The organism is Streptomyces sp. NPDC008313 (assembly GCF_042956125.1).
Classification (GTDB): domain Bacteria; phylum Actinomycetota; class Actinomycetes; order Streptomycetales; family Streptomycetaceae; genus Streptomyces.
In genome coordinates this window covers 57,672-115,342 of sequence record NZ_JBIBFR010000021.1, presented here as the reverse complement: position 1 = coordinate 115,342, position 57,671 = coordinate 57,672, and the positions used below count along the sequence as shown (strand labels likewise).

Sequence of the window (57,671 nt, the reverse complement as noted above, 5' to 3'; positions counted from 1 at the left end):
AGACGTCGAGCCGGACGTGGGGTTGGCGGACCAATTGGAGCAGGTCTTGTGGACCGCATGAGCTGCACGCTTTCGCCCCTCGTCTTCGCCGAGTTGTACCGGTTGCTTGCCGCGGACAAGCAGCGGTACGACGACCTCGAGGAGCGGCTGAGCGAGATTGGGTACGCCCCCGCGTGGCTGAGTACCGCTGCCGACGCCTACGACGAGTACTGGGCGATGCAGCTGGAACTGGCCGGTGCGGAAGGCGTCGGGAACGTCTCGGTCGGGAGTGTCGAGCATGCCCTCCTGGCTACCTGGGTACTGGCCGGCCTTCGCAACACAGGCGACGACAACACGCTGAGTTCGGCTCTCAGGGCGAACGTCCATAGGCGTGCGGTCAGCGAGGTCCCCGATCTAAAGATGCCTCTGCCATCGGTCCTCAACCCGGTCATATACGGGTGGACTCTCGGTAAAGTCGTCAGCCTGAGTTCTACTGACGTACCAGTCGACCCCGTCGCTCCGGCAAGCCTGCCTGACGACGAAAACCTCGTCGCGGCGTACCTCGGGCTCGTCAACCACGTCCTCGCGCTGGAGGGCATGGCCGAGCCGTGGCCCGAGATGATGCAGACGTCCACTTACTGGCGCGGTTACGGGATCGCAGAGGCACTGAAACCGGGGGCCGGGGATGGCGGCCGAGCGCTCCTGGAACTGCTTGCGGAATCGCGGCCGTTGCTCTCACAGCCAGTCTTCTCCCAGCTCAACAACCACTTCACCCGCTTCGGGGGTCGCCGGAACGCCCTGTCACACGTCGCGGACGATGCGCGTCGTCCAGAACGGTTCGTGGAAGTCGTCGAGGACACGCACGGCTGGGAGCACCTGCGGGTGACCCTCCGTGGCCTCACGCAGTTCGTCTGCCAGGAGGTCTCTCGCCTGTTGTACGAGGAAGACCCACCACCGGCTCTTCGGAACGATCCGTGGAGGTACCTCGTGCGGGAGATGCCTACGGAGTGGTGGGCTTAGAGGCGTGCTACGAGAGTACGGAAACTGAGCGCCCACGGCGTCAGAGAGCTGGGCAGTCCGAAGGGCGAGGTCGGCTGGGACAGGCTGTCCGCGAGGCTCGCAACCGTCGCCCGTCAAAGACTGCTCAACAGCACCACCTCCCATTCAAGGGCTGGGCGCCGACATGCCAGTTCTCGAGCCGTCGCCGGGCTGCACACATGGCTCTTGGCGAATGTGATCGCCTCGGGCGCCACGTCTCGGAACGCCACGGCTGGCTGGCCTATCTATCCTCCTCGAGTTGGTACACCCGGCTGTGCGCCCCTCTGATTCCCGTGACCGTCACGCTGCTGCTCGGACGGCAAGTCAGTTGTTGGAGCGGCTGGGGGATGATGCGTACGGAGACGGGGGCGGTTCCGGCCTCCAGCCCCGAGACGATGACGAGGAAGAAATCGTCGCTCTCCGCTGCTCGCTGGAACTCGGCGGGCGTCAGCATCACCGTGTCCGGCTCGGCGTCCTTATATGCCTTGAGTTCGTAGAATCGCGACAGTGCGTCCACCGCGTCGGCGCCGAGGCCGCGTTGGGCCCGTAGGTCACGCAGCCAGTCGTCGTCGGTGGCGAGTGCCTTGCGTACCACGTCCAGAGCCACCTTTTCCTGCTCCGTACCCGTGTAGGGGCGCGGTGGCGTGTGCTGTTGGGGGATCGCCGATCCGGCGCGGGGCTGCGGCAGGCCGGACGTACCCGAGGTGTACTCGCTCGGCCGTGCGCTGGGCGCGCCCGCAGCCGAGGGCTTCGGTGGCGTGATGATGCCGCTCGGATCGACGAGCCGGAGCCTGCCGGGGTCGACGAGCCTCCGCGGTGGGGCGGCGGGGGGCACAGGCGGGTCTGACGGCCCGGCGGGCGGTGGTGTGCTGGGGGCAGGCGGCAGGATCACTGCCGTCCGTGGGGTACCAGCCACGGTGCCGACCTGCGCTTTGGTCGCGGTACGGCGTTGGTTTACTTCGTTTCCGAGTTCCCGAAGCCGTCGTTCGCGTTCGGCCTCCGCCGCTTCCCGGTCGCGCCGCACCTGGTCGTCGGCAAGGCTCAGTTGTACGGCCGTACGGCCCTTCTCGGCTTGGTCACACGCTGCTCCCCAGGCGAGGGCCACCTCGCGGCGGCTGCCCGGAAACCGGGCGGCGATCGACCGGCCCACCCCGGATGTGCGTGTCAGAGTGGCAGTGTCACGGACGTACAACGTGCCCGAGGACCAGTCGATCCCGGCGTCCACGGGCATGTGCACCGTCTCGCCTGTGTCTGGAAGATCGAGGCAGCAGGCCAGGTGAGGGGCGATGCGTACGGTCAGGTCAGCCAGCTGGTCCCACGAGCAGTCCAGGGACTGGGCAACGCTCGCGGCGTTGCGCTGCAGATCCTCACGGAGGTGGGTGATGGCTGACCGGACCAGCGCTGTGGCGTCCGGGTCCGCCGGGGCCGGGCCGGGGCTGTACACGGTGACATGCTCTGCGGCGAGCTCGCTCATGCGCAGGGCTCCGATCAACGGCCGGAACTGCTCCAGTTCGGCTCCCGGGCACCACACCGCACATTCCCGGCCCAGCGCCTCGGCTACCACCGGGTCCTCGACGGCGTACACGGGCCGCTTGCTTCGCCAGCCCTGGCTCGTCCAAAGAGGGAGGCGTCCCAAGCGCTTGGCCGTCAACGCGCCGGGATGGGTACGGCCCAGAGCGGCGAGCATCTTCAGGGTCTCCAGGACGATGGACTGGGTCGTCCCGTCCGGCTCGTCCCGACCCTGCTTCCGGTCCCGCTGTGCCAGCTCCTTGATCACGGCCGTGGCGTCGTCCACATTCGGCAGGCGCACTGCCAGCCGCTGCCAGAACTCCTCGCTGCCTGGAAACGTGGGAGCGAACGCACGGAGCGGACCGAAGAGCGGCGCTCCGCGCAGGCACTGGCTCGGCCGGCGCCAGCCGGAGTCCGTGAGGACGAGGCCGCTCCCCTCGCCGAATGCCCGGAGGACAGAGCCCAGGGACATCTCCCCCGAGGCTCCCGCGCCACGGACGAAGGCGCGCTCGGCCAGGGCTTGGTAGAGGATCAGTGCCGCGGGCACATCCCTGTCGCCGCCCTCTTCCTCCCGTCGGCGCAGGCGCTGCAGACATTCCACGAGGTCCTCGGTGCGGGCCTCTGCAGAAATGCCCAGGGCGCGCAGCACATCACTGCGTCTGCCGACCAGTTGCTGGATCTCGGGATGGAGGAATCGCTCGTCGTCCGCCCCGTACACCGCGACCGTGCCGGTGGTCCGCATGCGGAGTCGAACCGGGGCAGACGGCGCACCGTTACCGTCGTCCAGCCATGGTGTGTCGCGCAACTGCCAGAGCCAGAAGGCTGCGGTCCTGCCCCGGTTCTGCCATGCGTAGTAGTCGTAGACGGCATCCACCTCGTCGTGGTCGGAAAAGCGGCTCCATGCCCGCCCGAGGACGTGGAACAGCGCTGCCGCCCTGCGCCTGCGGATCTGCGGGTTCTGCTCCGCCGCTATGCCAGAGGCGACGGCGCGTAGGTCGGGGCTTTCGTAGTCGTCGAGTGTGAAGGTCGCTTCCAGAACGCGCAGGGCATCAGTGCGTGCTCGAGGTCCCGAAATGACTTCCGCCGGCAGCCCCTTCGGGCTCTGCGTGAAGCGTTCCCGCGCCCCCGGGTGCCTGCGCAACCTGGGCGCGGTCTCCGCGCCCAGGAGCCTCAGGAACTTACGGGCGCCCATCCCGGCGCCGCCGCGCTGCAGGACCTCGGTGTACCGGGGCCGTAGCCACACCAGCCCTGCCGTGCGACCGGCGGCGAAGGCGAAGCTCTCCTCGCGTTCCGAACTGTCCAGTCGGGCGGGTAGGTACGCCCTGGCGGGAGCGACGTCGATGTCTTCACGTTTTCCGGCCCGGTCGTAGCGATGCCCCTGCAGCCGGATTGCGTGGCCCACGTCGCGCCCCAAGGTCTCACGTTCGTGGTCCGGCACGCGTGCGAAGCCGTCGCGTAGTTCGATGAGCTGGTCATCTGTGAGCCGCAGTACATTCGGGCCGCCGCTCCCCGCCGCGCCGATGGCCGCGAGGCGCCGGATCACGGCCACCGCGTCCGCGTCGGTCAGCAGCGCCTCCCGCTTACGGAGCCATGTCCTCACCGACCGTGCCTCGTCGGTGTCGGCGAGGAATGCCGGATGGATTTCCCGGGAGAATCCGAGACTGGCGCCGAGGCCCCGCGGGGCGTCGGTGTACACCGCTGGTTCCGCGGGCCGGGGCACACGGTGGCGGCCCCCTGAGCTGTCCACGAGCCAGCGGCTCGACAGCAAGGAGGAGTAGATATTCGAGGCAAGTCCCGCCGCGGCGAGGCGGATGTTCGCCTGCGGCGACCGGGTTTCGTCGTCGAGGAGGCGTAGCGCGTCGTAGAGGTCCACCGTCACGGGAACCGCGCTGTCGTGGTTCTCCCAGTCCGCCAGCACCTCGCGCCATCGGCCGCCCTCGTCCCGCGCCACCTTGGGCAGCACGGCGGTCCGCTCGGCGACGCGGGAGATCTCTTCTTCGGTGACCACGCCCACCAGCGTCTCGTCCTCCACCGCGAGATCATCCAGGCCGAGCGGCCCGTGCCCCGGGACGTCCAGAACGAGACCGTGGGACACGCCCGCCCTGGCACGGTCGAGGAGTAGTCGCTCCAGCGCGGCGACCGGGTCGCGGGAGTCGCGCATGTCGTCGGGGAGCGGCACGGCACGCCAGGCCCGTGCCGGATCCCGCCGGAACTGCCACAGGGCGGCGGCCGTCCACAGGTCGCCCACCAGTTCATTCAGTGCGCGGTTCCACGGGGTGTCGTCGAGCGCCTGACGGCTGGCGATGGGATCGAACTGGGCGCTGATACAGAGGGACAGAGCGGTGTCCGCGACCGGAAGACCGGCGTAGATCCGCCCGGCGTCATCGGGTCCGAGAGGAAGAGCCACAGCGATTGCGGTGGTGGACCCCACCGCCTTGTGAGACCGGGTGATCCCGGAGGGGCTGGGAACGGTCGTACGGCAGACCAGCCACCGGGACCCGTCGCCGGCGCGTGCCTCGCCGGTCTCCACGTCGGCGCTCTGCCCGCCCACCACGGCCTCGAACGGCTCGCCGATCTCACGGTCGAGCGCCAGCCGGTGCCGGACACGGCCTTGCTCGTCCAGGTGCGTGACACTGCCGACACTGCCGAGGAAGAGCAGCGCGCTGTCCCCCCACTCGGCAAGCCACGCGTCCACCTCGTCCGCGCCGAGCACGCCCGGCTCCAGCGGAACCCGTAGAACCGTCCAAGTGTCGCTGGCGAACCAGTCGGGCGCCGGGAACGGCTCGGCCACGGAAATGTCCGGATCCCCGACACGGAACCGGTAATGCCCGCAGTGAACCTCCAGATGCGGGGAGAGGGACTGGAGGGTCATCAGGCCAATCCCGAACCTGCCGGTGGAATCCGCCTGCTCTGCCTTGCTTGTCAGCCAGGGCATCGCCAGGGCCAGAACGTCCGGCAACCGTACGGGGCTGCCGTTGTGGGCGAGGAGGAGTTCCCGTCCCCTCGTCAGAATGCGTACGTCCGTGGCGCCGAGGTCCTCGGCGTTCTGCACGATCTCCGAGAGTCCCTGGAGACGGTCGCTCGACAGATTGCCTGCGTGATCTCGGGTACGTCTCAGCGCGTGCCGTACTTGACCGTCCAGTCCGGCGAACCGGCTACCGAGTCGCTCGACCGCCGCCTCAGTCGCCGCCTCACCCTCCGGCTCCGGTACGACGGCTCCTTCTGGGATGCCCTCCATGGAGAAGAGCGCATCGGCGGACGCAATTCCCCGCTCCTCCGCGGCCGTTCGACGCACCGCTTCCCCCGTGCTCATCCCTGCCCCCGCTTACCTCGGCGCTCCCCCACGACACAGGGTAATGAGCCCAGCGCAATCAGCGCATGCCAACGCAAGGACCTGCCGCCATACGATCCGAGCCCAAAGAGCAGACCCGGCACGCTGTTCGACGGGTTGAGCCCGGCAAGCCACCTACACCATTGGCTGACCTCAACACGACCAGGTTCGGGTGGTGGAACCCGAACGGGCGACAGGAAGCGCTCCGAGGCCACTCATCGGCCCTACCTTGGTGGTCTGCCCGCAGCTCGTCGAGGTGGAGCCGAAGCTCGTGAAGTACACGCTGACTGAACAGCAGGCTGCCACGCTCCGCCAGATCGCTGCAGCGTCCAGTGCCGTGCCCATCGCTCCCAAGAGTTCGAACACGGCTTGGGCCCTTGAGCAGCGTGGGCTGATCAAGCGGAGCTGGCGCGGTAGCGGGCACGTCGCAGTAGTGACGTCGGACGGCCGCTACTTCCTCAAACACGGCAAGCATCCCAAGGAGGTCCAAGCCGAGAAGGAGCGCTTGGCCGGTGATGCCGAAAAGGCCGAGCGCGCTCCTGCCGACGGAGCCCAGCTGATCGCTCGACTGCAGTCCGCGACTACCTGGAAGCTCACCGTCCCTGATCCGGGCCCGCAGACCCGGGGGCGGTGGCGGACCGCCTTCTACGACGCGCTCCATCACGATCACGTACCAGGAGAGCTCAAGCTGCGCTGGACCGGACGGCAGCGTGGTGACTGCGTCTTCACGTTGGTCGACGAGGAAGCCGAGAAGGCTGCGCAACCGCCGCCGGTACCGACCATCGACGTCCCCGACGTGCTGGGCCGTCCCCATCAGCTCGTCCGTGCCACGCGCAAGGCCCTCGGCAGGTCCAAGACCGTAGTCGACACCCGCGGGACGCCCGAGGTCATCCCTCTGCACGTGTCACGGGAGCAGGCCGACCGTGCCCTGCGGATCATGCACGCGCTCCTGACCGAGGCGGAAAGCCGCGGCTACCAGGTGGAAACCCGGACCGATCTCCATCGCGGCCAAGCCGAACACCAGATGGTCATCGTCATCCGCGGACACGCGCTCCCGCTCGCGATCACAGAGCAGACGACCAAGGTGCCACACGAGCCGACCGCTCAGGAGATCCGCCAACAGCAACGCAATCCCTGGACGCGTATCCCCAAGTACGACCACGAGTTCAACGGACGCCTCGAACTCGGTGCGCCCGCCAAAAGCTGGTACCAGCATTCGTACACCCACAGGGACAGCGCACGGTGGACACTGGAGTCCCGCCTGGGGCACCTTCTGCACGATCTCGAACAACGTGCCGAGGCGGCCGAACGCCGGCAGCGAGAAGAAGAACTCCGCAAGGCCGAGCAGCGACGCCGCTGGTACGCGGCTGTGGCACAGGCCCGGGAGCGTCAAGTCGAGCGACATCGAGCGAATGTCCTGGTCGAGCAGGTGGAGGCACGGCGTCGGGCCGACGAGATCCGCGCCTTCTGCCGCGCAGCCCGCACGAGAGCCGACGGCGCGTCCGCTGCGGCGGAGGAACTGGAGTGGCTGCAGTGGGCTGAGGCGTACGCAGACCGGATTGATCCACTGTGCGCGCCGCTGCGGACTCCGCCGGATCCCCCGGCCAGCCGTGAGGCTCTGCGCGAACTCCTGCCAGGCGATCTCTACACCCATCCCTGGCCGTTCGACAGTCAGGGGCGCTGGGCGCCGGCCGAAGAGGATGTCGCACGGCCCCCCTGATCAGGCAAGCGCCTCCGCCCTGTCCGTGAAGGGACAGGGCGGAGGATCGTTCATGCGGCGATGGTGAGCGGAACGTCCAAGCGCTCCCAGGCACCAAGAACGGCCTTGTGCGCGTCCGGTTGAAGGTGAGCGTAGCGCTGGGTGGTCTGGAAGCTCTCATGGCCGAGGAGATGCTGGACCTCGTACAGCGAGACTCCCTTCTGGACCAGCCACGAGGCACAAGTGTGGCGCATGGAGTGCGGCGGGTAGTGCGGGACGAGTTGCTGCTCGCCGTCGGTGTCGAAGTAGTAGGCGGCCTCGACGGTGGGCCACCAGGTCTGCCGGCGCCAGTTGCTGTCGGCGAGGAGCCGTCCGGCACGGCCCTTGGTGACGGTGGTGAACACCAACGCGTCCCGGTCGAGCCGGTGAATGTGGCGTTCGACGGCCTCCAGGACGTGAGGCGGGAGCGGGACCTCTCTACGGCTCTTGGAGCTCTTGGGGTACTCCTTGATGCCGCTCTTGCTGTTGACCTCCACCACAAACAGGCGCGAGCGGCGCTGGTCGATGCGGTGGCGATGCAGGCCAGAGAGTTCTCCCCAGCGCAGTCCGGTGTAGAACCCGAGCAAGCACATCGTCCGCCACGCGGCGGGGAGTTCGTCCAGGATGCTCTGCGCCTGGTCAAGCGTGAACCACTGCGGCGGCTTGACCGCGATCTGAGGCAAGTCGATGTTGCGGCACGGGGTCACCGCCAGGACATCGTCGTCGACGGCCGCGCGCATCATGGAGGACGTCAGGTTGTAAGCCCGCTTGATCGCAGCGGCCCCCGCCCCCTTCTCGACCAGGGTCCGGATCCAGCTCTGGACGTCCATGCGGGTGACGGCCCGCAGCTCCCACTCCGCCCAGTAGGGCATGACGTGGTTCTTGATGTTGGAGGCGTCGCCTCGCAGCGTGTGGGGCTCAACGACGCGGGCGTTCCACCACCGGTCGTGCCACTCACGGAACGACACTTCACCGGCCCGCGGGTCGCGCATGCCTCCGCGGGCGAACTGGGTCTCCATCTCGATGCCCCAGGCGCGCGCCTGCGCCTTGAGGGGGAACGACTCGCTGAACCGGTCCCCTGTCCGGTTGCGTACGGTCGCCTGCCACTTGCCGGACTTCAACTTGCGGATGTACGAGGCGATACTCCTTGTTCAACGGTGACGAGGCCGGGATGGCCCGGGTCAGCGGCGGGCGGCCGGCGAGACGACGGCGCGGCGGCTGATGAACTCATCGAGGCCGTCCGCGGGGACCCGTACACGGGACCGGCCTGGTCCGGTACGGAGGTCGACGACAGGCAGGTCGCCGGCAGCGATGAAGCGGTAGACGGTGCGGCGGTCGACGTCCAAGGCGGCGGCGACGGCGGGAATGGACAGCAGGCGTGCAGGCATGGAGGAGAACCTCGAGGTGGGGATGGGCTGGGGCCGGGGAGTCAGCACCGGGTATCGGCCGTTGCAAGGCGGTCAACCGGCCCTGTCGGGCAGTGGGATCACGTCACGGAGAATCTCCGCGCAAAGGAGCTGATCACGTGCGACTCCGTCAGGCGAGGCCCGCCAGCGCAGGAGAGAATGACCAGGTGGCGTCCGCGCTCTGGCTGTGCGCCAGAGCGCGGTGTAAGAATCACGACCTGGGCAAATCCGGAAGAGCCGTGGCTTCGGCCAGACGGTCCCAGTCGATTTCGACCTTCTCGGTGCGGAAGCAGTGCTGGTAGCGCAACCCCAGCCAGTTCGGGGTGACACCGGCCCACTCGGCAACTGCGAAGGACGAGATGCCCATCCTCAGCCACTTCACCAGGCGGGACTCACGGAGAATCGAGATCGGCTCCCCCAGACGCCACGAGTACAGCTCGTCCCGCGAAAGGACGGCCTGCTGGGCCTGCTCCCAGACCCATTTGTAGACGGAAGGCGAGAGCGCCCCACCTCCCATACCGGGAAAGAGCAGGTCGTCCTCCTGTAGACCAGCGTCGCTGATCCACCCACGCAGGAACTCCACGGCCTGCGGCTGGAGCGGAATTTCCCTTGCCACACCTTTGTGACGGGCTGTCAACTTACCCAGGTCGCCCTCCGGGAGCACCACGTCGCTCACTCGCAGGGCGCGAGCCTCACCCGGTCGCAGAGCCTGCTCGGCCACGATGCGCATGAAGGGGTGCACCGAGCGATGGGCACCCGCATGCCCGCGCATCCACTCGAGCAGCGATCGAACCTGCTCCTCGGAATACAACCATTCCTCGTCCATGACCTCGACATACATAGCTCTGAACTCCTCGGGGAAACAACGGAATGCGTCACGCGGGGATCAGCGCGACAGGTTCAATGGTCTGCGGAATCGCCGGTTTGGCTAACCGGCGATCGTCGGCTATGTTTCGCCCGACACAGCGCTCACGGCATCCAGGCGCATGCGGAACAGCAGGGCGTAGCCGCGCTTCTCCGGACCGCTCTAGGTTTGCTTGCTTCGCCGCGCCATTCCAGTCCGTTGCACCCTCAATGTGTCTGCCGTCGGCGAATCAGAACGCCCCAGGATCACGCAGGAGCGCCGCTACCGGCGCGCTCGCCTGGCGGTCGACGCCAGAGAACAGAGCAGGCTTCTTCTAAGCGCCTGCCCTGTTGTCAGCGGTGGCAGCCAGCAATCACTGGTCTCGACGACGGCCGAACGCTCAGCCGACGCCGACAGGGACTCGAAGTTTCGTGCAAGAGAGCCGTCCAGCAGCCTCGTAGACACGCGGGAGGACCCCTACGAGGCAATGCCCAACTCTGGAAGATCCCGTCCGCCGAACAGGTCGTCGAAGCGGCGGGCTCCTTGCGTAGAAATCAGAAAGTACGGGGCCCCGGAGCCGACAACGCTGTGCAGCCCTTGCTGCCCCGCGATGAGGACATCATGTGGCGCCCACACGTCGAGCCCATCGAACACGTAGTAGACCGGGAGACTGGTCCAGGCAATGAGCTGCAAGTGCGCCAGAACTGCTGAGCGTTCAACGGCATGACGCCCTGTTCGCTGGCTGGTCATCCCACCCTTACAGTCGATCAGCACCAGGTCCCGTGCCTTCGCCGCAATGAGATCCGGAAACCAGCGAATGGAGCTGTCCGTTCTCCGGAGCGCGCATTGGAGCGCCCGGCTCAGTAGACCCTGCCCCCAGAAATCCACTTCCCATCCTCGCCCGATGAGTTGCTCGGCGACGTGCCGCTCGTGCGCATCGCCTATCGCTTTCCGCTGCTGGAAGCTCGCCATGAATGCAGTGTGACCCGCCGAGCGAAGTAGGTAACTCTCCGTGGATCAAACCAGGCCAGTCCCACTCTGTCTCAGTAGTTCTCACTGTGTTCGCGCCAGTCCGTGGACGTCCGGCAACGTCCGCAGACGCTCTCCTCAACTTGGCCGAAATGCAACGGAAAAGGCCGCCTATCGACCGCTCCCGATGCAAGAGGAAGCCGTCGCTCTGCGCCCGTGGCACTTCCGTACGCCCCCAGAGCGTTCGAAACTGCGACAACGGCGGATCCTCACGCACACAGCCGCGACTACATGCGGACGGTGGGGTCTCAACTCGCCGGAGCGGAGCCAACACTGTAGTTGCTTCGCGATCTGGTGCATTGCCAGTGCCCACTCACTCCGCAACGACGGCATCCGGCTCAGAAATCACCCACTACGGAAGCTGGACGGCGTGCCTGGCCGTTCGCCCTCCCTGACACCTTGACGACGCCTTCATAAAGAGAGCTGGACGTGCACACCCAGCCAGCCAACCGCCTTCAAGTCACGGACGAGCCACTCATAGGCAAGCTCAGTCGCCGGGCGGGATGAGCCAGTGGACAGTTCGCGATCTACGTAGTAGGGCCGATGGAAGTTCGTCTTGGAACCGACCGGCCCACCGGGGAACGGCGAGGTAGGGCCGAACCCCGGCTCGGTCCACAGGTCCAGGTCCACCTCAGGTGGGTCATTGCGGCGCCCTGCGGCCTTGGGACGGAGGGTATGGACCAAGCCGCTGTGCGACCCGTCCGTGTCGTCCTCCGGCATGACCACCATGCCTTCGGCGCTCACGGGCAGGGCGCTGTACAGGCCCAGCGCAGAGGCGAGGGACGGGAAGTTCAGTTCGACCAGCTGTCGGTAGCCGATGAGGGCGTCTCGCAGAATCTGTCTGGTGATCCCCAGCGTCAGCAACGGGGAGTACCCCTGCCACATCCGTCCACGCCGCGGGATTTCCTGATCCGGTTCGCCGTACGGTCTGCGCAGCACCTCGTCGGTAACACCGGCCAACTGGGAGTGCAACCACCGGATGTCCGCCGAGTCGTAGGTGTAGCCAGCAACTTGATGGGTGTACCGCACGGATGTCCGCACATGCTCCATCATCGCCTCAACTCGCCGGCGCACTTCAGGCACAGAGACGCCATCGCGGGGCACGTTTCCCTGGCGGAGTCGCTGCGCAAGGTGCCACAGCCGCTCATGGGCCAACGGAGAATCCGGCGGCACCAGAAGAGCACCACGTCGGACTACACGCTCAAGGGGATCGCGGATCCGACCGCGGGCCCACTCCCACCTGCCCAGCGGATCACCGGGAAAGAGGTGCTGACTCCACCATCGCCATTCGGGGTCTTCACGGTTCGACGGGTGCGAGGCCATTGGAGTCACCGCGGGCGGCTCGGAGGAGTATCTCGACGGAGAGATGGCCACCCAGCCCTCCTTCGCCCACACTCCCCACCGAGGCAGCCGTCCATCCCGCATATCAACAAGCGAGCCGCTCAGCGGACCGAAACCCTCAACAAGGGCCTCGAGCGCCTCCCGCAGCCAAGTGCCTGCGATTTCAGCGGTTCGGAGTTCGTCGTCCGCCCGGCCCAGTCGGGCGATGGCGGTCCTGGCCCTGTCTTCAGCCTCGCGCATGCCATGGTGTTGCTTCTTGCCCCGGGCGATCTCGTCGAACGTCCAGGAAGCGGCCGCAGGGTTGGCCCGAGCAAGGCGGAGCATAAGGTTCTCCGCTTCGTCCGGGGCACTCGCGCTCACGGCGAACGCGATCGCGTAGCGCCACCGGGGGAAAGCGTCGGCAGTGACGATCTCCTCCGGCAGTACGGAGCCCTTGCGCAGGGCCTGGGCGCCGAAGTGCTGCTCGAAGACAGGCAGGGCGAAGCGGAGGCCCTCAGCTTCCTGGACGACCAGACCGGTGTCGGTCAGCTCCCACACCTCGGCTTCATGCCCGAAGTGCTGAGCGGGGACTGGACCGCCGGCATTCAGGACGTGTACGGCGAGACGAGCAAGGCGGTCCCAGGTCTGTGAGGATGGGGAACCCTTGCGCCGTCCTTTGATGACGGACGCGGCCAGACCGGACAGCAGCTCCAGGCTGGTCACCCGTGCGTCTTCACCGGCCAGGAGGCGGGAGGCGACGGACAGGGCTTGAAGGGGGCTGGTCAGCAGGTCCTGTACTTCTCGCTCTTCGAAAAGCATGCGCGCGTCGTCGCCGATCACAAGGTCGAGAAGTTCCGCGCCTCTCCGCACTGACCACGGGGCGACCTCGTGCACCACAGCCCTGCCCAGCTCGATTCCAGGTCTGCACGTGGCGAGAATCCGGGCGGTCGGGTGGGCGGCCAGCAAGAGCCTGGCCTCGTACAGGAGCTGTGCAACCTGCTCGGGTGAGATCCGATCGAGATCGTCGATCACGATACGTCCGAGTCCACTCGCCGGCTCGCCGCCCGCGCGTGTGATGGCATCCAGCAGATCTGGAACGGCCTTGCCCGCATCCACCCATACAGGGATCACGACATCGGGGTCACCCGCTGCCTCGCGGAGCCCTTCCCGCAACCAACTCTCGGCTTCCTCACTCTTGCCGGCTCCCATGGGCGCGACCAGAACCGCCAGAGTGCCGACGGGGACAGTCACCACCGGCAGTGAGGACTTGTCAGCCCAGTCCAGAACGGCATCGGCACGCTCCTCGGGCACAAGGCTCAGTCGTGCCTCACGGCGGTGCTGCGAGGCACGGGCTGCATCAGTGAGGGCATCTGACCTGGGCTTGTGTCCGGCGGACACGGCGTCGAGCAAATGTGCGAGGACGTCACCGGAGGTGATGGCACCGGCGTAGGTACGGCGGATGGAGTCGTACCGATCCAGGTAGCGGCACAGCTGGTCGTGGTGCCACACCGCCCAGCCCTTGAGCCCAAGGCGTGCCGCATACGTGGACACGAATTGCTCAATCCGAGCAATGCCTCCGCTGCCCGGCACGGGAGTCAGGATCACATTGGTGGTGAAGATCAGATACTCGGGCAGCCGCTCCCGCTTCGAAGTCGGGCTCAGCCACGCTTCGAATTCCTCTTTGACCTGCCCCTTCAGCCACGAGACAGCATCCTGGGGCTGTTGATCCGTGCGCTGCCGGAACTTGGCCTGCACGACCCCGTAGCCGCCCCATGCCTCAAGCTCGCTCGGATAGGGCACCCGCCCCTCGAACGTTGCCTCGCGCCCGCCGTCCTTGCCGTCCCCGAAGGCGGAGACGCCCGGCCCGAGGATCTCCTGGGCCAGGGCCTGCGACACGTGCTCGAACTCCCGGGTGCTCAGCCCGCTGAGGCTGTAATCCACCCCGCCATGATGCCGCTGCGGCTATCTCCCGACCGCCCAACGGAACTTTTTCCCCGGCCGGGCCTCTGCGACCACGCCGATTCACGTGGCTTGACCAGCCCAGCAACACGCCTGACAGTCCATCAGAACGAGCGTCAAATGAGCGTCACGAGCGTCATTTCAGCGTCAAGATATCGCCCGTAACGCCCACACCGCACATAATGCGCACGGGCAAAACTGCAGGTCAGGAGCCCTTTGCGGCCGGTTCGAGGATGGCGACACACTCCACGTGATGCGTCATCGGGAACAGGTCGAACGCGCGCAGCGTCCGGACCCGGTAGCCGCCCTCTCGGAAGTACGCCAGGTCGCGGGCGAGGGCTGCCGGGTCGCAGGCCACGTAGGCGATGCGGCGGGCGCCGAGGGAGGCGAGGTGGGCGACCGTCTTCTTGCCGGCGCCCGCGCGGGGCGGGTCCAGGACGATCAGGTCGACCTCGGTGATGCCGGTGCGCGGGAGGACCGCGTCGACCTTGCCCTGTTCGATGCGGACGCGGTCGAACGCGGCGAGGTTGTGCCGGGCGTCCTCCACCGCGCGCTTGCCCGACTCGATGCCGAGGACCGCGCCGTCCGTGCCGAGGCGGTCGGCGAGGGCTCCGGCGAAGAGGCCGACACCGCAGTACAGGTCGAGCGCCATCTCACCCTTGCGCGGGAGCAGCCCCTGCATCACGGCCTTGACCAGCGTGTCGGCTGCCTGCGGGTGGACCTGCCAGAAGCCGCCGCTGCCGACGCGGTACGTGCGGCCGTCGGCGCGTTCGCGGACGAAGGCGCGGCCGTGGACGCGGTGGACGCCGCCGTCCTTCTCCTCGACCCGCATGACGGAGACGGGGCGGTCCAGTTCCACGAGGGGAAGGCGGGCGCCGGGACGGGGCTCCAGGATGACCATGCGGTCCTGCGAGCCCGTGGCGGCGATCACCTCGACCGACTCCATGCCGGACCAGTCGCGCTGCTCGACGCCGAGCTCGCTGACGCCCTCCGCGGCGATCATGCAGTGCTCGATCGGCTCGACCTCGTGCGAACGGTGCCGCCGCAGGCCCGCGTTGCCGTCGGCGTCGACCGCGTACTGGACGCGGGTGCGCCACGAGGGCACCTGTCCCGCGGGCATCTTGTCGCCCTCGGCGGGCACCACCGTGCCGTCCCAGCCGGCCTCCTCGGGCGTGAGGCCCGCGAGGTGGCGCAGCTGCTCGGCGACGACCTCGCCCTTCAGCCGGCGCTGGGCTCCGGGCTTGGCGTGCTGCCAGTCGCAGCCGCCGCAGCGTCCGGGGCCCGCGTAGGGGCAGGGCGCCTCGACGCGGTCCTTGGAGGCGTCCAGGATCTCGACGGCGTCCGCCCGCAGGAACCGCGCGCCCTCCTCGCCCTCGGTCACGCGTGCGACGACCCGCTCACCGGGCAGCGCGTGGCGTACGAAGAGGACCTGGCCCTCCGACGTACGGGCGATGCAGTGCCCGCCGTGGGCGACGGGGCCGATCTCGACCTCGTACTCCTCCCCCACCAGCGAGTTCTTCGGTTCTGCCTGCATGGCGGGGTGACTCCAGGTGCGAAAAAGGGGGAACGGCCGGACAACAGCCCACCAGTCTACGTGGACACCGCCCGGCCGTTCACCACGAGCCCGGCGGGGCCGTCGATCACGGGCCCGGCGGGGCCGTCCGCCAGGCCGTTCGGCACGACGCCGGCCCCGGCCCCGACGCCGGCTCGGGTTCCGTTTCCGGTCCCGGGTCCCGGCTCGGGTCCGGGTCCGGGGCCTTCGCCGGTCCGCGTGGGCCTCAGCCCTTGCCGGTCGGTTCCTTCGTACGGTGCTCGGCGGGGCCCCGGCGCACCGCACCCGGCGCGTTCCACTCCTGGCGCCTGCGGGCCCGCTTCTTCGCGGCCTCGGAGGACTCCAGCTGGTAGGGAACCGACGTCACCATCACCCCGGGGGTGAACAGCAGCCGGCCCTTGAGGCGCAGCGCGCTCTGGTTGTGCAGCAGATGCTCGTACCAGTGGCCGACCACGTACTCGGGGATGATCACGGAGACCGCGTCGCGGGGCGACTCGCGGCGCAGCCCCTTGACGTACTCGATGACGGGGCGGGTGATCTCGCGGTACGGGGAGTCGAGGACCTTCAGCGGCACGTCGATGCTGCGCCGCTCCCACTCCTCGCGCAGCGCCTTCGTCTCGACCGGGTCGACGTTGACGCTGAGCGCCTCCAGGGTGTCGGAGCGCAGCAGCTTGGCGTAGGCGAGGGCGCGCAGGGTGGGCCGGTGGATCTTGGAGATCAGGACCACGGAGTGGACGCGCGAGGGCCGGACCGTGTCGTCGGAGGGGACCTCGTCCTCGGGGGCGGCGATCTCCTCGGCGACCCGGTCGTAGTGCTTGCGGATCGCCGACATGGTCACGTAGAAGATGCACATCCCGAGCAGCGCCACCCAGGCGCCGTGGGTGAACTTGGTGACGAGGACGACGACGAGCACCAGCCCGGTGAAGAAGGCGCCGAAGGCGTTGATCGCCCGTGAGCGGATCATGTGGCGGCGCTTGGCCTGGTCCTTCTCGGCGGCCAGGTGGCGGTTCCAGTGCCGGACCATGCCGGTCTGGCTGAGCGTGAAGGAGACGAAGACGCCGACGATGTAGAGCTGGATCAGCCGGGTCGAGTCGGAACCGTAGATCACGACGAGGAGCATGGCCGCGCCGGCGAGCAGCACGATGCCGTTGGAGAAGGCGAGGCGGTCGCCGCGGGTGTGGAGCTGGCGCGGCAGGTAGCGGTCCTGGGCGAGGATCGAGCCGAGCAGCGGGAAGCCGTTGTACGCGGTGTTGGCCGCGAGGAACAGGACGAGCGCGGTGGCCGCGGCGAGGACGATGAACAGGAAGCTGCCGTTGCCGAACACGGCCTCGGCGACCTGGGAGATCACCGGGTCCTGGACGAAGCCGGAGCCGACGGCGGCGCCGTTGTGGATCAGGTCGGCCGCCGGGTTCTCGGCCATGCGGACCTTGGTCGTCATGGCGAGCGCGATGATGCCGCAGAACATGGTGACGGCGAGCAGGCCCATGAGCGCGAGGGTGTTCGCCGCGTTCTTGGACTTCGGCTTGCGGAAGGCCGGTACGCCGTTGCTGATCGCCTCGACGCCGGTGAGGGCCGCACAGCCCGAGGAGAAGGCGCGCAGCAGCAGGAAGACGAGTGCGAAGCCCGCGAGGCCCTGGTGTTCGGCCTTGATGTGGAAGTCGGCGGTGGGCGCCTTCATGGTGTCGCCGAGCACGATGGCGCGGAAGGCACCCCAGACGATCATGATGAAGACGCCGGCCACGAAGACGTAGGTGGGGATCGCGAAGAGCTTGCCCGACTCCTTGACCCCGCGCAGGTTCATCAGGGTCAGCAGCACGATGACGGCGACGGCGCAGAAGACCTTGTGCTCGACCACGAACGGGACGGCGGAACCGAGGTTCTCGACGCCGGAGGCGATCGACACGGCGACGGTGAGGACGTAGTCGACGAGGAGGGCGCTGGCGACGGTGAGGCCGGCCCTGGGCCCGAGGTTGGTGTTGGCGACCTCGTAGTCGCCGCCGCCGCTCGGGTAGGCGTGCACGTTCTGCCGGTAGGAGGCCACGACCGTGAACATCAGCACGACGACCGCGACGGCGATCCAGGGGCTGAAGTGGTAGGCCGACACGCCCGCGATGGAGAGGACGAGGAGCACTTCCCCGGGCGCGTACGCCACGGAGGAGAGCGGGTCGGACGCGAAGACGGGGAGTGCGATGCGCTTCGGCAGGAGCGTTTCTCCGAGCCGGTCACTGCGCAGCGCACGCCCGATCAGGATCCGTTTGGGCACGTCGGTCAGTTTGGACACGCAGAGGATCGTAAGCGTTCGAACGGGAGGCCGCCCACCCGCCACCCGCATCTGCCCACAACCGTTGCCGGGCGGGCGCGGGGGCGTCATTCCGCGAGGCACATCCGGGTGAACTCCGGGTGGTTCCCGGCCCGCCTTCCGCGGGCTCGACCGGCGGGTATGTCTCCATGGCGAAACCTCTCACCGCATTCTCACCCGTCCCTGTCCCCCGACCCCCGTCCCCGTCCCCGTCCCTCGACCCGTCCCCCATGGCGCCCGCCATACGCCCGCCGGACGCCGGACGCCCGCCCGACGCCCGCCGGACGCCCCGTGCCGGACGCGACCGCGGAACTCGTCGGTGCCGTCGCCGGACGCGTCGGGCCCGGCGCCCTGGCCCGTCGTCAGCGTCCGGAGCGTCCGGCGCATCGGGCACCGCCCGCTTTCCGCCGTCGCCTCGCGGACGGGGGTCCGCCGGCCTCCGCCCGCGGCGAACCCGCAGGCGACCGTGCACAGGGGTGCCCTCCGCAGACCGTGCGTGTGTAGCTTGGGCGACGGTCTGAGACCCTGTCCGGGCTGACCCGTAACCATTGACATCGGAAGGACGGTCGTGCACATCGTCATCATGGGCTGCGGAAGAGTGGGTTCCGCTCTAGCCCAGACCCTGGAGCATCAGGGGCACACGGTCGCTGTGGTCGACCAGGACCCCACCGCCTTCCGACGACTGGGCTCCGGGTTCGGCGGCCGTCGTGTCACCGGAGTCGGCTTCGACCAGGACACCCTGCGCGAGGCGGGCATCGAGGAGGCCGGCGCCTTCGCCGCCGTCTCCAGCGGAGACAATTCGAACATCATCGCCGCCCGCGTGGCCCGCGAGATGTTCGGCATCGAGAACGTCGCGGCGCGCATCTACGACCCGCGCCGCGCCGAGGTCTACCAGCGCCTCGGCATCCCGACCGTCGCCACCGTCCGCTGGACGGCCGACCAGATGCTGCGCCGGCTGCTGCCCTCGGGTGCCGAGCCCCTGTGGCGCGACCCCTCCGGTGGCGTCCAGCTCGCCGAGGTCCACGCCTCCCCCGCCTGGGTGGGGCAGAAGATCAGCCGCATCCAGGACGACACCGGGGTGCGCGTGGCCTTCCTCACCCGGCTCGGCGAGGCCATCCTGCCGACGTCGCAGACGGTGCTGCAGGAGGGCGACCTCGTGCACGTGATGATGCGGACGGACGACGTCGAGAAGGTCGAGGCGGCGTTCGCCGAGGGCCCTGAAGAGGAAGGCGGTCACTGATGAGGGTCGCCATTGCCGGTGCCGGTGCCGTGGGCCGCTCGATCGCGGGCGAGCTCCTGGAGAACGGGCACGAGGTCCTGCTGGTCGACAAGGCACCGACGGCCATCTCGGTCGAGCGCGTGCCGCAGGCGGAGTGGCTGCTCGCCGACGCCTGTGAGATCACCTCGCTCGACGAGGCCGCGCTGCAGCGCTGCAACGTGGTCATCGCCGCCACGGGCGACGACAAGGTCAACCTGGTCGTCTCCCTGCTCGCCAAGACCGAGTACGGCGTGCCGCGCGTCGTCGCCCGCGTCAACAACCCGAAGAACGAGTGGCTCTTCAACGAGTCCTGGGGCGTCGACGTCGCCGTCTCGACCCCGCGCCTGATGTCGGCGCTCGTCGAGGAGGCCGTCAGCGTCGGCGACCTGGTGCGTCTGCTGCGCTTCAGCCACGGTGACGCCAACCTGGTCGAGCTGACGCTGCCGCCGGAGTCGGCGCTGGCCGGCACCCAGGTCAGCGACGTCGAATGGCCGCAGGACACCTCCCTGGTGACCATCATCCGGGGCACCCGCGTCCTGACCCCGTCCCAGGAGGACTCCCTGGAGGCCGGCGACGAACTGCTCTTCGTCGCCGCCCAGGCCCGGGAGGAACAGCTGGAGGACCTGCTGTCGGTGCGGCGCGAGGACGCCCGCTGACACCAGCGGCGCGCCCGCGGAATCGGGAGTACGGGGTACGGGAACGGCCGGCCGGAGATCTCCGGCCGGCCGTTCCCGTACCCCGTGTCGCTACGCCTCTCGCCGGTGACGCCCGGCGGCCCCGCGCTCCACGTCGCGCTCCGCCTCGAGCTTCGCCGCCTCGCGCTCCTTCTCGGCGCGCTCCTCCGCCTCCATCTCCGCGAAGACGTCGATCGGCGGCGGCGCCTTGGCGAGGAAGACCCAGGTCAGCCAGACGGCGAGCAGGAACGGCGGGATCTTGAGGGCGACCAGGACCCAGCCGAGCTGCGTGGTGTCGGCCCACCAGTACAGCGGGAAGAGGACCGCGCACTTGGCGAGCAGGATCAGACCCCAGGCCCAGCTCGCCTGACCGTACGCCTTCTTCCGGCCCGGGTTGCGGGTGCGCCAGGAGAGGTTCTCCTTGAACACCGGGCCGAGGATGACGCCGATCAGCGGCGCGCCCGCGAGGGTGCTGACGATGTAGGCGAGGGCCAGGCCGAGCGTGTAGAGCATGCCCGGCAGGTAGAAGTCCTTGGCGTTGCCGGTCATCATCGCGAAGACCACACCGAACGCCACGCCGAAGACGCCGCTGAAGGCGTGCTTGACGGTGTCCCTCATGGCGAGGCGGACCACGACCAGGATCACGGACATGGTCACGGCGGCGATCGCCGCCCAGTGCAGGTTCTTGTTGATCGTGAAGATGGTGACGAAGAGCAGGCCGGGCACCACCGTCTCGACCATGCCCCGAACGCCGCCGAAGGCCTCGAAGAGCGCGGCCTCGGTCACCGCTCTGGAATCCTGCGGCGCGGCATCCTGCTGGGCGTCTTCGGTCGGCTTGTCGAGCGACGTCACCGGCTACTCCCGTCCGAGCGGTCTGAGTTCGTACTTCGGATTGAACAGCACCCTACGGCCCCGGCTCATCGAGACCCGGCCGGTCGCGATCAGCTTGCGCCCCGGTTCTATCCCGACGATGGAGCGTCTGCCCAGCCACACCACGTCCAGTGCCGCCGTGCCGTCGAACAGCTCGGCCTCCAGGGCCGGGACACCGGCGCGCGGACGCAGCGTGACCGTGCGCAAGGTACCAGTAACCGTGACGACCTGACGGTCACGGCAGTCACCGATACGTGTGCAGCCGGCGGTCTCGGCGTCCTCCCGCAGCTCCTCGGACTCCAGGTCCTCCTGGGACGAGGAGAGCCGGTCGAGCATGCGCCGGAACCGGCCCACCGGCTTTTCGGAACGAGGGACAGCACTCATATCGAAAGGGTACCGGTGGCCGTGGGCGGCACAGGCGCCGGTGCGAGGCACAACACAGCGGCCTGACGACACCCCGGCCGGGGGCGGACGGACCACCGGCGCTCGACGGCGGTCACGACGGCGGTCAGTGCTCGACGATCTCCCCGTCGCGCAGCTCCAGCACGCGGTCGGCGAGGCCCAGCAGGTTGGCGTCATGGGTGGCGACGAGCGCGGCCGGGGGCCCGTCCTCCCCGAGCGCGTCCGAGAACCCGTCCGACTGCCCGCCGCGCACGACCGCGCGCAGCAGCTCCATGACGGCCAGGCCGGTCTCCGCGTCGAGCTGGCCCGTGGGCTCGTCGGCGATCAGCAGCGCGGGCCTGTTGGCGAGGGCGCGGGCGATGGCCACGCGCTGCTGCTGGCCGCCGGAGAGTTCGCCCGGCCGCTGCCGCGCGTGGTCGGCGAGGCCGACGAGGGCGAGGAGCAGCTCGACGCGCTCGTCGCGCTCCCGGGGAGCGGTGCGGCGCAGCCGCATCGGCACGCCGACGTTCTCCGCGGCGGTCAGGATGGGGATCAGTCCGAAGGACTGGAAGACGAAGCCGATCCGGTCCCTGCGCAGGGCGAGCAGACCGTTCTCGTCGAGCCGCCCGAGGTCGCGCCCGTCCACGGTGACGCGCCCCTCGTCCGGCTCGTCGAGCCCGCCGACGAGGTTGAGAAGGGTGGTCTTGCCCGATCCGGAGCGGCCCTTGAGGGCGACGAGTTCACCGCGCCGCACCTCGAGACCGACACCGCGCAGCGCGTGGACGGCCGCCGCCCCGCTGCCGTACGAGCGGTGCACGTTCTCGACGCGCACCATGGTGTCCGTTGTGTCCCTGCTGCCCGTGGTGTCCGTGGCGACCTGGCTCATGTGCGGCTCCCTCCCCATGGGCCGGGCGCCAGTATCGTCACCGGGCGCCCGGCCGGGCAATGGGTTCAGCTCGGGTTGTCCCCGTGGGTCAGCGTCTCCCAGGCCACGAAGAGGTTGTTGCTGCCGGCCGGGCGGTTCTGCTCGGTGAGCCTGCCGGTGTTGGTCATCGCGACGCCGCGGCGGTTGTGCAGGGCGTTGTAGCCGACCTCGGTGACCGGTCCGAGGCCGCGGTGGAGCGTTCCGCCGCACAGCCAGCCCGGCGGCGTCTCGCCCAGCTCGTACTGGGACTGGAAGCCGAGGGCCTGCCGCAGCCGCTCACCGACGTCGGTGCCGTACAGGTCCTGGCCCTGGATGCGGCTGGTCTCGGCGATGTGCGAGATCGCGGAGATCCCGTACCCGGTGTGGGTGAAGTCGCGGCAGGTCTCCTGGGTGAGCCCGGTGACGAAGGTGGACTGGCCCTGCCAGTACTTGACGATCTTGTCGCGGGTGTCGAGGTGCTGGCTGGGCACGGTCCTGGGCAGGTCGCCGTCGGAGGCGAGGTAGACGTAGGCGGCCGTGCGGGTGCGGAACCTCGCCATGGCCTTGTCGTACGACGTCCTGTCCTCCAGGAAGACGGAGATACCGATGGCGGCCTCCGTCATCGACAGTTCCCAGTTGCCGTTGGAGTTGGACCCGTTGATCACCTCGGGCAGGTAGACGGTGCGCAGCATGGTCGCGAAGCGGCCGGAGTTCGCCCAGGTCCCGGTGTAGGTGTACTTGATGATCTCGGCGGCCTTGGGCCAGGAGGACCCGGCCCAGCCGGTCTGCAGGGGCGCGTTGCTGTTGGTGTGCTCCTGGATCGTGGCCGACCAGGCGTCCATCAGCTCGATGGCCTTCCTGGCGTACCGCTCGTCGCGGGTGACGTACCAGGCGAGGGCGTCGGTGTACGCGGCTATGGCGTCCTCGCGCTCGTCGGTGCAGCCGTTGTTCGGGTTGGAGTACGAACCGCACTCGACGTCGGCGCGCGGCTCGGGGGTGCGCGAGAGCGAGGCGTACTTGCTCGCCATCATCTGGTCGAAGGCACCCTTCCAGGGCTGGGCGCCGACGTTCACCTGGGAGCGCGCGAAGTCCAGCTGCCCCTGGGAGACGGTGACTCCGGGGTGGGCGAAGACGGCGGGGGCGGCGTCGGCCCGGTGGGCGCCGGGCCAGGCGAGGAAACCGGCGATCAGCGCGGCGGTCGCGGCCGCGGCGGTGGCGAGGAGGGCCGGGCGTGGTCTGCGGCGGTGCCGGGCCGGGGTCGCGTGGCCCGCGGACGGGCGTGAGGTGTCTGGCATGTGGGGGGCCATCCGTTCTCGTATGTGAACGATGAGCGCGTGTTTGAACATGCGTGATGGCCGGTGACCTTAGGTCCAGACCAACTTGCCGTCAAGAGAGGGCACTTGAGGCGGGGCGAGGATGCCCGAAAGGTCCCTCCCGGACCGGAACACCCTTCGGCCGACAAAGGGCATGCGCATGAGGAAAGGCATGAGGGGGAGGGCATGAGAAAGGGCCGCACCCCGGCGGGGTGCGGCCCTTGACCAGCGCCAAGGGCGCGGTCGTCGTCAGCGGACCTCGGTGATCTCCGGTCCACGCTGGAGCTGGCCCATGCCGCCGGAGAAGCGGGAGCCGCTCTGCTCCTCCTGCTGGACGCCCTCGGCGACCATCTGCGCGTCCTCCGGCAGCTTCAGGACGATCGGGTCACGGGGCGCCATCGGGCCGTCGCCGCGGACGACGACGGTGTCCCGGAAGATCTGCTCCAGCAGCCCGGCGGCCTGCGGCTGCACGGCGCCCTGACCGGAGATCACTCCGCGCAGGAACCAGCGGGGGCCGTCCACGCCGATGAACCGCACGACCTGGAAGCCGCCCGTGCCGTCCGGCAGCTGCACCGGCACCTGGGCCCGCAGCTCCCAGCCCAGCGGTCCCTCGACCTCGTCGATGACGCCGCCCTGCTGGGTGATGCCGGTGGCGATCTCCTCGCGGACCTCGCCCCAGATGCCCTCACGCTTGGGAGCGGCGAAGGCCTGCAGCTGGACCGCGCTGTCGCGCAGCACCACCGTGGCCGCGACGATCGCGTCGCCCGCGACCTCGACGCGCAACTCCATGCCGTCGACCCCGGGCACGAGGAGACCGCCCAGGTCCACCCGGCCCTCGGACGGGTCACGGACCTCCGAGTCGTCCCAGGGTCCGTCCGGACGCGGTTCCGGCTCGAGCCTCACGCGCTCCGGCTCCGCCTCGTCCGTCTCAGTGTCGACTCCGTCGACGACCTGCTCGGCCTCGCCCGCCGCGTCCTCGGCGGCACTGCCCTTCTTGCGACGTCCGAACACGTCACTGTCCTTCCCGATCGGATACGACCGAAGCGTATCGATTCCCACCCTCGCGGCCGCCCACGGCCGCGTGGCCCCCGGTGGACCCGAAGCCCCCCTCGGCCCGCGCCGAGTCGGGAAGCTGCGCCACCTCCCGGAAGCACACCTTCTCGACCTGCTGGACGACCAGTTGGGCAATCCGGTCGAAGCGCTCGAACCGCACGGACTCGTGCGGGTCGAGATTCACCACGATCACCTTGATCTCCCCACGGTACCCGGCATCCACCGTCCCTGGGGCATTCACGAGGGCCACACCGCAACGGGCGGCGAGGCCGGAACGGGGGTGCACGAAGGCCGCGTACCCCTCGGGGAGCGCGACAGACACGCCGGTGGGCAGAACGGCCCGCTCCCCGGGCCTCAGCTCACGGCTCTCGGTGGTCCGCAGATCGGCTCCGGCGTCCCCGGGGTGCTCGTACGCCGGGAGCGGCACCTCGGGGTCGACGCGGCGGACCAGCACGGGCAGCTCCCCGCCGGGGCCGCGCGTCACGGGTTCACCTCGAAGGCCCGGGCGCGCCGGACCTGGTCCGGGTCGCTCATGGCGGCCTGGATCTCCTCCGGGCGGCCGTTGTCGATGAAGTGGTCCACCTTGACCTCGACGAAGAGGGCGTCCGCGCGGACGGCGACGGGCCCCTCGGGGCCGCCGATCCGGCCGGTGGCACGCGAGTAGATCTTGCGCCCCGCCACGGCCGTGACCTCGGCCTCCAGGTACAGCACGGTGTCCACCGGGACCGGCCGCACGAAGTCCGTCTCCAGCCGGCCGGTCACCGAGATGGTGCGCAGCAGCCAGTTCAGCGAGCCGAGCGCCTCGTCGAGCGCCGTGGCCAGCACACCTCCGTGCGCGAGGCCGGGGGCGCCCTGATGGGCGGCCTTGACGGTGAACTCGGCCGTGATCGAGACCCCCTCGCCGGCGCGCGCCGCGAGGTGGAGCCCGTGGGCCTGCTCCTCGCCGCAGCCGAAACACTGGCCGTAGTGCGCGCCGAGGAGCTCACCGGGGGCGGGAGCTTCGGGGTGTCGGACCGGCGCCGTGGCGTCGGCCGGGGGCTTCAGAGCCGCAGATGTACCACTCACAGGCGCAGACCTTACCCGCGCGTCGGCATACGGAACGCACCGTGCCAAGCTTGTTTCATGCCGCTTCCCGCCTCACCGTACGAAGAACGCCTCACCGCTCCCCGCTCCTGGTGGCTGGTCTGCCTCCTGGTCGGGTTCGCGATGGCCCTGATCCTGCTGCCCTTCGGCACGCTGCCGCTGCTGGGCGGCCTGGTGGGCGGCACCGCCGTCTCGGCGGTCGTGGTGAGCTCGTACGGCTCGATCCGCATCCGTGTCGTCGGCGACTCGCTGATCGCGGGCGAGGCGAAGATCCCCCTCTCGGCGCTCGGCGAGACCGAGGTGCTCGATGCGCAGGGGGCGCGCGACTGGCGCACGATCAAGGCCGACACACGCGCGTTCATGCTGCTGCGGGCCTACATCCCCGGTGCGCTGCGCGTCATGGTGACCGACCCGGCGGACCCGACGCCGTACCTGTACCTGTCGACCAGGGAGCCCGAGCGGCTGGCGGCGGCGCTGAAGGCGGCGCGCACCTCCGCGTGACCGTCATGACGTGACGGCGGGGTCCCGCGCGGTCCCGGGGCCTGCGGGGCTCTCAGGGGCCGGGCTTCCCCGGGGGCTGCTCGTCCATGCTCAGGGGCTCGTCGGGCCGCTCCAGGGGCGGGAGCTCGGGGAGCACGTCCCAGGGCACCTGGGACTTGCGCAGGTCCGCGCGGATGCGCGCGGCGAGGCGCTTGGTGTCGCGGTGGTTCATGACCGCGCCGACCGCCGCGCCGACCAGGAACGGCATGAGGTTGGGCAGGTCCCGGACCATCCGCTTCATGATCTGCTGGCGCAGCTCGCGCTTCATGGGGCCGCCCAGGGAGGCGTTCAGCGTCGACGGCTTCGTCACGTCGATGCCGCGCTCGGACGACCACGCGTTCAGATACGCGGTGCTGCGCTGCTTGAGGGTGCCGGGCGGGCGGATGCCGTAGACCTCGTGAAGTTCGGCGATCATCTTGAGCTCGATCGCGGCGACGCCGATGATCTCGGCGGCCAGTTCCGTCGGCATGGCCGGGGGGACCGGCATCATCGCCGCGGCGCCGATGCCGGCGCCGACCGTCGAGGTCGCGTTGGCCGAGCCCGCGACGAGCTTGTCCGCGAGCTGCTCGGGGGTCAGCCCGGGAAACTGTGTGCGGAGGGTCACGAGGTCGCGTACGGGGATACGGGGGGCGGTCTCGATGATCCGGTCGGCGAGGTGCGCCAGGGCCGCCCTGGCCCTGCTGCCGCTCCTGCGGATGCCTTCACCGCCCTTGCGGACGCCTTCCCTGACCCCGTGCCGGACGGCTGCGACGCGTCGTCTGGCGACGGGCGCAGGGGTCTCCGCCGGTACGGGAAGGGTCTTCTCGGCGTCCATGGGGAAGCCTTTCGGGTCTTGCTGGTCCTGCGCGTCATACGGGTGCTTCGGGTGCTGCTGCTGTTGCTGCTGGTTCCGCGGGTGTCGCTTGTGCCGCTTCTCCCGCTGGTCCTGCGGGTGGTTCCCGTCCTCCTGCTCCTGTTGTGCGGCCGGTGCTTCGAGCGAGGCTGATCCTGGTCGGGAAGAGCCCCGCTCGTCGTCACGCACGCCGTCAGAGCCGCCTGGCGGCCCTTCGTCCGCTCCCCGGTGAGGAGAGCGGCGCTTCCAAGGAGGGGTCGAGCCGGTCACGGCCGGCCCTGCCTCAGTCGCAGTCGCGGCAGATCGGCTGACCGTTCTTCTCGCGGGCCAGCTGACTGCGGTGGTGCACCAGGAAGCAGCTCATGCAGGTGAACTCGTCCTGCTGCTTGGGAAGTACCCGGACGGCCAGCTCCTCATTCGAGAGGTCCGCTCCGGGAAGCTCCAGGCCCTCTGCGGCCTCGAACTCGTCGACGTCTACCGCCGAGGTCGACTTGTCGTTCCGGCGTGCCTTGAGCTCTTCAAGGCTGTCCGAGTCGACGTCGTCGTCGGTCTTGCGTGGGGTGTCGTAATCCGTTGCCATGTCGCTCTCCCCCTCTGGGTGTCTGCGGTGTCTCCAGCGCACGTAACGCGTGAGAGGCCGGACTTGTGCCCGACCTGAGGCGGAGATTTTGCCTCACATCAAGGTCTGTTACTCAATCGACACCCAACCGGACTCCTCATGAGTGATCGGCTTGGATGGCGAAGGGGACCGTACACGGTCCTAATGCCGCACTTCAAAGGCGTCTCACCGTGTACTTCCCGTGATCTCATGCCCCGAAAACCCGGACGTTCCCGGCTTTCCGACAGCCTGCATGATCACGGAGAGTGGATGGCCGGAAAATCGCGCTTGTGATCGATCACACACGACCCTCCGTGGGAGACGGCCCGAAAATTCCGCTCAAAGCGAACATCGCCGTGTGTCGGCGACATGCTCTCAGATGGGCAGGGTGACCCGCATCACGAGTCCTCCTCCCTCGCGGGGCTCCGCGGTGATGCGGCCTCCGTGGGCGCGGGCCACGGACCGGGCGATCGAGAGTCCGAGCCCCACCCCCTTGTCGCTGCCCGTGCGCTCGGTACGCAGCCGCCTGAACGGCTCGAAGAGGTTGTCGATCTCGTACGCCGGCACGACCGGCCCGGTGTTCGAGACGACCAGGACGGCCTGGCCGTGCTGGACCTCGGTGGTGACCTCGACCCAGCCTCCCTCGGGCACGTTGTACCGCACGGCGTTCTGGACGAGGTTCAAGGCGATCCGCTCCAGCAGGACGCCGTTGCCCTGGACGACGGCGGCGGCGTGCTCGCCGCGGATCTCCACGCCCTTGGCCTCCGCCTCCGACAGCACCTGGTCGACCGCGCGGGAGGCGACCTCGGCGAGGTCCACCGGTTTGCGCTCCACGATCTGGTTGTCGCTGCGGGCGAGCAGCAGCAGGCCCTCGACGAGCTGCTCACTGCGCTCGTTCGTGGCGAGCAGGGTCTTGCCCAGCTGCTGGAGCTCCATCGGGGCCCCGGGGTCGGACAGGTGCACTTCGAGCAGGGTGCGGTTGATCGCGAGCGGAGTGCGCAGTTCGTGCGAGGCGTTCCCGACGAACCGCTGCTGGGCCGTGAAGGCCCGCTGGAGCCGCTCCAGCATGTCGTCGAAGGTGTCGGCCAGCTCCTTCAGCTCGTCGTCGGGGCCGTCCAGCTCGATGCGCCGGGACAGGTCGGAGCCGGCCACCGCGCGCGCGGTCCTGGTGATCCGGCCGAGCGGCGACAGCACCCGGCCCGCCATCGCGTACCCGAACGCGAACGCGATGATCGCGAGGCCCAGCAGGGCGAGCAGGGAGCGGCTGAGGAGGTTGTCCAGGGCCACTTGGCGCTGGTGGTCGACGCAGGTGCTGATCGCGGCGTTGAACTCGGAGAGCGACAGGTTGCCCGTGTTGACCGCGGGGCAGTTGTCGCTGCTGACCTTGATCTGGTTTCCGCCCTCGATCTTGAAGAGCGGTTCGTTGCCCGTGTTGAGCGCCTGCGCGGCGAGCAGGTAGATGATCGACAGCAGCAGTATCCCGGCGATCAGGAACATGCCGCCGTAGAGCAGGGTGAGCCTTATCCGGATGGTGGGTCGCAGCCAGGGGAAGGGCGGCTGGGGCTTCCTGGGGTCCCAGGTCGGCTTCGGCGGCGCGGTGGGGGGTACGGGGGTCGTGGCCACGGTGTCAGATCCGGTATCCGGAGCCCGGCACGGTGACGATGACGGGGGGCTCGCCCAGCTTGCGGCGCAGGGTCATCACGGTGACGCGCACGACGTTCGTGAACGGGTCGGTGTTCTCGTCCCAGGCCTTCTCCAGGAGCTGCTCGGCGGAGACGACCGCGCCCTCGCTGCGCAGCAGCACCTCCAGGACGGCGAACTCCTTCGGCGCTAGCTGGACCTCCTTGCCGTCGCGGAAGACCTCCCGGCGGTTCGGGTCGAGCTTGATGCCGGCGCGCTCCAGGACGGGCGGCAGCGGCACGCTCGTACGACGGCCGAGGGCGCGCACGCGCGCGGTCAGCTCGCTGAAGGCGAAGGGCTTGGGCAGGTAGTCGTCGGCGCCGATCTCCAGCCCCTCGACGCGGTCGCTGACGTCCCCGGAGGCGGTGAGCATCAGCACGCGCGTGGGCATGCCGAGCTCGACGATCCTGCGGCAGACGTCGTCGCCGTGCACGAGGGGGAGGTCCCGGTCGAGGACGACCACGTCGTAGTCGTTCACACCGATGCGCTCCAGCGCGGCGGCGCCGTCGTACACGACGTCGACGGCCATGGCCTCCCGGCGCAGTCCGGTGGCCACCGCATCGGCGAGCAGCTGCTCGTCCTCGACGACGAGTACGCGCACGTCGCTGTCCTTCCTGTGGCCACCCGCGCGGCCGGTCCGGCGACGCGGGCGGGGGTCTGATGGGATCCTCCCGCTCGGGCGCAGCCGAGAGCCGGGGAGGGCGAGGCTCCATCCTGCCCTTTTCGGCCATAAGTCGGCTGTAAGGCGGGTCTGGGCGGCGGGGAGCCGCTTGCGGTGGCGGGTGGGCCCGGCGGGCCTCCGGGGGCCTGCGGGAGGCCCGCACGGGGCTCGCGGCGGGAGATTTCAATGCACGGGAATACAAATATTTCTCGTGCGGTTGAGGTTTCCGCGGAAGAGAGCCGGGGGAGGACGGCTTTACACCCCGCGATCACGCTCTGCATGTGGCACGCCACGCATCCGGCAGGCCACGGACCGCTTCCGCAGAGCGGTCGTGGAGGTCCGGCACCGTCGCCGCCCAGTACGGCGCGCTGGGCACCCACAGGAGACGTGATCGCCCCTTCCGAACGGCACACCCCCGTGCCACCGACCCACGACCCAGGACGAGGGGGCGCAGCATGGACGCTTTCACCACAGGACTTCTGCAGCGCATAAGGACGACCGAGTCCGACCTGACGCGGGCTCGCGAGACAGGCGACGACTTCCTCGTGGAGGTCGAGCAGGGCGAGCTGGACGATCTGCACCGGCTCGCCTCCGAGCACGGTGTGGAGGTCGGCTCGCGGCTGATCAGCCACCAGGGCGTCTGATCGGTTCGCACCGTCCCGGCCCGCAGGACCAGGTAAAGATCTGAGCAGGACACACGAAGCGGGGCCCCGGCATCGATCCAGTGCCGGGGCCCCGCTTCGTGCGCGCGAGCCCTCCCGCCACCGCAGTCCCTCCCGCCGCCGTGGGCTCTCGGGCCCGCCCGTGCGCGCTCCGGTGCGCCCGGCGAGCGGCAACCGGAACCCAGGGCTCCTCGCCCGTGCCCGCCGGCCGCCGCCCGGCGCGTCAGTCGTGCCAGGCGCCGAGCTCCTCCAGGCGGGCCTGGAGCGGCTCGAAGAGGCCGGGCGGTGCCGCCACGGTCAGGTCGGTCGACAGGGGCAGGCCGGGGCGCCCGCCGGTCAGCGCGCCCGCCTCCCGGGCGATCAGGTCGCCCGCCGCGTAGTCCCAGGGGTTCAGCCCGCGCTCGTAGTACGCGTCCAGCCGGCCCAGGGCCACGTCGCACAGGTCGATGGCCGCCGATCCGCCGCGGCGGATGTCGCGCACCTGCGGGATGAGCTGCCGCACCACGTCGGCCTGCCTGGCCCGGCGGTCGGCGAGATAGCCGAAGCCGGTGCCGACCAGGGCCAGGCCGACCTCGGGAGCGGGCCGCACGCGCGCGGGACGGTCGTTCACGTACGCCCCCTGCCCCAGGACGGCCCGGTAGGTCTCCCCGCGCATCGGGGCGGCCACCACGCCGACGACGGTCTCCCCGTCCTTGCGGGCGGCGATCGACACGGCCCAACTGGGCAGACCGTAGAGGTAGTTGACCGTTCCGTCGATCGGGTCGATCACCCACTGGACGCCGCTGGTGCCCGCCACGCTGGCGCCCTCCTCGCCGAGCACGCCGTCGTCCGGCCTGCGCTCGGCCAGCAGTCCGGTGATCAGTTTCTCGGAGGCGATGTCCATCTCGGTGACGACGTCGGCCGCGCTGGTCTTGGTCGCGGCCACACCGAGATCGTCGGGGCGCCCGTCGCACAGGAAGGCGCCCGCGCGGGCCGCCGCGTCGAGCGCGATCCGCAGGAGCTCGGCCTTCAGCAGGTCGGTCGCACCGCCCCGGTCGGACACCTGGCCGTGGTCGGGAAGGTCGTGCTGGTCGGTCACGGGATTCCTCACGCGTAGGGGCTGTCGGCGCCCGCCGCGGCGGGCCGGGGGGCGCGGGCGGGGCAGCAGCCCGCCGGGCACAGGTCGTGACTGGCGCCGAGGGCGCCCAGGGCGCAGGGCGTCACGGGCTGCCCGCTCTCGGTGGCGGCGCGCTCCAGGACGAGTTCGCGCACGGCGGCGGCGAAGCGCGGATCGGCGCCCACGGTGGCCGAGCGGCGCACCGGCAGTCCCAGCTCCCGCGCCTTGGCCTCGGCCTCCGTGTCCAGGTCGTACAGGACCTCCATGTGGTCCGAGACGAACCCGATGGGCGCCATCACGACCGCCGGGACCCCGGCGCCGTGCAGCTCCTCCAGGTGGTCGCAGATGTCCGGCTCCAGCCACGGGATGTGCGGGGCCCCGGAGCGCGACTGGTAGACGAGGCGCCAGGGGTGCTCGACGCCGGTCTCCTCGCGCACCGCCTCCACGATCAGCCGCGCGACGTCCAGGTGCTGCCGGACGTAGGCACCGCCCTCGCCGTGCCCCTCGGCCGGGCCGGACGTGTCGGCGGCCGTGTCCGGGATGGAGTGGGTGGTGAAGGCCAGGTGGGCGCGCTCCCGCACGTCGGCGGGCAGGTCGGCCAGGGACGCCAGGACCCCGTCGATCATGGGCCGCACGAAGCCCGGGTGGTTGAAGTAGTGGCGCAGTTTGTCGATCCTCGGCGGCCTCAGACCCTCGGCCTCCAGCGTCGCGACGGCGTCCGCCAGGTTCTCCCGGTACTGCCGACACCCCGAGTAGGAGGCATACGCGCTGGTGGCCAGCACGAGGACGCGGCCGCGGCCGTCGTTCACCATGTCGCGCAGCGTGTCGGTCAGGTACGGCGCCCAGTTGCGGTTGCCCCAGTACACCGGCAGGTCCAGGCCGTGCTCCGCGAAGTCCTTGCGCAGGGCGTCGAGCAGGGCGCGGTTCTGGTCGTTGATCGGGCTGACCCCGCCGAACAGGAAGTAGTGGCTGCCCACCTCCTTGAGCCGTTCCTTGGGGATACCGCGCCCTCGCGTCACGTTCTCCAGGAACGGGACGACGTCGTCCGGGCCCTCCGGGCCGCCGAACGAGAGCAGGAGCAGGGCGTCGTAGGGGGTGGCATCGAGCACATCTGGCATGTCTCGATCCTGCCACCCGCCCCGGGCACCGGGAAAACGGACCGGGAACAGACCCGCGGACCGCCGGTGGCGTCGGCCCCGTCGGGCGACCGGCGACCGGTATGCACCGGTGCGGCGGAGCCCGGCCGGCCCGTAAGCTGTATCAGCCACCTTCACGCCTTACCGGACCCCGGAGTCCCCGTGCCCAGCCCCTACCGCGCCCTGTTCGCCGCCCCCGGCTCCAAGGGCTTCTCCGCCGCGGGTTTCCTCGGCCGGATGCCCCTGTCGATGATGGGGATCGGCGTGGTCACGATGATCTCGCAGATCACCGGGCGGTACGGGCTCGCGGGCGCCCTGTCGGCGACCATCGCGCTCGCCGCGGCGGCGATCGGACCGCAGGTCTCACGGCTGGTGGACCGGCACGGCCAGCGGCGGGTGCTGCGCCCGGCGACCCTCGCCTCGCTGACGGCCGCCGCCGGGCTGCTGCTCGCCGCGCACTTCGCGTGGCCGGACTGGGTGCTGTTCGTCTGCGCCGCCGGCATCGGATGCGTACCGAGCGTCGGGGCGATGGTCCGCGCACGCTGGGCGGCCGTCTACCACGGCACTCCGCGGCTGCACACGGCGTACTCCTTCGAGTCCGTCGTCGACGAGGTCTGCTTCATCTTCGGGCCGATCATCTCCATCGGCCTGTCCACCGTGTGGTTCCCGGAGGCGGGTCCGCTGCTGGCGGGCTGCTTCCTCGCCGCCGGCGTGTTCTGGCTGACGGCGCAGCGCGCCACCGAGCCGGTACCGCATTCGCGCGAACATCACACCGGGGGTTCGGCGCTGCGCTCGGCGGGGCTGCAGGTCCTGGTGGCCACGTTCGTGGCGACCGGTGCGATCTTCGGCGCGGTCGACGTGGTCACCGTCGCGTTCGCCGAGGAGCAGGGTCACAAGGGTGCGGCGAGCGTCGTTCTCGCCCTGTACGCGGCGGGCTCCTGTCTGGCGGGAGCCGTCTTCGGCCTGCTGCACTTCAGCGGGGCGGCCGAACGCCGGTGGCTGCTGGGCGTATGTACGACGGCCGTGAGTATGATCCCCCTCCTACTGGTCGGAAACCTTCCGTTTCTGGCCGTGGCGCTGTTCGTTGCGGGCCTGTCCATCGCTCCCACGATGATCACGACGATGTCCCTCATCGAACGGCACGTACCACGCGCGAAGCTGACCGAGGGCATGACCTGGGTGAGCACCGGACTCGCGGTCGGGGTCGCACTCGGCTCCTCCGCGGCCGGCTGGGTGATCGACTCCGCCGGCGCGGACGCGGGGTACGGGGTTCCGGCGGTGTCCGGGGCCGTCGCGGTCGTCGTCGGTTTCCTCGGGTATCGCCGGCTGAGCAGGCCGGTCCAGCGTCAGGAGGGGACCCATGAGCAGCACGGCGAGCGGGCGGAACGGCACCTGGCGTAACTGGGCCGGGAACGTCGTCTCCCGGCCGGTACGTGAGGTGGCGCCCGCCTCCGTCGAGGAGCTGTCGGCGGCCGTGCGCAGGGCCGCCGAGGACGGTCTGCGGATGAAGGCCGTCGGCACGGGGCACTCCTTCACGGCTGCGGCCGCGACCGACGGCGTGCTGGTCCGTCCCCACCTCCTGACCGGCATCCGGTCCCCCGACCGTGAGGCCGGGACGGTCACCGTGGAGGCCGGTACCCCGCTCAAGCGGCTGAACACGGCGCTCGCGCGCGAGGGCCTGTCGCTCACCAACATGGGCGACATCATGGAGCAGACGGTGTCCGGCGCGACCAGCACCGGAACCCACGGCACCGGCCGGGACTCCGCCTCGATCGCCGCGCAGATCAAGGGGCTCGAGCTGGTCACGGCCGACGGCTCGGTGCTCAGCTGCTCCGAGAAGGAGAACCCGGAGGTCTTCGCCGCCGCGCGCATCGGGATCGGCGCCCTGGGGATCATCAGCGCGATCACCTTCGCCGTCGAGCCCCTCTTCCTGCTCACCGCCCGCGAGGAGCCGATGACCTTCGACAAGGTCACCTCCGACTTCGACGAGCTCTTCACGGAGAACGAGCACTTCGAGTTCTACTGGTTCCCGCACACCGGCAACTGCAACACCAAGCGCAACAACCGCAGCGCGGGCCCCGAGCGGCCGGTCGGACGGCTCAGCGGCTGGTTCGAGGACGAGTTCCTGTCCAACGGTGTCTTCCAGGCGGCCAGTTCGCTGGGGCGCGCGGTCCCGGCCACGATTCCCACGATCGCCCGGATCTCCAGCCGGGCCCTGTCCGCGCGCACGTACACGGACATTCCCTACAAGGTCTTCACCTCGCCCCGCCGGGTCCGGTTCATGGAGATGGAGTACTGCGTTCCGCGCGAGGCCCTGGTCGACACGTTGCGTGAGCTGAAGTCGATGGTCGACCGCTCCTCGCTGCGGATAGGTTTCCCGGTCGAGGTGCGCACGGCGCCCGCGGACGACATCACGCTCTCCACCGCCTCGGGCCGGGAGAGCGCGTACATCGCCGTACACGTGTACAGGGGCTCCCCGTATCAGGCGTACTTCACCGCCGCCGAGCGGATCCTCACCGCGCACGAGGGGCGTCCGCACTGGGGCAAGGTGCATACGCGCGACGCCGAGTACTTCGACCGGGTCTATCCCCGTTTCGGGGAGTTCACCGCGCTGCGTGACCGGCTCGACCCCGACCGCCGCTTCGGGAACGACTACCTGCGCCGGGTGCTCGGCGCGTAGGAACGGGCGGCCGAACGGGCCGGGGCGGCGCGGGAGAAGACCCACGCACGAGTGACAGCACGTCACCGGAATGATCACTTCCGCTTCCGGTGGCGCCGTGAAGTCCGTCACGTCGGAAGGGCGCGAAACGTTTCCGCGGGCGTCAACTCCCGCCACCCGGAACAACTTGGGCGGCGCGCCCATCCACGCAGGTGGTCCGAATGGAGTACTGTTGCGAGCCCTGGGTCCGGACTCCCGCCAGGATGTCCGGGGCCTGCAGGACCGCCGGAAGGGGGAGCGTTGCACAGGGTGATGAAATTCGTCACTTAGCGTTGCGAACGGTGCCACAACGGCGATCCCGGGCCCGCGCCCGACACGCCGGGCAACTCGGCAAGGTTGTGGCAGGCTGCACCCGGGCAGGCCACACTCGACTAGCGGAAGCAGCGACGCACGTGACGTCGGCAGGCACCACCCGGGAGGTCCCCATGCCGGAACTGCGTGTCGTGGCCGTCTCCAATGACGGCACACGGCTGGTGCTGAAGGCTGCGGACAGCACGGAGTACACGCTTCCGATTGACGAACGGCTCCGCGCCGCCGTGCGCGGCGACCGTCCCCGCCTCGGCCAGATCGAGATCGAGGTGGAGAGCCATCTCCGCCCCCGAGACATCCAGGCGCGTATACGGGCCGGCGCCTCCGCCGAGGAGGTCGCGCAGCTCGCGGGCATCCCCGTCGACCGCGTACGCCGCTTCGAGGGCCCCGTACTGGCCGAGCGGGCGTTCATGGCCGAGCGGGCCCGCAAGACCCCGGTCCGCCGCCCCGGCGAGAACGCCGGACCCCAGCTCGGCGAGGCGGTCCAGGAGCGGCTGCTGCTGCGCGGCGCCGACAAGGAGACCGTCCAGTGGGACTCGTGGCGCCGCGACGACGGCACGTGGGAAGTCCTGCTGGTCTACCTGGTCGCGGGTGAGCCCCACTCGGCGAGCTGGACGTACGACCCGCCGCGGCGGCTCGTCCAGGCCGTCGACGAGGAGGCGCGCTCGCTGATCGGCGAGTCCGAGGACCTGGCGGCGCCCGGGCCGAGCTTCCCGTTCGTGCCGCGGATCGCCCGGCTGCCCCGGGACCGCCCGCTGGACCGCGCCCTCGACCGTCAGATGGAGCGGCCCAGCCTGCCCGCGGCCTCCGCCGAGCCCGCCGAGGAGAGCAGCGGGGAGCGCGACTCGCTCACCAGCCTGCTGGAGGCGGTGCCCAGCTTCCGAGGCGACATGGTGGTGCCGGACCGGCCTGCCGCCGGCAGCGAGCACCCGGCTCCGCCGGAGGAGCCCGGTACGGAGCCCGAGAAGGAGGAGCCCCCGGCGCCCGCGGCGTCGGCCGGCGCGGGTTCCGCCTACGCGGACGTCCTCATGCCCCGCGCGGTGACCAGTCACCGTGACCGCCTCGTCGGTTCGACGGACCGTCAGGCCGAGGCGGACGGCGTCCGTCCGGGCCGCCGCGCCGCGGTCCCGAGCTGGGACGAGATCGTCTTCGGCACACGGCGCAAGAAGCAGGAGTAGCCGCGACGGCCCCGGCCGCACGCCGGACGCCCAGGCGCACGTGAACAGGCGGACGGGTCCGCACCCGAGCGGTGCGGGCCCGTCCGTGCGTGGTCACCGGGAGTCCGCCGGACCACGGTCAGTGAGGAGACGCGGAACCCGTCACCGGGGATCCGGGCCCACGGCGACCGGGCGGTTCGCGTCCCGGCTCCACTCCGACCAGGAACCCACGTAAAGGGCCGCCGGAATGCCCGCGACGGCCAGGGCCAGCACCTGCTGCGCGGCGGACACGCCCGAGCCGCAGTAGACGCCGACCTCCACGTCCTTCGTCGCGCCCAGGGACGCGAAGCGCTCGGCGAGTTCGGTGGCGGGAAGGAAGCGTCCAGTTTCGGCCAGATTTTCCGTGGTCGGCGCCGAGACCGCGCCCGGAATGTGCCCCGCGACGGCGTCGATCGGCTCGACCTCGCCGCGGTACCGCTCGGCGGCGCGGGCGTCCAGCAGCAGGCCCGTGCGGGCGAGTTCGGCCGCGGCGTCCGCGTCCAGCAGCGCACGGGCGCCCGGCTCCGGCACGAAGGTCCCCGGAGCCGGGGCCGGGACACCGGCCTCCAGCGGTCCGTCCCAGGCCGCCAGCCCTCCGTCGAGGACACGCACCGACGGATGGCCCGTCCATTCCAGCAGCCACCACGCCCGTGCGGACGCCCAGCCGAGCCCGCCGTCGTACACGACGACATCACGGTCGCCGGAGACGCCCGCGGCGCGCATCGCGGCGCCGAAGACCTCCAGGTCCGGCAGCGGATGCCGGCCGCCGGCGCCGGGCGGGCCCGCGAGTTCGGCCTCCAGGTCGACGAAGACGGCCCCGGGAAGGTGGGCCTTCTCGTACTCGGGGCGCAGATTCGGGCTGCCCATCTGATAGCGGACGTCGAGCAGGACCGGCGGGTCGGACCCGTCGAGAGCGCTCGTGAGTTCGGCTGCGGAGATGATGGCGTTCATGGCTCCTATCCTCGCCTACGGGGTGGCCGCGTCGGCCAGGTCCGGCTACTGTGCTCGGCCGGGCAGGTCCGATCACCAGGCGTACGGGATCGGGCACATGCTGTACAGCTGATGGACATCACGCGGCAACGGCGCGGAACCGGACGATTTCGACGCATCGGGCATCTTCCGCGAAGGGCCGGAATGCGGCGGCGCGGCCGGGGCGCGCGTGCGACCGATGCTGCGAACATCGGCACGGGCACGCACGCGCGAGGCCGCGGCAGGAGCGCCCGCGGACGGAAGTTGACCGGCCACCGCGAGGGGCCGAGAAGAGAGTGACGATGACGGAGGCACGGGGGTCGGCCGGACCGAACGGCACGACGCACGCCCGGAGAAGCCCCGGCACACCCTGCTGGGTGAGCCTGATGGTGCACGGCATGGAGGCGACCCAGGAGTTCTACGGGGAGCTGTTCGGCTGGGAGTTCCGGCCCGGACCCCCGCAACTCGGCCCGTACGCGCGAGCGGAGATCGAGGGCCAGGACGTCGCCGGCATCGGCCAACTGCCGCCGGACCGGCACCTGCCCGTCGCCTGGACCCCGTACCTCGCCTCCGACGACGTGGGCGTGACGGCCGAGTCGGTGCGGCACTGCGGCGGCACCGTGGGAGTCGGCCCGCTGGACGCCGGTGAGGCGGGCCGGCTGGTGATCGCCTCCGATCCCACCGGGGCCGTCTTCGGCGTCTGGCAGGCAGCGGCCCACCTCGGCACCGACATCACCGGAGTCCCGGGCACACCCGCCTGGAACGAGCTGCTCACCCGCGACACGGTCAGCGTCGGCAAGTTCTACCAGGCCGTGTTCGGCTACGAGGAGATCGCGGCCGACCCGGACGGCATCGACTACCTGACGCTGCGGGTCGACGGCCGCCCGGTCGCCGGCATCCACGGCGTCGGCCGTGCCCTGCCCCGCGACCGCGGACCCCACTGGATGACCTACTTCGAGACCGCCGACGTCGACGCCGCCTCTGCCCGCGTCACCGCACTCGGCGGCCGGCTCGTCACCCCGCCCCACGACTCCCCGCACGGCCGCCTCAGCACGGTCGTGGACCCGGAGGGCGCGAGGTTCTCCCTGGTGCACACGGACCGCTGAGGACTCGGAGAAGGGGGCCGGCATCCTGCTCACGGTCCCGCGTGAGGCAGGGGCGGGGTTCATCGGGCCGGCCTCGCCGGAGCGGCGCGTCCGGCACTCGTACGGGCGAAAGAGCCCTGTCCGGCCACGGCTGGAATAGCAGTGGCCCGCCCCATGTTGCCGCGCTCATGACGACAGACGCGCCTACGACGAACGCGCCGCGGCCCGAAGTGCTGCGCTACACCGCCTTCTCCAGCAGCCCCGACGGCGGAAACCCCGCCGGTGTCGTCCTGGACGCCACCGGTCTGAACGACGCGGACATGCTGGCCCTCGCCGCCGGACTCGGGTACTCCGAGTCCGCGTTCCTGACCGCGCCGCCGGAGGGCCTCGGCGGACCGGAGGGACGGGCGTACCGTCTCCGTTACTTCAGCCCGAAGGCCGAGGTGCCGTTCTGCGGGCACGCCACCGTCGCGACCGCCGTCGCACTCGCCGAGCGGATCGGCCCCGGGGAGATGGTCTTCGCGACGCCCGCGGGGACCGTGCCGGTGGAGGTGACCGACGAGGACGGGACGGTCAGGGTCGTCCTCACCAGCGTGGAACCGCACGTCGAGCAGATCGCCGGCACGGACCTCGCGGAGGCGCTCGCCGCTCTCGACTGGGCCGCCACCGATCTGGATCCGGCCTTCCCGCCCCGAATCGCGTTCGCCGGGGCCCGCCACCTCGTGCTCGCGGCGGCGACGCGCGCCCGTCTCGCGGACCTGTCCTACGACTTCGCGCGCCTCGAAGCGCTGATGCACCGACTGGACCTGACCACCGTCCAGTTGGTGTGGCGGGAGTCGGCCACCGTCTTCCACGCCCGTGACCCGTTTCCCGTCGGCGGCGTCGTCGAGGACCCGGCGACCGGTGCCGCGGCCGCCGCGTTCGGCGCCTACCTGCGTGAGTTCGGCCTCGTCCCCGAGGACGCCGTCCTCACCCTGCACCAGGGCGAGGACCTCGGCCGCCCCGGCGAACTCACCGTGACGCTGCGCGCGGGTGACCGCCGGGTGAGGGTCGGCGGCACGGGAGCGCGCATCGGCTGACCGCGCCCCGGCCGGCCGGGCACGGCCCGACCGCGTCCGGTCAGGTGGACGACACCGGCAGCACGTCCGGTGACAGGGCGCTCGCGTGGGCCGACGCGGCTGTCATGCGGCGGCGGTGGTGGCGGCGGCAGAGGACCTCGTAGCCGATCGCGTCGGACTGGTTGACGTCGCCCACGACCACCTGGGCGCCCTCGACGACCATGGTGCCGCCTATGGTCCGGGCGTTGTGCGTGGCGCGGGCACCGCACCAGCACAGGGCCTCGACCTGGAGGACCTCGACGCGGTCGGCGAGTTCCACCAGCCGCTGCGAACCGGGGAAGAGCTTCGAGCGGAAGTCCGTGGTGATGCCGAAGGCGAAGACGTCGATGTCCAGGTCGTCGACCACGTGGGCCAGCTGGTCGATCTGCTCGGGGGCCAGGAACTGGGCCTCGTCCGCGATCACGTAGTCGGCGCGGCCGCCCCGGGAGAGATGGTCGACGAGGTACGCGTACACGTCCTGGTCGTGCTCCACCTCCACCGCGTCCGTGACCAGCCCGAGCCGTGAGGAGAGCTTCCCCTCCCCCGCCCGGTCGTCCCGCGTGAAGATCACGCCCTGCAGCCCACGCGCCGAACGGTTGTGCTCGATCTGCAGAGCCAGTGTCGACTTCCCGCAGTCCATCGTTCCGGAGAAGAACACCAGCTCGGGCATGACGGGGTGGGAACCTTTCGGCGGCGGGAGGCGGGAAGCAGGAGACAGGAGGGACAGCGGGGAACGGGGAGCGGGCGGGGTCAGGAGCGTACTTGGAGGAGCGGGACGAGCTGCTCCGCGGGGGTCATCGAGCCGTGGTTGCCGACCATCGAGGACTCCTTCGGTTCCCGCTCGGACGCGATGAGCAGGACGTCGTCCCGGGCCGCCGCGACGACGTCGCCGATGCGCGCGTACACCCGCTCGTCGATCCTCGGTCCGAACCAGCCGGCCGCGATCGCCTCGTCCCGGGAGGCCACCCAGAACTGCTCGCCCAGCACCTCGCGCCAGCACGTCAGCACGTCGGCCTCGGCGCCCGGCACCGCGTAGACGTGGCGGGCGCGGCCCTCGCCGCCCAGCAGGGCGACGCCGGCGCTCAGCTCCCAGTCCTCGTCGAAGTCGATGCGGTGCTGCTCGTCGAACGGGATGTCGATCATGCCGTGGTCGGCGGTCACGTACAGGGCGGTGCGGGGCGGCAGCTGCTCGGCCAGGCGCTGGACCAGGCGGTCGACGTACATGAGCTGACCGCGCCAGGCGTCGGAGTCGACGCCGAAGCGGTGGCCCTTGCCGTCGACCTCGGCGTAGTACGTGTAGACGAGGGAGCGGTCGCCCGCGGCCAGCTGCAGCGCCGCGAGGTCCATGCGCTCCTCGCCGGAGAGCCGGCCGTGGAACGTGCCGCCGCTGAGCGCGACCTGGGTGAGCGGGGTGTTCTGGAAGGTCGGGGACGAGACCTGGGCGGTGTGCACGCCGGCGGCGTCCGCGAGCTGGAACACCGTCGGATGGGGCTGCCAGGTGCGCGGCGCGGTCCACGGGTTCCAGCGGAGCTGGTTCATCAGGGCGCCGGTCGCCGGGTCGCGCACCGTGTAGCCGGGCAGGCCGTGCGCGCCGGGCGGCAGGCCCGTGCCGACCGAGGCCAGGGAGGTGGCGGTGGTCGCGGGGTACCCGGCGGTGATCGGCCGGCCGGTGCCGCCGCGGGACGACTCCAGCAGAGAGGCCATGAAGGGCGCCTCGTCCGGATGCGCCCTCAGCTGCTCCCAGCCGAGTCCGTCGATCAGGAACACGCAGTTGCGGTCGGCCGCGGTCAGCTCCGGTATCGCGGCGGTCAGACCGGGGACCTCCATGCCGGCCGCGAGGGTCGGCAGCAGATCGGCGAGCGAACCGGATCCGTACTCCGGTACGGGTGCGGAGGCGAGGGGGAGCGGCTCCGGGTGGTCCCAGACAGGCAGTGCCATCAGCGCGCGACGTCCGCGGTCGCCTCGGAGAGGGCCTGGGCGAAGGCGAGGGCCTGGCGGACCGTCTCGGGGCCGTCACCGGCCTCGCTGACGCGCAGGCTGAGGTCGTCCGCCGTCGAGTTGCCCGTGTAGCCGTGGTCGGCTTCGCAGTTCGGGTCGCCGCAGGCGGCGGGCTCCAGGTCGATGCGGGACACCGCGCCCCAGCCGATGGTCAGGACGACCTCGCGGGGCAGCGTGCCCGGCTTGTACGACTCGGGGTTGCCGACGACGCGGCTGACGACGACCGACGAGATCCGGCCGATCTTCACGGATTCGGTCGACGTGGTGGCGTAGGGCGTCGGCGAGGTGGTGTCGGCGTTCTGCTCGTCGGTGTGGCTGACGATGAAGCGGTTGCCGGTGAGGACCAGCACCGTGACGTGCCGGCGCACCTCGTTCGCGTCGAACGTCGTCTCCTGGTGCACCAGGTACGACCGGATGGCCTCGCCGCCGACGGCGGCCTCCACCGCCTCGGCCACGAGCGCCGGGTAGTAGCCGCTGCGCTCGATCGCCGCTCGCAGCCCCTGGGTCGTCGTACTGGTCTTGGCCATGCCGTCCATCCTACGGTGACCCACTGACTGCCAGGCACCGCTCGGTCCGGTGCGGGCACGGGCCGCGGGAAGCGGCGGCGGCCCGGGCCCGCCGCCGGGAGGGCGGGTCAGTAGACGGGGAGCGTGCGGGGGCCGAGGTCGTCGCGGGCGGGGGCCCGGGCGAGCCGGACGGTCGCGCCGAGCACGCTCAGCCCGTGCGGGGCGACGACGACCGGCTCCAGGGCGACGGCGACCACCTCGGGGTGGTCGTCGACCAGCCGTGACAGCCGCAGCATGAGTTCCTCGAGCGCCGCCGTGTCCACCGGTGCCGAGCCCCGCCAGCCGAACAGGAGCGGTGCCGTCCGGATCGACCGCACCAGCGAGCCCGCCTCCCGGTCGGTGACCGGGATCAGCCGGTGCCCCGTGTCCTGCAGCAGCTCCGAGGCGGCTCCGGCGAGCCCGAACGACAGCACGGCGCCCGCCGCCGGATCGATCACCGCCCGTACGACCGTGTCGACGCCGCGCGGTGCCATGGCCTGCACGACCGGGCGCAGCACGCGCGGCGGACCGAAGAGTTCCGTCAGCTCCGCGTAGGCGCGGCGCAGCTGGTCCTCGTCGGCGAGGTCCAGGCGCACGCCGCCCAGGTCGGCGCGGTGCCGCAGATGCGGTGCGGTGGTCTTGAGGGCGACCGGGTAGCCGAGGGTGCGCGCCGCCGCCACGGCGTCCTCGGGGTTGGGGGCTTCCAGGGCCCGGTGGACGTCGATGCCGTAGCGGCCGAGCAGGGCCCGGGTGCCGGCGGCGTCGAGGGTGAGGGCGTCGCCGCCGGTCAGGAGCCGGTCGATCTGCTCGGCGGCGCCCTTCTCGTCGATGTCGTCGTACTCGGGCACCTTGCCGGGCTCGCTCGCGTCACGCCGCCACTGGGCGTAGCGCACCGCTTCGGAGAGGGCGCGCACGGCCCGCTCGGCGGCCGGGTAGGCGGGGATGAGGCGGGCGTCCTCGGGAGGCTCGGCGGGCGGGCGCCCGGCGCCGACGGGCGGGGCGGCCGTGGACGCGGTGCCGGGCGTCGCGACGCCGCGGGGGGACTCCAGACCGGACCTGGCGGCGGCGGACAGTGCCTCGGCCAGTCCGCCGAGCTCGACGTGGACCACGAGGACGGGCTTCGCCGGCGCGTCGGCCGTCGCCGAGCGCAGGGCGGCGGCGAGCGCCGCGTCGGCCGCGGACGTCTCCCCCACGGCGGGGATCGCGGTGACCACCACCGCGTCGCAGCCGTCGTCGGCCAGCGCCCGCGCGAGGGCGGCGTGGAAGTCCTCGGCCGAGGCCGCCGTCGTCAGGTCCAGCGGGGGCAGCGGCCGCAGCCCCTCGGCGAGGCAGGCGTCGTACGTGAGCAGGCCGAGCGACTCGGAGTTCCCGAGGATCGCCACGCGCGGGCCGGCGGGCAGGGGCTGGCGGGCCAGCAGCAGCCCCGCGTCGACCAGTTCGGTGATGGTGTCCACCCGGATGACCCCGGCCTGCCGCAGCAGCGCGGAGACCGTGGCGTGCGGCAGCCGGGTCGCCCGGACGGCGTGCCCCTGGGGGGCCGCGCCGCCGTGCCGGGCGCCCTGCACCACGACCACGGGTTTCGCCGCCGCGGTCCGCCGCGCGAGCCGGGTGAACTTGCGCGGGTTGCCGATGGACTCCAGGTACATCAGGGCGACATCGGTGTCGGGGTCGTCGTACCAGTACTGGAGGACGTCGTTGCCGGACACGTCCGCGCGGTTTCCGGAGGAGACGAAGGTGGACACACCAGTGACGCCGGTGACACCGCCGCCGCGCCGGTGCAGCCGGGACAGCAGGGCGATACCGATGGCCCCGGACTGGGCGAACAGGCCTATCCGTCCGGGCCGCGGCATCTCCGGCGCCAGGGACGCGTTGAGCCGGACGCCGGGTGCCGTGTTGATGATCCCGAAGGCGTTCGGTCCGACGACGCGCATGCCGTACGTCCGGGCCTGGCGCACGAGTTCGCGCTGGCGCTCACGCCCCTCGGGGCCGCTCTCCGCGTACCCGGCGGAGACGACCACGACCCCCTGCACACCGTGCTCCCCGCATTCCTTCACGACCTCGGGGACGTGCGCGGCGGGGACGGCGACGACGGCCAGGTCGACGGGCTCGGCGATGTCGCGGACGGACCGGTGGGCCGGTACGCCGTCGATCTCCTTCTCCTCGACCGCCTTGTTGACCGCGTACAGACGGCCGGTGTAGCCGGCCTCGCGGAGGTTGGCGAGCACGCTGCGCCCGACGCCTCCCGGCGTGCGGCCCGCGCCGACGACGGCGACCGCGCCGGGGGCGAGCAGCCGGTGCACCGACCGTGCCTCGGCACGCTGCTCCCGCGCGCGCTGCACGGCGAGGGAGCGGTCCGTCGGCTCCAGGTCGAACTCCAGCCGTACGACTCCGTCCTCGAAGCTGCGCTTCTGCTGGTACCCGGCGTCCGTGAAGACCTTGATCATCTTGTTGTTGGCGGGGAGCACCTCGGCGGCGAACCTGCGGATGCCCCGCTCGCGCGCCACCGCCGCGATGTGTTCGAGCAGGGCGGAGGCGACGCCGCGGCCCTGGTGGGCGTCCTGGACGAGGAAGGCGACCTCGGCCTCGTCGGCGGGCGCGGAGGCGGGCCGGCCGTCGGCGCTGATGCGGTCGTAGCGCACGGTGGCGATGAACTCCCCGCCCACCGTGGCCGCGAGCCCCACCCGGTCGACGAAGTCGTGGTGCGTGAAGCGGTGGACGTCCTTGGCGGACAGCCGCGGGTACGGCGCGAAGAACCGGTAGTACTTCGACTCCGCCGACACCTGCCCGTAGAAGCTCACGAGGCGGTCGGCGTCGTCGACGGTGATGGGTCTGATGCGCGCGGTGCCACCGTCGCGCAGCACCACGTCGGCCTCCCAGTGGGCGGGGTACTCGTGCCGGTCCGACGAGGTCTGCATGGGCCCCAGAGTACGGCTCGCGTCCGGCAACGGCGCGAGGCAGGCTGTGGGGGCGAGCGGCCCGCGACGGCCGGGCCCGCGCGGGCACGCCTCACGGTATGGAACACTGGTCTAGACAACTTGAGCCACCTGAAGGGCAGCATCACATGGCTGAGCGCCGCGTCAACGTCGGCTGGGCCGAGGGTCTCCACGCCCGCCCCGCCTCCATCTTCGTCCGGGCGACCACGGCCTCCGGCGTCCCCGTGACGATCGCCAGGGCCGACGGCACCCCCGTCAACGCGGCCTCCATGCTCGCGGTCCTCGGCCTGGGCGCCCAGGGCGGCGAGGAGATCGTGCTCGCCTCCGACGCCGAGGGTGCGGACGCCGCCCTCGACCGTCTGGCGAAGCTGGTCGCCGAGGGACTGGACGAGCTGCCCGAGACGGTCTGAACGGTCTGAGCCCGGCCCGAGCCGGTTCAGGCCGGGGCGGGAGCACGCTTCGGCACGCCTCCCCCGGAACGCTTTCGTGAGGGTCCGCCCGGAACTACGGGCGGACCCTCACGCATGTTCGGTGCCGGGTGCCGGGTGCCTGATGCCTGATGCCGGGTGCCGTGCCGGGTGTCCGGTGCCTGGTGCCGGGTGTCCGGTGCCTGGTGCCGGGTGTCCGGTGCCTGGTGCCGGGTGTCCGGTGCCTGGTGTCGGGCGGCCCGGTGGGCGAGCGGTGGGCGAGCGCTGGACGAGCGGATGCGGGTGGCAGCACACGAGCAGCGTGCGTCAGCGTGCGGGCAGCGGAGAGGTTCACCGCGAAATTCGCCGGCCTGCCGCGTTCTTCGCCGCCGATATCCGCCGTGAGCCTTTGCCTCCGGTTTTCACCTCCGGCTTTCCCCTTCGCCTTTTCGCCTCCGCCTTTTCGCCACCGCGGTTCTGCCCGCCTTTGCCGCCAGTCTTTGTATAGAGCCCTTCTGTTAATACCGCGGGCCCGTCGTGTGTACGGGATGTTGCGAAGTCCTCACGCGTTCCCGGTCTCCCCCGCCGGAAAGGCGGAACCGGTGCGTGGCCATGACGCGCTCGGTGTGCAGGGCGGTGACCGCGCGGGCCCGCTCGCCGTCCCCGCGCGCCACGGCGTCGACGATCGAGCCGTACTCGGTCCAGGACTCCGCCGGATCGGCCGGCGTCTCGACCGCGTACATCCAGGCGATCTTGCGCCGCAGCTGCGCGAGGGTCGAGGTCAGCGCGGGGCTGCCGGAGGCCTGCGCGAGCGTCTCGTGGAACCAGCCGCCCAGGGAGCGCAGATCCTCGCTGTCGCCCCTGCGGGCACGCTCCCGGCCGAGCCTGACCAGTCCGCGCAGCACCTTGAGGTGGGCCTCGGTGCGGCGCTGGGCGGCGCGGGCGGCTCCGAGCGGCTCCAGCAGCAGCCGCATCTCCAGGAGGTCGGCGGCCTCCTGCTCGGTGGGTTCGGCCACGCACGCGCCCGCGTGCCGGCGGGTGACCACGAAGCCCTCCGCCTCCAGGGTCCGCAGCGCCTCGCGCACCGGGACCCGCGAGACGCCGTAGCGGCGGGCCAGCAGTTCCTCGGTGAGCCGGCCGCCGCGCTCGTGGACACCGGAGACGATGTCGTCCCGGATCGCCGTGCATACCGAGCGCGCGGGAATGCGCATGACCGGCCTCCGTTTTCCGTCCCCGTGAAACGCCGGCGAGCGGCGTGTTCTCACCGATGTTATTGCAGCGGCGCCGCATTTCCGACGGCGATCCGGAATCCGGGGATATTTTCCGGACACGAAGAGAGGGGAACCCTAGAGGCGAACGGAAGGCGTGCGGACGGCGAAACGGGAAACGAGGAACGGGACGGGGTACGGGAGGGCGGGCCACCGGGACGCCGAAGGCCCCGGCTCGGGGAGCCGGGGCCTTCGGGGAGCGCGATGCGCGCGGATGTCTCAGAGGCGGACGCCGTGCGAGCGGAGGTACGCGACGGGGTCGATGTCCGAGCCGTACTCCGCGGTCGTCCGGGCCTCGAAGTGCAGGTGCGGTCCCGTGGTGTTGCCGGTCGCCCCGGAGAGGCCGATCTGCTGGCCGGGGGTGACCGTCTGGCCGACCGAGACGCCGATGGACGACAGGTGGCCGTACTGCGTGTACGTGCCGTCGTGCATCTTGATCACGACGTTGTTGCCGTAGGCGCCGCCCCAGCCCGCCTCGACGACGGTGCCCGAGCCGACCGCGTGCACGGACGTGCCGGAGGCGGCGTGGAAGTCGACGCCCGTGTGGCTGCCGGAGGACCACAGGGAGCTGCTGCTCTGGTAGCCGGTGGAGACGTACGAGCCGGCGATCGGGGCGACGAAGGTGTTGAGACGCTTGCGCTCGGCCTCCCGGGCGGCACGCACCCTCGCCTCGCGCTCCTTCTTGACCTCTTCCTCGGCCTTCTTGAACGCGGCCTCCTCGGCCGCCTTCTCGGCGGCGGCGACCTCTGCGGCCTGCTGCTGCGCGGTGGCCTGCGCGCCGACCTGGTCGGCGACCGAGTCGCCGATGGTGATGGCCTTCGTCAGTCCGGTCTGCTCGACCGAGGCCGGGGCGGCGGCGAGCGCCGGGGAGGCCAGGGTTCCGATGACACCGGTGGTGGTGAGCGCCGCGACGCCGGCGGCGCTCGCGGTGGTGCGGCTCATCCGGCTCGGACGACGGTGTTTCCCGGTGGCACGGGTGAACGCCATGAAGTGGCTGATCCTTTCCTTCCCTCTCGCCTACCGGGTTAGCTGACGGGTTCGGAGCAGGAAGGTCTCCTACGGGTGCCCTGCGGGAGGGCGCCCGATTCACCCCAGGGACTGCGGTGGGTCCCCGGCTCCCCAGGCTCGCGCCATAGGGGACTCGGCGATGACTGTCCGGTGCCGCGGGCGCGGCGCACTGCCTGACGAACAGCCGGACCGACGCTAAGCGCGACCACATTCGAACAACAAACGGATCACGGATTTTGTAGCGTACGCCACAGGGCAGATGGTCAACCTCCCTACCAATACGGACAAACGGCCGGGGCGGGGCGCCGAACGGTTCCACGCGAAGGGGCCCTGACGACCCATCGGCCGTCAGGGCCCCTGCCGGTGCCGGCGCCTCTACTCTGCGGGCACGACGCTCACTTCGCCGATGCCGAGGTCGCGCACCACCTCGGCGATCTGCACGGCGTCGCCCACCAGGACGGTCACCAGACGGTCCACCGGGAAGGCGTTGACGGCGGCCGCGGTGGCCTCCACGGTGCCCGTCTCGGCGAGCTGCTGATACAGCGTCGACTGGTAGTCGTCGGGCAGGTGCTGCTCGACCTGGTCCGCCAGCGTGCCCGCGACGGCTGCCGCCGTCTCGAACTTGAGCGGCGCCACCCCCACGAGGTTCTGCACGGCGACGTCGCGCTCGGCGTCCGTCAGACCGTCGGCGGCGAGGGTGCGCAGGACCTTCCAGAGGTCGTCGAGCGCGGGGCCCGTGTTGGGCGTGTCCACGGATCCGCTGATGGCGAGCAGCGCGGCGCCCGTGCCGTCCGGGGCGGAGCGGAGCACCTGGCCGAACGCCCGTACGCCGTAGGTGTATCCCTTCTCCTCGCGCAGGACACGGTCCAGACGCGAGGTGAGGGTGCCGCCCAGGCAGTACGTGCCGAGCACCTGGGCGGGCCAGACGCGGTCGTGGCGGTCGGCGCCGACACGGCCGATGAGCAGCTGGGTCTGGACGGCGCCGGGGCGGTCCACGATGACGACCCGGCCGGTGTCGTCCGCGGTCACCGCGGGCACCGGGCGGGGTTCGGCGGACGAACCCGTCCAGGAGCCGAGGGTGTCGGCGAGCAGCGCCCCCAGGTCGATGCCGGTGAGGTCGCCGACGACGACGGCGGTGGCCGTGGCGGGGCGGACGTGCTTCTCGTAGAAGGCGCGCACGGCCGCCGAGTCGATGGCCGCGACCGTCTCCTCGGTGCCCTGGCGCGGCCGCGACATACGGGCCGTGACGGGGAACAGCTCCTTGAAGAGCTCCTTCGCGGCGCGGCGGGCGGGGTTGGCCGTCTCGTGCGGGATCTCGTCGAGCCGGTTGCGGACGAGCCGCTCGATCTCGCTGTCGTCGAACGCCGGGGCGCGCAGGGCGTCGGCGACCAGGCCGAGCGCCTTGGCGAGCCGGGACGCGGGGACTTCGAGCGACAGCCGCACGCCGGGGTGGTCGGCGTGCGCGTCGAGGGTGGCGCCGCAGCGCTCGAGCTCGGCGGCGAACTCCTCGGCGGTGTGCTTGTCGGTGCCCTCGGAGAACGCCCGGGCCATGATCGTGGCGATGCCGTCGAGGCCCGCGGGCTCGGCGTCGAGCGGCGCGTCCAGCATCATCTCCACGGCGACGACCTGCTGGCCGGGGCGGTGGCAGCGCAGGACGGTCAGGCCGTTGGCGAGGGCTTCGCGCTCGGGCGCGGGGAAGGCCCAGGGCCTGGCGTCGCCGGCCCGGGGCTGCGGGTGGAGGTCCATGGTCGCGAGCTCGCTCACTTCGCCGACTCCTCGTCCTTGTCGGTGGTCCCGGCGTCGTGGCCGGTGGCGTCCTCCGCGGCGGTCGGCTCGTAGACCAGCACCGCGCGGTTGTCGGGGCGCAGGCGGGCGGCGGCGACCTCTTGGACCTCCTCCGCCGTGATGTCGAGGACGCGCTGCACGGCGGTCAGGGCGAGCTGGGGGTCGCCGAACAGGACGGCGTAGCGGCACAGTTCGTCGGCGCGGCCCGCAACCGTACCCAGCCGGTCCAGCCATTCGCGCTCCAGCTGGGCCTGCGCGCGCTCCATCTCCTCGTCGGTGGGGCCCTCCTCGGCGAAGCGGGCGAGCTCCTCGTCGACGGCGGCCTCGATGACCGGGACCTCGACGTCGCCGGACGTCTTCACGTCGAGCCAGCCCAGGGAGGGGGCTCCGGCGAGGCGCAGCAGCCCGAAGCCCGCCGCGACGGCGGTGCGGTCGCGGCGTACGAGCCGGTTGTAGAGGCGGGACGACTCGCCGCCGCCGAGGACGGTGAGCGCGATGTCGGCCGCGTCGGACGCGCGCGAGCCGTCCTCGGGCAGCCGGTAGGCGGCCATCAGGGCGCGCGCCGGGACGTCCTCCTCGACGACCTCGCGCAGCTGCCCGCCGAGCGTGTCCGGCAGGGAGCCGGCGCGCGGTGCGGGCTTCCCGTCGTGCCCGGGGATGGAGCCGAAGTACTTCTCGATCCAGGCGAGCGTCTGCGCCGGGTCGATGTCGCCGACGACGGACAGGACCGCGTTGTTCGGCGCGTAGTAGGTGCGGAAGAAGGCGCGGGCGTCCTCGAGGGTGGCCGCGTCCAGGTCCGCCATGGACCCGATGGGGGTGTGGTGGTACGGGTGGCCCTCCGGGTAGGCGAGGGCGGTCAGCTTCTCGAAGGCGGTGCCGTAGGGCACGTTGTCGTAGCGCTGGCGGCGCTCGTTCTTGACGACGTCCCGCTGGTTCTCCATCGACTCGTCGTCGAGCGCGACGAGCAGTGAGCCCATGCGGTCGGCCTCCAGCCAGAGAGCGAGCTCCAGCTGGTGGGTGGGCATGGTCTCGAAGTAGTTGGTGCGCTCGAAGCTCGTGGTCCCGTTCAGCGAGCCGCCCGCGCCCTGCACCAGTTCGAAGTGGCCGTTGCCCTTCACCTGGGCCGAGCCCTGGAACATCAGGTGCTCGAAGAGGTGGGCCAGCCCGGTCCGCCCCTTCACCTCGTGGCGGGAGCCGACGTCGTACCAGAGGCACACCGCCGCGACCGGGGTCAGATGGTCCTCGGAGAGCACCACGCGCAGGCCGTTGGCCAGACGGTGCTCGGTCGCTGTCAGGCCGCCGGAGCCTGCCTCGGCTGTGGCCGTGTGACCCATGGGCATATACGTCCCCTCGATCGCGAAAACTGCGGAAATCCTGCCGGTCCTGCCACTGTATGCAAGCGTGCGGACGGCTGGCGAAGTTCCCGCACCGGCTACGCCGACAGCGAGACCCGGGAACGGCGGATCGGGGGGCGCGGCGGCGGCCGCGAGACGCGCTCCTGTGCCGGGCCGGACACGACGGGCCCGGCCCGGGAGTCCGTGCGGAGACCGGGCGGAGACGCCGTGGCGACCGGGCGGGGACGGGGTGGCGACCGGGCGGAGGCGAGGTGGAGCGAGGCCGGTCGCCGGTGGGAAGAGGGCCGGAGTGCGGCCGGAGCGGGCGGGAGTGTGCGGGTTTCGGGAGGGCGTACGCCGTGGTCGCGTACGCTCTGATCAGGGGTGAAGCGCTGGTTCGCACGCCGTTGACGGGGCCCCTCACCGGCCGGTACGGACGGGTCGCGGTCGGGGTTGTCAGTGCGGCGGTCCACAATGGTGCGCGTCAGAACCCGTTCATGCCCCGGCAGAGACTGTGAAGGAGCCGCAGCAGCGATGGCCCGCCGCAGCACGAAGACCCCGCCGCCCGACGACTCGTACGAGGAGAAGATCCTCGACATCGACGTCGTGGACGAAATGCAGGGCTCCTTCCTCGAGTACGCGTATTCGGTCATCTACTCGCGAGCCCTGCCGGACGCCCGGGACGGCATGAAGCCCGTGCACCGCCGCATCGTCTACCAGATGAACGAGATGGGCCTGCGCCCCGACCGCGGCTACGTGAAGTGCGCCCGTGTCGTCGGCGAGGTCATGGGCAAGCTGCACCCGCACGGCGACGCGTCGATCTACGACGCCCTCGTGCGTCTCGCCCAGCCGTTCTCCATGCGCCTGCCTCTGGTCGACGGCCACGGCAACTTCGGTTCCCTCGGCAACGACGACCCGCCGGCCGCGATGCGGTACACCGAGTGCCGGATGGCGGACGCGACGTCCCTGATGACCGAGTCCATCGACGAGGACACGGTCGACTTCGCACCGAACTACGACGGCCAGGAGCAGGAGCCGGGCGTCCTCCCGGCGGCCTACCCGAACCTGCTGGTCAACGGCTCGTCGGGCATCGCCGTCGGTATGGCGACGAACATGCCCCCGCACAATCTCGGCGAGGTCATCGCCGCCGCCCGCCACCTCATCCGCTATCCGGGCGCCGACCTGGAGACGCTGATGAAGCACGTCCCGGGTCCCGACCTGCCCACCGGCGGCCGCATCGTCGGCCTGTCCGGGATCAGGGACGCCTACGAGAAGGGCCGCGGCACCTTCAAGATCCGTGCCACCGTGGCCGTGGAGGACGTGACGGCGCGCCGCAAGGGCCTCGTCGTCACCGAACTGCCCTTCACCGTCGGCCCGGAGAAGGTGATCGCGAAGATCAAGGACCTGGTCGGCTCGAAGAAGCTGCAGGGCATCGCCGACGTCAAGGACCTCACCGACCGTGCGCACGGGCTGCGCCTGGTCATCGAGATCAAGAACGGCTTCGTACCGGAGGCCGTGCTGGAACAGCTCTACAAGCTGACGCCGATGGAGGAGTCCTTCGGCATCAACAACGTGGCCCTGGTGGACGGCCAGCCGCTCACGCTGGGCCTCAAGGAGCTGCTGGAGGTCTACCTCGACCACCGCTTCGAGGTCGTCCGCCGCCGCAGCGAGTTCCGCCGCGGCAAGAAGCGCGACCGGCTGCACCTGGTCGAGGGCCTGCTCGTGGCACTCCTCGACATCGACGAGGTCATCCGGCTGATCCGCTCCAGCGACAACTCCGCGCAGGCGAAGGAGCGCCTGATCGCGCACTTCTCGCTGAGCGAGATCCAGACGCAGTACATCCTGGACACGCCGCTGCGCCGGCTCACCAAGTTCGACCGCATCGAGCTGGAGTCGGAGCGCGACCGGCTGAACGGCGAGATCGACGAGCTGACCGGCATCCTGGAGTCGGACGCCGAGCTGCGCAAGCTGGTCTCCGGTGAACTCGCCGCGGTGGCCAAGAAGTTCGGCACCCCCCGCCGTACGGTGCTCCTGGAGTCCGCGGGCACGCCAGTGGCGGCCGTGCCGCTGCAGGTGGCGGACGACCCGTGCCGCGTCCTGCTCTCCTCCACGGGCCTGCTCGCCCGCACGGCGAACGCCGACCCCTTCGCCGAGGACTCCGACGGCAGACGCACCAAGCACGACGTGATCGTCTCCGCCGTGCCGGCCACGGCCCGGGGCGAGATCGGCGCGGTGACGTCCGCCGGGCGTCTGCTGCGTCTGAACGTCATCGACCTCCCCCGGCTGCCGGAGACTGCCTCGGCGCCCAACCTCGCCGGGGGCGCGCCGATCTCGGAGTTCCTGCCCTCCCTGGAGGCGGGCGAGACGGTGGTCTGCCTGACGACGGTCGACGAGTCCTCTCCCGGGCTCGCGATCGGCACCGAACAGGGCGTCGTCAAGCGCGTGGTCCCGGACTACCCGACCAACAAGGGTGAGCTGGAGGTCATCACGCTCAGGGACGGCGACCGGATCGTCGGCGCCATCGAGCTGCGCACGGGCGAGGAGGACCTGGTCTTCGTCGCGGACGACGCCCAACTGCTGCGCTACCAGGCCTCGCAGGTGCGCCCGCAGGGCCGTGCGGCGGGCGGCATGGCCGGCATCAAGCTGGCCGAGGGGGCGAAGGTGATCTCGTTCACGGCGGTCGACCCGGCCTCGGACGCCGTGGTCTTCACGGTGGCGGGATCGCGGGGCACGCTGGACGACTCGGTGCAGACGACGGCCAAGCTGACCCCGTTCGACCAGTACCCGCGCAAGGGCCGGGCCACGGGCGGCGTGCGCTGCCAGCGCTTCCTGAAGGGCGAGGACTGCCTCTCCCTGGCGTGGGCGGGGCCCGTGCCGGCGCGTGCCGCGCAGAAGAACGGCACCCCGGTCGAGCTTCCGGAGATCGACCCGCGCCGTGACGGCTCGGGCGTGTCCCTCGCGAAGACGGTGTCCGTGGTGGCGGGGCCGGTCTAGGCCGCGGGCCCGGCTTGAGCGGCGGGCCTCCGTAGGCCGGGCGCCCGACCGCTGTGGGCCGGGCACCCGAGGGCTCAGACGCTGTCGGAAAGCTCCGTGTCCTCCCCAGGCCCGGGTTCCCCCGGGTCCCGGGGCTCGGCGTCCTGCTCCTGTACGTAGCGAAGGACGCCCCACATGCTGTGTTCATCGGCGTGCGGGGCGTCCTCCTCGCATGCCCGGAGTTCCTTGCCGAGGGCGAAGGCGTCGATGCCGGAGCCGATGAGCACGAGCTGGGTGACGCGCGGGCCGGCGGCGGCCCACGGCTCCGGATAGAAGCGCAGGAACCGGCCCACGGCGTGCACGCAGTAGCGGTTGTCCCGGTCGTGCGCGCCGAAGTCGACGTACCCCTTGACGCGGTAGAGCCCCTCGGGCCGGCTGTCGAGGAAGGTCATCAGCCGGCGGGGGTCGAGGGGGACGTCGGAGGTGAAGGAGAGGGAGTCGTAGGACGCGTGCAGATGGCCGCCGTGACCGGCGTGCCCGCCCGCGTCCCCGTGCCCGTGTTCGCCGCCGTCCGTCCACTCGTCGTCCGTGCCCTCGTCGTCCGTGTCCTCGTCGTCGCCGGGGAGGTCGTCGAAGGACAGTTGGCCCACGCGTTCCTCGCTCGGCCGGCAGTCGAAGAGGAACTCGGGGTCGACACGCCCGTAGGTGGCGGGTACGACGGCCGCGCGGTCGGCGAGTTCCCGGACGGTGGCGAGGATCTGCTCGCCGTCGGCAGCGCGGTCGAACTTGTTGACGACGACGAGATCGGCGAGGGCCAGGTGCCGGTCGATCTCCGGGTGCTTCTCGCGGGTGCCGTCGAACTCGGCGGCGTCGACCACCTCGACGAGCCCGCCGTACACGATCCGCGGGTGCTCGCTGGCCAGCACCATGCGCACCAGCTCCTGCGGCTCGGCCAGCCCGCTCGCCTCGATGACGATGACGTCGACACCGGCCGCGGGCCGGGCGAGCTTCTCCAGATAGCCGTCGAGCTCACCGGCGTCGACGGCGCAGCACAGGCACCCGTTCCCCAGCGAGACGGTGGAGTCCCCCAGCGCGCCCGCCACGGCCATGGCGTCGATCTCGATCGCCCCGAAGTCGTTGACCACGGCCCCGATCCGGCTGCCTCCGCTGCGGTGCAGCAGATGGTTGAGGAGAGTCGTCTTGCCCGAGCCGAGGAAGCCGGCGAGGACGACGACGGGAATCTGCGGGGAACTGGTCGAACGCAACGAAACCTCTCTCACACCGATGCGCGCGCCGGGGCGTCGGCCGCCGTTCCGTGCCGACGCGCACCGCCGGTGAAGCGGGGAGTGAACCGGCGCTCATACGGAAAACGAATGCCTCACCAGGATACGAGCGGGCCGAACGGTCTGTGGAGTGAACGATTGTTCGCGGCGCTCGCGGGGCACACGTTGAACATGGCGCCGGGAAAAGCGACCCGCACTTCCCTCCGTGCGCCTCCTCTCCGCCTCCCCGCCGATCAGCGCCGCTCGGCAAGACTGGGAGACGGCAAGCGCGCCGCCCACCGCTCGCCGGTCCGCTCCCTGTCGCCCCACCACCGACGACCGGCGGACGGTCGCCTGATCCGGGGGTTGACATGGTCACACAGAGTTTCGGAACACGGAGGCCGGGTGCCGCCGTCGCGGCGGGACTCGCCTTCGCGGCGGGGGTCTTCACGGCCCTCGCCGCCCAGCAGCGACGGTACGAGGAGCTGCGCCTGCGCGTCACGCGGGCCGAGCGGGACGGCCGCCGGGAGGTGCGGCTCGCGGAGCAACAGCGCCTGCAGGCCTACCTGCTGGACAAGGCGCTGAGCGATCCGGACCTCGCGGCGGTCATGAGCACCATCGAGGAGGTGGACCCCACCCGGCGCCGCCAGTACCTCTTCGCGAACGCCATGTACACGAACGTCCTGCTCGCGCACCGCGTCGGAGTGGTCAACCGCGAGGAGCTCCACGGCCACCTTCGAGTGATCTGCCAGAGCGCGCCCTTTCGCGGCTACTGGCACGCAACCCGCCACCACCGGGCGAGCCTCCCGGCGGGCTCCGAGGAGGCCGGGGTCGGCCGCATGGTCGACGCGCTCATCCGTGATCTGGAGGAGGCGGACACGGACGAGTGGTGGGTCGTGGGTGAACTTCCGCCGGAGGAGGACCAGCACTGAGGCACGAACACCCCGCCCTGTGAGGCCAGTTGGCCTATGGGGCGAGCGAGCCGAGCCGTCGGCCTCGGATACGCTTTTCCCCGTTTCAACCATTGACTCGAGAATCGGGGTTCCCTTTGAAAATCCTGCGCCGCATCGGTGCGTCCCCGCGTGAAAGAGGCAGCCTGTCCGGCGAGACCTGCCCCGACATCTTCGAGCTCAGCGACGGCAACTTCGCCGTCGTGGGCACGGAGGCGACCGCCGTGCTCGACAGCGAGCTTCCCGCCGACGCCGCCCGCGCCGACTACGAGCGCATCGTCGTCGTCAGCCGGGAGACCCTGCTCCGCGCCAAGGCGGACATCCCCGACGCGTGAGATCCCGTCCCAGCGTCGGCGCACCCCGCCCTCACTGACTTCCGTCCCGGTACGTCCTCCAGGCCACCCCACCGAGGTAGCACCCGAACGCTCGCGAGCCGGCCGACCCCACCCTCCCCGGCCACCGCTCGTCCCGAACCGCCGAGGTCCGACACCACACCAGAACGGTGCCGGACCTCACGCATGTCCCGGACCACCGGGCCACCGCCCGGCACTCACCGCGCCACTCCCCCCGCCGCCCGCCGCCAGCCGCCAGCCGCCCAGCGCTCACGGAGCCGCTCCGCACGACGTGCGGCACTCGCTGCGCCACTCCGCTCGACGTGCAGACTCGCCACGCCACTCCGCACGACGTGCAGACTCGCCGTGCCACCGCTCGCGGCGCAACAGGGCGCTTCCCTGCCGACATCGCGCGCCCCGCGTATGGATGCGCGACCTCCGCGTCCGCGCACTCCGCTGTGCGCCCCCGAAGCGCTCTTACGCTCGACGCGCCCTTGCGTCCGACCCACCTGCCACACTCGGCGCAGTCAGGTCAGGCTCACCTGTGTGAGTACGTGTACGGCGGTCTCCCGCGGCCTCGAAGAGCCGGTGGCCGGGACCGCGGCCACCGCGAGGACCGGCTGCTCATCGAGCAGCCGGGGCCGTGGGGCGCCAAGGCGCTCACGTCGAGCCACCTGGACCGGGACCTGGGCCGCGCCCTGGAGGCCGCGGCGGCGGGCACCGGGGTACGGATCGCGTTGATCCGCCGCCCGGGCC

Annotated in this window: 47 protein-coding genes, 1 pseudogene and 1 riboswitch (2 of these 49 cut by a window edge); of the genes and pseudogenes, 17 read left to right on the top strand and 31 right to left on the bottom strand. The window is 70.8% G+C overall.

The window, feature by feature from the left end; all coding sequences use genetic code 11:
- Together ACFY93_RS26015 and ACFY93_RS26010 are read left to right on the top strand one after the other, a co-directional pair.
- Positions 1-61: the final stretch of a hypothetical protein gene (locus tag ACFY93_RS26015; RefSeq protein ID WP_210525263.1), read on the top strand. It extends 1,109 nt beyond the left edge of the window; only the last 61 of its 1,170 coding nucleotides appear in the window; its start codon lies off the left edge, out of view; the stop codon is at positions 59-61.
- Complete coding sequence (locus tag ACFY93_RS26010) at positions 58-999, top strand: hypothetical protein (protein ID WP_352377730.1); 942 nt, start codon at positions 58-60, stop codon at positions 997-999. Before ACFY93_RS26015 ends, ACFY93_RS26010 begins: the two co-directional genes overlap by 4 nt.
- Before the next feature lie 259 nt (positions 1,000-1,258).
- Here the strand turns inward: ACFY93_RS26010 and ACFY93_RS26005 are convergent, their stop codons facing one another.
- Positions 1,259-5,839 carry a sacsin N-terminal ATP-binding-like domain-containing protein gene (locus ACFY93_RS26005; RefSeq protein ID WP_391363332.1) on the bottom strand — a complete coding sequence of 1,527 codons (4,581 nt, stop codon included), beginning with the start codon at positions 5,837-5,839 and terminating at the stop codon, positions 1,259-1,261.
- 289 nt (positions 5,840-6,128) lie between these two features.
- On the opposite strand from ACFY93_RS26005, the gene ACFY93_RS26000 reads away from it, so the two are divergent.
- A complete protein-coding gene (locus ACFY93_RS26000) occupies positions 6,129-7,577 on the top strand; it encodes a hypothetical protein (RefSeq protein WP_246890266.1) in 1,449 nt (482 codons plus the stop codon).
- A gap of 50 nt (positions 7,578-7,627) precedes the next feature.
- On the opposite strand, the gene ACFY93_RS25995 is transcribed toward ACFY93_RS26000, so the two are convergent.
- From ACFY93_RS25995 to ACFY93_RS25965, 7 genes are all read right to left on the bottom strand, one after another.
- The gene (locus tag ACFY93_RS25995; protein WP_210525260.1) at positions 7,628-8,716 is read right to left on the bottom strand and encodes a site-specific integrase; all 1,089 of its coding nucleotides are present in this window, start codon (positions 8,714-8,716) and stop codon (positions 7,628-7,630) included.
- Between the two features lie 60 nt (positions 8,717-8,776).
- Positions 8,777-8,983 carry a helix-turn-helix domain-containing protein gene (locus ACFY93_RS25990; protein WP_210525259.1) on the bottom strand — a complete coding sequence of 69 codons (207 nt, stop codon included), beginning with the start codon at positions 8,981-8,983 and terminating at the stop codon, positions 8,777-8,779.
- A gap of 229 nt (positions 8,984-9,212) precedes the next feature.
- On the bottom strand, positions 9,213-9,842 hold the full coding sequence (locus tag ACFY93_RS25985) for a tyrosine-type recombinase/integrase (RefSeq protein ID WP_391363329.1): 630 nt from the start codon (positions 9,840-9,842) through the stop codon (positions 9,213-9,215).
- A 480-nt stretch (positions 9,843-10,322) separates the two neighbouring features.
- On the bottom strand, positions 10,323-10,817 hold the full coding sequence (locus tag ACFY93_RS25980) for a hypothetical protein (RefSeq protein ID WP_246890265.1): 495 nt from the start codon (positions 10,815-10,817) through the stop codon (positions 10,323-10,325).
- Positions 10,818-11,285: 468 nt separating this feature from the next.
- The gene (locus tag ACFY93_RS25975; RefSeq protein WP_210525257.1) at positions 11,286-14,135 is read right to left on the bottom strand and encodes a hypothetical protein; all 2,850 of its coding nucleotides are present in this window, start codon (positions 14,133-14,135) and stop codon (positions 11,286-11,288) included.
- 223 nt (positions 14,136-14,358) lie between these two features.
- Positions 14,359-15,687, bottom strand: coding sequence for a TRAM domain-containing protein (locus ACFY93_RS25970; RefSeq protein ID WP_391363326.1), 1,329 nt, complete (start codon positions 15,685-15,687; stop codon positions 14,359-14,361).
- A gap of 244 nt (positions 15,688-15,931) precedes the next feature.
- Positions 15,932-17,986 carry an amino acid permease gene (locus ACFY93_RS25965; protein WP_391363324.1) on the bottom strand — a complete coding sequence of 685 codons (2,055 nt, stop codon included), beginning with the start codon at positions 17,984-17,986 and terminating at the stop codon, positions 15,932-15,934.
- Positions 17,987-18,572: 586 nt separating this feature from the next.
- Between ACFY93_RS25965 and ACFY93_RS25960 the strand changes: the two genes are divergently transcribed.
- The gene (locus ACFY93_RS25960; protein WP_391363323.1) at positions 18,573-19,244 is read left to right on the top strand and encodes an NAD-binding protein; all 672 of its coding nucleotides are present in this window, start codon (positions 18,573-18,575) and stop codon (positions 19,242-19,244) included.
- Positions 19,244-19,918, top strand: coding sequence for an NAD-binding protein (locus ACFY93_RS25955; protein ID WP_391363320.1), 675 nt, complete (start codon positions 19,244-19,246; stop codon positions 19,916-19,918). The genes ACFY93_RS25960 and ACFY93_RS25955 overlap by 1 nt, the downstream gene beginning before the upstream one ends.
- Before the next feature lie 90 nt (positions 19,919-20,008).
- Here ACFY93_RS25955 and ACFY93_RS25950 read toward each other — a convergent pair whose 3' ends face one another.
- The 7 genes from ACFY93_RS25950 to ACFY93_RS25920 form a co-directional block, all read right to left on the bottom strand.
- Positions 20,009-20,788, bottom strand: a complete 780-nt coding sequence (locus tag ACFY93_RS25950) for a DUF3159 domain-containing protein (RefSeq protein ID WP_391363318.1) — start codon at positions 20,786-20,788, stop codon at positions 20,009-20,011.
- 3 nt (positions 20,789-20,791) lie between these two features.
- Positions 20,792-21,190, bottom strand: coding sequence for an OB-fold nucleic acid binding domain-containing protein (locus tag ACFY93_RS25945; RefSeq protein ID WP_391363316.1), 399 nt, complete (start codon positions 21,188-21,190; stop codon positions 20,792-20,794).
- Between the two features lie 124 nt (positions 21,191-21,314).
- On the bottom strand, positions 21,315-22,073 hold the full coding sequence (locus ACFY93_RS25940) for an ATP-binding cassette domain-containing protein (RefSeq protein ID WP_391363314.1): 759 nt from the start codon (positions 22,071-22,073) through the stop codon (positions 21,315-21,317).
- 65 nt (positions 22,074-22,138) lie between these two features.
- Positions 22,139-23,386, bottom strand: coding sequence for an alginate lyase family protein (locus ACFY93_RS25935; protein WP_391363312.1), 1,248 nt, complete (start codon positions 23,384-23,386; stop codon positions 22,139-22,141).
- Between the two features lie 267 nt (positions 23,387-23,653).
- On the bottom strand, positions 23,654-24,415 hold the full coding sequence (locus ACFY93_RS25930) for a DUF3710 domain-containing protein (protein WP_391363310.1): 762 nt from the start codon (positions 24,413-24,415) through the stop codon (positions 23,654-23,656).
- A gap of 1 nt (position 24,416) precedes the next feature.
- Positions 24,417-24,911 (bottom strand): dUTP diphosphatase, encoded by a 495-nt coding sequence (dut, locus tag ACFY93_RS25925; protein ID WP_391363367.1) that lies wholly within the window; start codon positions 24,909-24,911, stop codon positions 24,417-24,419.
- Between the two features lie 26 nt (positions 24,912-24,937).
- Entirely contained in the window at positions 24,938-25,522 is a 585-nt protein-coding gene (locus ACFY93_RS25920; RefSeq protein ID WP_391363308.1) for a hotdog domain-containing protein, read from the bottom strand.
- Positions 25,523-25,579: 57 nt separating this feature from the next.
- Here ACFY93_RS25920 and ACFY93_RS25915 point away from each other — a divergent pair, with 57 nt between their 5' ends.
- The gene (locus tag ACFY93_RS25915; RefSeq protein WP_391363306.1) at positions 25,580-26,041 is read left to right on the top strand and encodes a DUF3093 family protein; all 462 of its coding nucleotides are present in this window, start codon (positions 25,580-25,582) and stop codon (positions 26,039-26,041) included.
- A 52-nt stretch (positions 26,042-26,093) separates the two neighbouring features.
- Here ACFY93_RS25915 and ACFY93_RS25910 read toward each other — a convergent pair whose 3' ends face one another.
- The 4 genes from ACFY93_RS25910 to ACFY93_RS25895 all read right to left on the bottom strand — a co-directional run bounded on the left by ACFY93_RS25910 (position 26,094) and on the right by ACFY93_RS25895 (position 29,791).
- The gene (locus ACFY93_RS25910) at positions 26,094-27,182 is read right to left on the bottom strand and encodes a hypothetical protein (protein WP_391363304.1); all 1,089 of its coding nucleotides are present in this window, start codon (positions 27,180-27,182) and stop codon (positions 26,094-26,096) included.
- A gap of 13 nt (positions 27,183-27,195) precedes the next feature.
- Entirely contained in the window at positions 27,196-27,492 is a 297-nt protein-coding gene (locus ACFY93_RS25905; protein ID WP_005481602.1) for a DUF4193 domain-containing protein, read from the bottom strand.
- Positions 27,493-27,885: 393 nt separating this feature from the next.
- Entirely contained in the window at positions 27,886-29,133 is a 1,248-nt protein-coding gene (locus ACFY93_RS25900) for an ATP-binding protein (protein ID WP_391363302.1), read from the bottom strand.
- A 4-nt stretch (positions 29,134-29,137) separates the two neighbouring features.
- Positions 29,138-29,791: a response regulator transcription factor gene (locus ACFY93_RS25895; RefSeq protein WP_153288146.1), complete on the bottom strand. Its 654-nt coding sequence runs from the start codon at positions 29,789-29,791 to the stop codon at positions 29,138-29,140.
- Between the two features lie 515 nt (positions 29,792-30,306).
- Between ACFY93_RS25895 and ACFY93_RS25890 the strand changes: the two genes are divergently transcribed.
- The gene (locus ACFY93_RS25890; RefSeq protein WP_391363299.1) at positions 30,307-30,495 is read left to right on the top strand and encodes a hypothetical protein; all 189 of its coding nucleotides are present in this window, start codon (positions 30,307-30,309) and stop codon (positions 30,493-30,495) included.
- A gap of 241 nt (positions 30,496-30,736) precedes the next feature.
- On the opposite strand, the gene ACFY93_RS25885 is transcribed toward ACFY93_RS25890, so the two are convergent.
- Both ACFY93_RS25885 and ACFY93_RS25880 read right to left on the bottom strand, forming a co-directional pair.
- Positions 30,737-31,555, bottom strand: coding sequence for an inositol monophosphatase family protein (locus tag ACFY93_RS25885; protein WP_391363365.1), 819 nt, complete (start codon positions 31,553-31,555; stop codon positions 30,737-30,739).
- A gap of 44 nt (positions 31,556-31,599) precedes the next feature.
- A complete protein-coding gene (locus tag ACFY93_RS25880; protein ID WP_391363297.1) occupies positions 31,600-32,727 on the bottom strand; it encodes a ferrochelatase in 1,128 nt (375 codons plus the stop codon).
- Positions 32,728-32,907: 180 nt separating this feature from the next.
- Here ACFY93_RS25880 and ACFY93_RS25875 point away from each other — a divergent pair, with 180 nt between their 5' ends.
- The 3 genes from ACFY93_RS25875 (at position 32,908) to sepH (ending at position 36,951) form a co-directional block, all read left to right on the top strand.
- Positions 32,908-34,146 carry an MFS transporter gene (locus ACFY93_RS25875; RefSeq protein ID WP_391363295.1) on the top strand — a complete coding sequence of 413 codons (1,239 nt, stop codon included), beginning with the start codon at positions 32,908-32,910 and terminating at the stop codon, positions 34,144-34,146.
- Positions 34,106-35,425 (top strand): D-arabinono-1,4-lactone oxidase, encoded by a 1,320-nt coding sequence (locus tag ACFY93_RS25870; protein ID WP_391363293.1) that lies wholly within the window; start codon positions 34,106-34,108, stop codon positions 35,423-35,425. Before ACFY93_RS25875 ends, ACFY93_RS25870 begins: the two co-directional genes overlap by 41 nt.
- Before the next feature lie 464 nt (positions 35,426-35,889).
- Positions 35,890-36,951, top strand: coding sequence for a septation protein SepH (gene sepH, locus ACFY93_RS25865; protein ID WP_391363291.1), 1,062 nt, complete (start codon positions 35,890-35,892; stop codon positions 36,949-36,951).
- A 141-nt stretch (positions 36,952-37,092) separates the two neighbouring features.
- Here sepH and ACFY93_RS25860 read toward each other — a convergent pair whose 3' ends face one another.
- Positions 37,093-37,920 carry a rhodanese-like domain-containing protein gene (locus ACFY93_RS25860; protein ID WP_391363290.1) on the bottom strand — a complete coding sequence of 276 codons (828 nt, stop codon included), beginning with the start codon at positions 37,918-37,920 and terminating at the stop codon, positions 37,093-37,095.
- A gap of 320 nt (positions 37,921-38,240) precedes the next feature.
- On the opposite strand from ACFY93_RS25860, the gene ACFY93_RS25855 reads away from it, so the two are divergent.
- Positions 38,241-39,044 carry a VOC family protein gene (locus ACFY93_RS25855; protein ID WP_391363289.1) on the top strand — a complete coding sequence of 268 codons (804 nt, stop codon included), beginning with the start codon at positions 38,241-38,243 and terminating at the stop codon, positions 39,042-39,044.
- Positions 39,045-39,211: 167 nt separating this feature from the next.
- On the top strand, positions 39,212-40,102 hold the full coding sequence (locus ACFY93_RS25850; RefSeq protein WP_391363287.1) for a PhzF family phenazine biosynthesis isomerase: 891 nt from the start codon (positions 39,212-39,214) through the stop codon (positions 40,100-40,102).
- Between the two features lie 40 nt (positions 40,103-40,142).
- Here ACFY93_RS25850 and ACFY93_RS25845 read toward each other — a convergent pair whose 3' ends face one another.
- From ACFY93_RS25845 to ACFY93_RS25830, 4 genes are all read right to left on the bottom strand, one after another.
- Entirely contained in the window at positions 40,143-40,790 is a 648-nt protein-coding gene (locus ACFY93_RS25845; protein WP_391363285.1) for a thymidine kinase, read from the bottom strand.
- Positions 40,791-40,870: 80 nt separating this feature from the next.
- Positions 40,871-42,058 carry an alkaline phosphatase family protein gene (locus ACFY93_RS25840; protein ID WP_391363283.1) on the bottom strand — a complete coding sequence of 396 codons (1,188 nt, stop codon included), beginning with the start codon at positions 42,056-42,058 and terminating at the stop codon, positions 40,871-40,873.
- Positions 42,058-42,654, bottom strand: a complete 597-nt coding sequence (locus tag ACFY93_RS25835; protein ID WP_391363363.1) for a DUF5998 family protein — start codon at positions 42,652-42,654, stop codon at positions 42,058-42,060. Before ACFY93_RS25835 ends, ACFY93_RS25840 begins: the two co-directional genes overlap by 1 nt.
- 98 nt (positions 42,655-42,752) lie before the next feature.
- Positions 42,753-45,578 (bottom strand): GNAT family N-acetyltransferase, encoded by a 2,826-nt coding sequence (locus ACFY93_RS25830; protein WP_391363281.1) that lies wholly within the window; start codon positions 45,576-45,578, stop codon positions 42,753-42,755.
- A gap of 146 nt (positions 45,579-45,724) precedes the next feature.
- On the opposite strand from ACFY93_RS25830, the gene ACFY93_RS25825 reads away from it, so the two are divergent.
- Positions 45,725-46,006, top strand: coding sequence for an HPr family phosphocarrier protein (locus ACFY93_RS25825; protein ID WP_391363279.1), 282 nt, complete (start codon positions 45,725-45,727; stop codon positions 46,004-46,006).
- A 515-nt stretch (positions 46,007-46,521) separates the two neighbouring features.
- Here ACFY93_RS25825 and ACFY93_RS25820 read toward each other — a convergent pair.
- From ACFY93_RS25820 to ACFY93_RS25805, 4 genes are all read right to left on the bottom strand, one after another.
- On the bottom strand, positions 46,522-47,214 hold the full coding sequence (locus ACFY93_RS25820; protein WP_391363277.1) for an FCD domain-containing protein: 693 nt from the start codon (positions 47,212-47,214) through the stop codon (positions 46,522-46,524).
- A 276-nt stretch (positions 47,215-47,490) separates the two neighbouring features.
- Positions 47,491-48,258: a peptidoglycan DD-metalloendopeptidase family protein gene (locus ACFY93_RS25815; protein ID WP_391363275.1), complete on the bottom strand. Its 768-nt coding sequence runs from the start codon at positions 48,256-48,258 to the stop codon at positions 47,491-47,493.
- A 12-nt stretch (positions 48,259-48,270) separates the two neighbouring features.
- Positions 48,271-48,428, bottom strand: a riboswitch (cyclic di-AMP (ydaO/yuaA leader).
- A 226-nt stretch (positions 48,429-48,654) separates the two neighbouring features.
- Complete coding sequence (locus ACFY93_RS25810; protein ID WP_391363273.1) at positions 48,655-50,043, bottom strand: insulinase family protein; 1,389 nt, start codon at positions 50,041-50,043, stop codon at positions 48,655-48,657.
- Positions 50,040-51,404, bottom strand: coding sequence for an insulinase family protein (locus ACFY93_RS25805; protein WP_391363271.1), 1,365 nt, complete (start codon positions 51,402-51,404; stop codon positions 50,040-50,042). Before ACFY93_RS25805 ends, ACFY93_RS25810 begins: the two co-directional genes overlap by 4 nt.
- Before the next feature lie 528 nt (positions 51,405-51,932).
- Between ACFY93_RS25805 and ACFY93_RS25800 the strand changes: the two genes are divergently transcribed.
- Positions 51,933-54,392: a DNA topoisomerase (ATP-hydrolyzing) gene (locus tag ACFY93_RS25800; protein ID WP_391363269.1), complete on the top strand. Its 2,460-nt coding sequence runs from the start codon at positions 51,933-51,935 to the stop codon at positions 54,390-54,392.
- Positions 54,393-54,466: 74 nt separating this feature from the next.
- Here ACFY93_RS25800 and ACFY93_RS25795 read toward each other — a convergent pair whose 3' ends face one another.
- Positions 54,467-55,636, bottom strand: coding sequence for a GTP-binding protein (locus ACFY93_RS25795; RefSeq protein WP_391363267.1), 1,170 nt, complete (start codon positions 55,634-55,636; stop codon positions 54,467-54,469).
- Between the two features lie 368 nt (positions 55,637-56,004).
- Here ACFY93_RS25795 and ACFY93_RS25790 point away from each other — a divergent pair, with 368 nt between their 5' ends.
- From ACFY93_RS25790 to ACFY93_RS25780, 3 genes and pseudogenes are all read left to right on the top strand, one after another.
- Entirely contained in the window at positions 56,005-56,565 is a 561-nt protein-coding gene (locus tag ACFY93_RS25790) for a DUF6082 family protein (protein WP_391363265.1), read from the top strand.
- Positions 56,566-56,681: 116 nt separating this feature from the next.
- Positions 56,682-56,918: a hypothetical protein gene (locus tag ACFY93_RS25785; RefSeq protein WP_391363263.1), complete on the top strand. Its 237-nt coding sequence runs from the start codon at positions 56,682-56,684 to the stop codon at positions 56,916-56,918.
- A gap of 543 nt (positions 56,919-57,461) precedes the next feature.
- Positions 57,462-57,671, top strand: a pseudogene (locus ACFY93_RS25780) (sucrase ferredoxin); it runs 734 nt beyond the window's last position.

What these genes read in the sequence shown, in the direction of transcription:
- ACFY93_RS26010 (WP_352377730.1), top strand. Translation starts at nt 58, where the DNA reads ATGAGCTGCACGCTTTCGCCCCTCGTCTTCGCCGAGTTGTACCGGTTG.
- ACFY93_RS26005 (WP_391363332.1), bottom strand. Translation starts at nt 5,839, where the DNA reads ATGAGCACGGGGGAAGCGGTGCGTCGAACGGCCGCGGAGGAGCGGGGA.
- ACFY93_RS25990 (WP_210525259.1), bottom strand. Translation starts at nt 8,983, where the DNA reads ATGCCTGCACGCCTGCTGTCCATTCCCGCCGTCGCCGCCGCCTTGGAC.
- ACFY93_RS25985 (WP_391363329.1), bottom strand. Translation starts at nt 9,842, where the DNA reads ATGTATGTCGAGGTCATGGACGAGGAATGGTTGTATTCCGAGGAGCAG.
- ACFY93_RS25980 (WP_246890265.1), bottom strand. Translation starts at nt 10,817, where the DNA reads ATGGCGAGCTTCCAGCAGCGGAAAGCGATAGGCGATGCGCACGAGCGG.
- ACFY93_RS25970 (WP_391363326.1), bottom strand. Translation starts at nt 15,687, where the DNA reads ATGCAGGCAGAACCGAAGAACTCGCTGGTGGGGGAGGAGTACGAGGTC.
- ACFY93_RS25955 (WP_391363320.1), top strand. Translation starts at nt 19,244, where the DNA reads ATGAGGGTCGCCATTGCCGGTGCCGGTGCCGTGGGCCGCTCGATCGCG.
- ACFY93_RS25945 (WP_391363316.1), bottom strand. Translation starts at nt 21,190, where the DNA reads ATGAGTGCTGTCCCTCGTTCCGAAAAGCCGGTGGGCCGGTTCCGGCGC.
- ACFY93_RS25940 (WP_391363314.1), bottom strand. Translation starts at nt 22,073, where the DNA reads ATGAGCCAGGTCGCCACGGACACCACGGGCAGCAGGGACACAACGGAC.
- ACFY93_RS25935 (WP_391363312.1), bottom strand. Translation starts at nt 23,386, where the DNA reads ATGCCAGACACCTCACGCCCGTCCGCGGGCCACGCGACCCCGGCCCGG.
- ACFY93_RS25915 (WP_391363306.1), top strand. Translation starts at nt 25,580, where the DNA reads ATGCCGCTTCCCGCCTCACCGTACGAAGAACGCCTCACCGCTCCCCGC.
- ACFY93_RS25905 (WP_005481602.1), bottom strand. Translation starts at nt 27,492, where the DNA reads ATGGCAACGGATTACGACACCCCACGCAAGACCGACGACGACGTCGAC.
- ACFY93_RS25890 (WP_391363299.1), top strand. Translation starts at nt 30,307, where the DNA reads ATGGACGCTTTCACCACAGGACTTCTGCAGCGCATAAGGACGACCGAG.
- ACFY93_RS25880 (WP_391363297.1), bottom strand. Translation starts at nt 32,727, where the DNA reads ATGCCAGATGTGCTCGATGCCACCCCCTACGACGCCCTGCTCCTGCTC.
- ACFY93_RS25870 (WP_391363293.1), top strand. Translation starts at nt 34,106, where the DNA reads ATGAGCAGCACGGCGAGCGGGCGGAACGGCACCTGGCGTAACTGGGCC.
- sepH (WP_391363291.1), top strand. Translation starts at nt 35,890, where the DNA reads ATGCCGGAACTGCGTGTCGTGGCCGTCTCCAATGACGGCACACGGCTG.
- ACFY93_RS25860 (WP_391363290.1), bottom strand. Translation starts at nt 37,920, where the DNA reads ATGAACGCCATCATCTCCGCAGCCGAACTCACGAGCGCTCTCGACGGG.
- ACFY93_RS25855 (WP_391363289.1), top strand. Translation starts at nt 38,241, where the DNA reads ATGACGGAGGCACGGGGGTCGGCCGGACCGAACGGCACGACGCACGCC.
- ACFY93_RS25850 (WP_391363287.1), top strand. Translation starts at nt 39,212, where the DNA reads ATGACGACAGACGCGCCTACGACGAACGCGCCGCGGCCCGAAGTGCTG.
- ACFY93_RS25845 (WP_391363285.1), bottom strand. Translation starts at nt 40,790, where the DNA reads ATGCCCGAGCTGGTGTTCTTCTCCGGAACGATGGACTGCGGGAAGTCG.
- ACFY93_RS25840 (WP_391363283.1), bottom strand. Translation starts at nt 42,058, where the DNA reads ATGGCACTGCCTGTCTGGGACCACCCGGAGCCGCTCCCCCTCGCCTCC.
- ACFY93_RS25835 (WP_391363363.1), bottom strand. Translation starts at nt 42,654, where the DNA reads ATGGACGGCATGGCCAAGACCAGTACGACGACCCAGGGGCTGCGAGCG.
- ACFY93_RS25830 (WP_391363281.1), bottom strand. Translation starts at nt 45,578, where the DNA reads ATGCAGACCTCGTCGGACCGGCACGAGTACCCCGCCCACTGGGAGGCC.
- ACFY93_RS25825 (WP_391363279.1), top strand. Translation starts at nt 45,725, where the DNA reads ATGGCTGAGCGCCGCGTCAACGTCGGCTGGGCCGAGGGTCTCCACGCC.
- ACFY93_RS25820 (WP_391363277.1), bottom strand. Translation starts at nt 47,214, where the DNA reads ATGCGCATTCCCGCGCGCTCGGTATGCACGGCGATCCGGGACGACATC.
- ACFY93_RS25815 (WP_391363275.1), bottom strand. Translation starts at nt 48,258, where the DNA reads ATGGCGTTCACCCGTGCCACCGGGAAACACCGTCGTCCGAGCCGGATG.
- ACFY93_RS25805 (WP_391363271.1), bottom strand. Translation starts at nt 51,404, where the DNA reads ATGCCCATGGGTCACACGGCCACAGCCGAGGCAGGCTCCGGCGGCCTG.
- ACFY93_RS25800 (WP_391363269.1), top strand. Translation starts at nt 51,933, where the DNA reads ATGGCCCGCCGCAGCACGAAGACCCCGCCGCCCGACGACTCGTACGAG.
- ACFY93_RS25790 (WP_391363265.1), top strand. Translation starts at nt 56,005, where the DNA reads ATGGTCACACAGAGTTTCGGAACACGGAGGCCGGGTGCCGCCGTCGCG.